General features: G+C 40.2%; 44 protein-coding genes and 1 rRNA gene (1 of these 45 running past the window's edge). 27 read left to right on the top strand and 18 right to left on the bottom strand.

The features are described 5' to 3' along the window. Positions 1-84, top strand: a 5S ribosomal RNA gene (gene rrf, locus ACIQXP_RS21105); the annotation flags it as partial. Positions 85-528: 444 nt separating this feature from the next. Beyond that, on the top strand, positions 529-2,289 hold the full coding sequence (locus ACIQXP_RS21110; protein WP_387507546.1) for a S8 family serine peptidase: 1,761 nt from the start codon (positions 529-531) through the stop codon (positions 2,287-2,289). Positions 2,290-2,447: 158 nt separating this feature from the next. Here the strand turns inward: ACIQXP_RS21110 and ACIQXP_RS21115 are convergent, their stop codons facing one another. Genes ACIQXP_RS21115 through ACIQXP_RS21125 form a run of 3 tightly spaced genes read right to left on the bottom strand, consistent with a single transcriptional unit; the run spans position 2,448 to position 5,341 of the window. After that, on the bottom strand, positions 2,448-3,227 hold the full coding sequence (locus ACIQXP_RS21115) for a polysaccharide deacetylase family protein (protein WP_387507548.1): 780 nt from the start codon (positions 3,225-3,227) through the stop codon (positions 2,448-2,450). Further along, complete coding sequence (locus ACIQXP_RS21120) at positions 3,228-4,160, bottom strand: glycosyltransferase family 2 protein (RefSeq protein WP_293743707.1); 933 nt, start codon at positions 4,158-4,160, stop codon at positions 3,228-3,230. Next, a complete protein-coding gene (locus ACIQXP_RS21125) occupies positions 4,157-5,341 on the bottom strand; it encodes a glycosyltransferase family 87 protein (RefSeq protein ID WP_387507551.1) in 1,185 nt (394 codons plus the stop codon). The genes ACIQXP_RS21120 and ACIQXP_RS21125 overlap by 4 nt, the downstream gene beginning before the upstream one ends. 172 nt (positions 5,342-5,513) lie before the next feature. Here ACIQXP_RS21125 and ACIQXP_RS21130 point away from each other — a divergent pair, with 172 nt between their 5' ends. Next, positions 5,514-6,479 carry a phosphatidylinositol-specific phospholipase C gene (locus ACIQXP_RS21130; RefSeq protein WP_387507553.1) on the top strand — a complete coding sequence of 322 codons (966 nt, stop codon included), beginning with the start codon at positions 5,514-5,516 and terminating at the stop codon, positions 6,477-6,479. A gap of 131 nt (positions 6,480-6,610) precedes the next feature. Here the strand turns inward: ACIQXP_RS21130 and ACIQXP_RS21135 are convergent, their stop codons facing one another. After that, positions 6,611-9,187 carry an alpha-L-arabinofuranosidase C-terminal domain-containing protein gene (locus ACIQXP_RS21135; protein ID WP_387507556.1) on the bottom strand — a complete coding sequence of 859 codons (2,577 nt, stop codon included), beginning with the start codon at positions 9,185-9,187 and terminating at the stop codon, positions 6,611-6,613. A gap of 441 nt (positions 9,188-9,628) precedes the next feature. On the opposite strand from ACIQXP_RS21135, the gene ACIQXP_RS21140 reads away from it, so the two are divergent. From ACIQXP_RS21140 to ACIQXP_RS21180, 9 genes are all read left to right on the top strand, one after another. After that, complete coding sequence (locus ACIQXP_RS21140) at positions 9,629-9,691, top strand: potassium-transporting ATPase subunit F (RefSeq protein WP_387507684.1); 63 nt, start codon at positions 9,629-9,631, stop codon at positions 9,689-9,691. Between the two features lie 39 nt (positions 9,692-9,730). After that, positions 9,731-11,449 (top strand): potassium-transporting ATPase subunit KdpA, encoded by a 1,719-nt coding sequence (gene kdpA, locus ACIQXP_RS21145; RefSeq protein WP_387507559.1) that lies wholly within the window; start codon positions 9,731-9,733, stop codon positions 11,447-11,449. A gap of 128 nt (positions 11,450-11,577) precedes the next feature. Then, complete coding sequence (gene kdpB, locus ACIQXP_RS21150; RefSeq protein WP_387507561.1) at positions 11,578-13,605, top strand: potassium-transporting ATPase subunit KdpB; 2,028 nt, start codon at positions 11,578-11,580, stop codon at positions 13,603-13,605. A gap of 106 nt (positions 13,606-13,711) precedes the next feature. Next, on the top strand, positions 13,712-14,272 hold the full coding sequence (locus ACIQXP_RS21155; RefSeq protein ID WP_293743701.1) for a K(+)-transporting ATPase subunit C: 561 nt from the start codon (positions 13,712-13,714) through the stop codon (positions 14,270-14,272). A 309-nt stretch (positions 14,273-14,581) separates the two neighbouring features. Further along, positions 14,582-15,652: a porin gene (locus ACIQXP_RS21160; RefSeq protein ID WP_387507563.1), complete on the top strand. Its 1,071-nt coding sequence runs from the start codon at positions 14,582-14,584 to the stop codon at positions 15,650-15,652. Positions 15,653-15,789: 137 nt separating this feature from the next. Next, positions 15,790-16,038: a hypothetical protein gene (locus ACIQXP_RS21165; protein WP_293743699.1), complete on the top strand. Its 249-nt coding sequence runs from the start codon at positions 15,790-15,792 to the stop codon at positions 16,036-16,038. A gap of 5 nt (positions 16,039-16,043) precedes the next feature. Next, positions 16,044-17,174 carry a sensor protein KdpD gene (locus ACIQXP_RS21170; RefSeq protein ID WP_293743698.1) on the top strand — a complete coding sequence of 377 codons (1,131 nt, stop codon included), beginning with the start codon at positions 16,044-16,046 and terminating at the stop codon, positions 17,172-17,174. A 53-nt stretch (positions 17,175-17,227) separates the two neighbouring features. Continuing rightward, the gene (locus ACIQXP_RS21175; protein ID WP_293743697.1) at positions 17,228-17,605 is read left to right on the top strand and encodes a hypothetical protein; all 378 of its coding nucleotides are present in this window, start codon (positions 17,228-17,230) and stop codon (positions 17,603-17,605) included. Positions 17,606-17,867: 262 nt separating this feature from the next. Further along, positions 17,868-18,836 carry a helix-turn-helix transcriptional regulator gene (locus ACIQXP_RS21180; protein WP_387507567.1) on the top strand — a complete coding sequence of 323 codons (969 nt, stop codon included), beginning with the start codon at positions 17,868-17,870 and terminating at the stop codon, positions 18,834-18,836. A 108-nt stretch (positions 18,837-18,944) separates the two neighbouring features. Here ACIQXP_RS21180 and ACIQXP_RS21185 read toward each other — a convergent pair whose 3' ends face one another. The 3 genes from ACIQXP_RS21185 to ACIQXP_RS21195 all read right to left on the bottom strand — a co-directional run bounded on the left by ACIQXP_RS21185 (position 18,945) and on the right by ACIQXP_RS21195 (position 20,083). After that, positions 18,945-19,415, bottom strand: coding sequence for a DinB family protein (locus ACIQXP_RS21185; protein WP_387507570.1), 471 nt, complete (start codon positions 19,413-19,415; stop codon positions 18,945-18,947). Between the two features lie 95 nt (positions 19,416-19,510). Continuing rightward, positions 19,511-19,675 carry a quinol oxidase subunit 4 gene (locus tag ACIQXP_RS21190; RefSeq protein WP_293743694.1) on the bottom strand — a complete coding sequence of 55 codons (165 nt, stop codon included), beginning with the start codon at positions 19,673-19,675 and terminating at the stop codon, positions 19,511-19,513. A gap of 156 nt (positions 19,676-19,831) precedes the next feature. Continuing rightward, positions 19,832-20,083, bottom strand: coding sequence for a hypothetical protein (locus ACIQXP_RS21195; RefSeq protein ID WP_293743693.1), 252 nt, complete (start codon positions 20,081-20,083; stop codon positions 19,832-19,834). Positions 20,084-20,561: 478 nt separating this feature from the next. Between ACIQXP_RS21195 and ACIQXP_RS21200 the strand changes: the two genes are divergently transcribed. The 6 genes from ACIQXP_RS21200 (at position 20,562) to ACIQXP_RS21225 (ending at position 29,131) form a co-directional block, all read left to right on the top strand. Beyond that, a complete protein-coding gene (locus tag ACIQXP_RS21200) occupies positions 20,562-20,879 on the top strand; it encodes a DUF6660 family protein (RefSeq protein WP_367117539.1) in 318 nt (105 codons plus the stop codon). A 108-nt stretch (positions 20,880-20,987) separates the two neighbouring features. Next, entirely contained in the window at positions 20,988-25,364 is a 4,377-nt protein-coding gene (locus ACIQXP_RS21205; RefSeq protein ID WP_387507573.1) for a CusA/CzcA family heavy metal efflux RND transporter, read from the top strand. 11 nt (positions 25,365-25,375) lie between these two features. Then, complete coding sequence (locus ACIQXP_RS21210; protein WP_387507576.1) at positions 25,376-26,545, top strand: efflux RND transporter periplasmic adaptor subunit; 1,170 nt, start codon at positions 25,376-25,378, stop codon at positions 26,543-26,545. 181 nt (positions 26,546-26,726) lie between these two features. Continuing rightward, positions 26,727-27,329 carry an MFS transporter gene (locus tag ACIQXP_RS21215; protein WP_293743690.1) on the top strand — a complete coding sequence of 201 codons (603 nt, stop codon included), beginning with the start codon at positions 26,727-26,729 and terminating at the stop codon, positions 27,327-27,329. Positions 27,330-27,501: 172 nt separating this feature from the next. Beyond that, positions 27,502-27,705 (top strand): hypothetical protein, encoded by a 204-nt coding sequence (locus tag ACIQXP_RS21220; RefSeq protein ID WP_293743689.1) that lies wholly within the window; start codon positions 27,502-27,504, stop codon positions 27,703-27,705. 307 nt (positions 27,706-28,012) lie between these two features. Further along, a complete protein-coding gene (locus ACIQXP_RS21225; RefSeq protein WP_387507579.1) occupies positions 28,013-29,131 on the top strand; it encodes a Gfo/Idh/MocA family protein in 1,119 nt (372 codons plus the stop codon). 132 nt (positions 29,132-29,263) lie between these two features. Here the strand turns inward: ACIQXP_RS21225 and ACIQXP_RS21230 are convergent, their stop codons facing one another. Beyond that, positions 29,264-29,941, bottom strand: a complete 678-nt coding sequence (locus tag ACIQXP_RS21230; RefSeq protein WP_387507581.1) for a DUF4397 domain-containing protein — start codon at positions 29,939-29,941, stop codon at positions 29,264-29,266. A gap of 578 nt (positions 29,942-30,519) precedes the next feature. Between ACIQXP_RS21230 and ACIQXP_RS21235 the strand changes: the two genes are divergently transcribed. After that, positions 30,520-32,475: a glycoside hydrolase family 97 protein gene (locus ACIQXP_RS21235; RefSeq protein WP_387507584.1), complete on the top strand. Its 1,956-nt coding sequence runs from the start codon at positions 30,520-30,522 to the stop codon at positions 32,473-32,475. Positions 32,476-32,692: 217 nt separating this feature from the next. Here ACIQXP_RS21235 and ACIQXP_RS21240 read toward each other — a convergent pair whose 3' ends face one another. From ACIQXP_RS21240 to ACIQXP_RS21250, 3 genes are all read right to left on the bottom strand, one after another. Further along, positions 32,693-34,546, bottom strand: coding sequence for a RagB/SusD family nutrient uptake outer membrane protein (locus tag ACIQXP_RS21240; RefSeq protein ID WP_387507588.1), 1,854 nt, complete (start codon positions 34,544-34,546; stop codon positions 32,693-32,695). 4 nt (positions 34,547-34,550) lie between these two features. Beyond that, positions 34,551-37,709: a SusC/RagA family TonB-linked outer membrane protein gene (locus ACIQXP_RS21245; RefSeq protein WP_387507590.1), complete on the bottom strand. Its 3,159-nt coding sequence runs from the start codon at positions 37,707-37,709 to the stop codon at positions 34,551-34,553. 179 nt (positions 37,710-37,888) lie between these two features. Next, positions 37,889-38,995, bottom strand: a complete 1,107-nt coding sequence (locus ACIQXP_RS21250) for a glycoside hydrolase family 43 protein (RefSeq protein WP_387507592.1) — start codon at positions 38,993-38,995, stop codon at positions 37,889-37,891. 291 nt (positions 38,996-39,286) lie between these two features. On the opposite strand from ACIQXP_RS21250, the gene ACIQXP_RS21255 reads away from it, so the two are divergent. Continuing rightward, positions 39,287-40,894, top strand: a complete 1,608-nt coding sequence (locus ACIQXP_RS21255) for a DUF6377 domain-containing protein (protein ID WP_387507595.1) — start codon at positions 39,287-39,289, stop codon at positions 40,892-40,894. 146 nt (positions 40,895-41,040) lie between these two features. On the opposite strand, the gene ACIQXP_RS21260 is transcribed toward ACIQXP_RS21255, so the two are convergent. Continuing rightward, positions 41,041-41,412, bottom strand: coding sequence for an Hpt domain-containing protein (locus ACIQXP_RS21260; RefSeq protein ID WP_293743681.1), 372 nt, complete (start codon positions 41,410-41,412; stop codon positions 41,041-41,043). Between the two features lie 158 nt (positions 41,413-41,570). Between ACIQXP_RS21260 and ACIQXP_RS21265 the strand changes: the two genes are divergently transcribed. Then, positions 41,571-43,166 carry a response regulator gene (locus ACIQXP_RS21265; RefSeq protein WP_387507598.1) on the top strand — a complete coding sequence of 532 codons (1,596 nt, stop codon included), beginning with the start codon at positions 41,571-41,573 and terminating at the stop codon, positions 43,164-43,166. 612 nt (positions 43,167-43,778) lie between these two features. Then, positions 43,779-44,789 carry a PDDEXK nuclease domain-containing protein gene (locus tag ACIQXP_RS21270; protein ID WP_115404622.1) on the top strand — a complete coding sequence of 337 codons (1,011 nt, stop codon included), beginning with the start codon at positions 43,779-43,781 and terminating at the stop codon, positions 44,787-44,789. Between the two features lie 624 nt (positions 44,790-45,413). Here ACIQXP_RS21270 and ACIQXP_RS21275 read toward each other — a convergent pair. After that, positions 45,414-47,123: a hypothetical protein gene (locus ACIQXP_RS21275; protein WP_115404621.1), complete on the bottom strand. Its 1,710-nt coding sequence runs from the start codon at positions 47,121-47,123 to the stop codon at positions 45,414-45,416. A gap of 180 nt (positions 47,124-47,303) precedes the next feature. Between ACIQXP_RS21275 and ACIQXP_RS21280 the strand changes: the two genes are divergently transcribed. The 4 genes from ACIQXP_RS21280 (at position 47,304) to ACIQXP_RS21295 (ending at position 52,803) form a co-directional block, all read left to right on the top strand. After that, the gene (locus tag ACIQXP_RS21280; RefSeq protein WP_115404620.1) at positions 47,304-48,758 is read left to right on the top strand and encodes a recombinase family protein; all 1,455 of its coding nucleotides are present in this window, start codon (positions 47,304-47,306) and stop codon (positions 48,756-48,758) included. Positions 48,759-49,522: 764 nt separating this feature from the next. Next, positions 49,523-50,719 (top strand): sulfite oxidase, encoded by a 1,197-nt coding sequence (locus ACIQXP_RS21285; RefSeq protein WP_008245487.1) that lies wholly within the window; start codon positions 49,523-49,525, stop codon positions 50,717-50,719. 158 nt (positions 50,720-50,877) lie between these two features. Then, entirely contained in the window at positions 50,878-51,408 is a 531-nt protein-coding gene (locus tag ACIQXP_RS21290; RefSeq protein ID WP_056095405.1) for a DUF305 domain-containing protein, read from the top strand. A 3-nt stretch (positions 51,409-51,411) separates the two neighbouring features. After that, positions 51,412-52,803 (top strand): beta-propeller fold lactonase family protein, encoded by a 1,392-nt coding sequence (locus ACIQXP_RS21295; RefSeq protein WP_056095402.1) that lies wholly within the window; start codon positions 51,412-51,414, stop codon positions 52,801-52,803. A 6-nt stretch (positions 52,804-52,809) separates the two neighbouring features. Here the strand turns inward: ACIQXP_RS21295 and ACIQXP_RS21300 are convergent, their stop codons facing one another. The 5 genes from ACIQXP_RS21300 to ACIQXP_RS21320 all read right to left on the bottom strand — a co-directional run bounded on the left by ACIQXP_RS21300 (position 52,810) and on the right by ACIQXP_RS21320 (position 57,175). Beyond that, positions 52,810-53,796: a YeiH family protein gene (locus ACIQXP_RS21300; protein ID WP_008245480.1), complete on the bottom strand. Its 987-nt coding sequence runs from the start codon at positions 53,794-53,796 to the stop codon at positions 52,810-52,812. Between the two features lie 117 nt (positions 53,797-53,913). Beyond that, complete coding sequence (locus tag ACIQXP_RS21305) at positions 53,914-54,663, bottom strand: substrate-binding domain-containing protein (RefSeq protein ID WP_008245473.1); 750 nt, start codon at positions 54,661-54,663, stop codon at positions 53,914-53,916. Between the two features lie 11 nt (positions 54,664-54,674). Continuing rightward, a complete protein-coding gene (locus tag ACIQXP_RS21310) occupies positions 54,675-55,595 on the bottom strand; it encodes a molybdate ABC transporter substrate-binding protein (RefSeq protein ID WP_056870676.1) in 921 nt (306 codons plus the stop codon). Positions 55,596-55,614: 19 nt separating this feature from the next. Beyond that, on the bottom strand, positions 55,615-56,070 hold the full coding sequence (locus tag ACIQXP_RS21315) for a DsrE family protein (RefSeq protein ID WP_008245470.1): 456 nt from the start codon (positions 56,068-56,070) through the stop codon (positions 55,615-55,617). Positions 56,071-56,089: 19 nt separating this feature from the next. Beyond that, on the bottom strand, positions 56,090-57,175 hold the full coding sequence (locus tag ACIQXP_RS21320) for a c-type cytochrome (protein ID WP_082491480.1): 1,086 nt from the start codon (positions 57,173-57,175) through the stop codon (positions 56,090-56,092). Between the two features lie 144 nt (positions 57,176-57,319). On the opposite strand from ACIQXP_RS21320, the gene ACIQXP_RS21325 reads away from it, so the two are divergent. After that, positions 57,320-57,671, top strand: partial view of a LysR family transcriptional regulator gene (locus ACIQXP_RS21325; RefSeq protein ID WP_056095397.1) — the beginning only. 548 nt of this gene lie beyond the right edge of the window; the window shows 352 of its 900 coding nt (coding positions 1-352); the start codon lies at positions 57,320-57,322; its stop codon lies beyond the right edge, outside the window.

A 57,671-nucleotide genomic window follows, 5' to 3' on the forward strand; every position in this document is an offset into this window, starting at 1 on the left:
TCTTCCCATTCCGAACAGAGAAGTTAAGCCCACCAGAGCCGATGGTACTGCGGTAACACGTGGGAGAGTAGGTCGGTGCCAGATCTTAAAGAGAAACCCTTCAGCAGAAATGTTGAAGGGTTTTCTTCGTTTACAGGGGTTTGGGCAGCGGGCGAAGCGCATGGGGCATAGGGCGGTTTCACACCATTGAGGGGTTAAGGAAGGTCAATTTAGCTGTATCTGCCGAACACACCGATATCCGCAGAGACCATCCATCATCGTTTATCCATCTTAAGTTGCTATTCTTCTTCGGTCCCGGGTTAAATAGCCCTGATGGGAGCGGCATCCCTTTTGGACGGGTTAATCTGCCTAACAGATCAGGTTTCCCAAAAGGATAAAGCGTACAGCAGGACAGTACCTAGCCCATACACACAGGAAACTGCGCTTCAAAAACAGAAGAATACTCTTGTTAAAAGATGTGAAAACTTTCATCCTGAAAGTAATAAAACCGTATTATTGTAATAATACGTACATATAATGATAATGAATGTGAACCTTAAGAAATTAACTTTTCTCTCTATTATTTTGAGCTTAAATTTTAATGTTTTTGCACAAAGTAAAAATGTACAACTCCCCGCAAATTGGTTTAACCTCGATTTACAGGAGAATGGATTTTTTGGTATTAGTACGGAGAAAGCTTATCGTGAACTCCTAAAGGATAAAAAACCAAAACAAAATGTTATTGTGGCGGTAATTGATGGTGGTGTAGATATCAATCATCCGGATTTGCAAAGTGTATTATGGACCAATAAAAAGGAGATTCCTGGAAATGGAATAGACGATGACGGCAATGGTTATATTGATGATATTCATGGCTGGAATTTTATCGGTTCTAAAAAAGGTAACCTGGAGTTCGATAATTTAGAACTCGTTCGCTTGTTAAGAATTTATACGCCAAAATATCAGTCGACAACCAATTTAACACCATTAGACAGCACACAAAAGGAAGAATTTAAACTGTATAAGAAAATGGTTGGCGATTTTGGTAAAAAATATGAAGATGCCAGTAATACCTTTTCAGTATTGATTGCCATTAACAAAGTTTTGGATACGGTAGCTAAAGTCAGTAAAAAGGAAATCCCAACGATGGATGATGTGGATCGTTACAAAGCTGATGATGAAACTGAAGAGCAGGTAAAAACAATTATCAGGAAAGGTGCAAGGGAAGATGGAAGTTTCGAGAAATTTTATAAGAGTATTAAAGAGGGGTATAAGCAATACGATGCGATGTTGAAGTATAACTTAAATCCTAAATATGACATGCGCGCAGAACTGGTTGGAGATGACTACGGCAATGCTTACCAAAAGGATTATGGAAATAATGATGTAAAAGGTCCGGATGCTTTTCACGGTACGCACGTTTCAGGGATTATTGGTGCCGATCGTACCAATTCCTTAGGTGTCATGGGGGTAGCCAATCATGTCAGTATCATGGCCATCAGGGTAGTACCTACGGGCGACGAACGTGATAAAGATGTAGCCAACGGCATCAGATATGCCGTAGATAATGGTGCGAAAGTAATTAACATGAGCTTTGGGAAAAGTTATAAGTGGGATAAGAAAGCGGTAGATTCTGCGGTAAAATATGCTGAACTTAAGGGGGTATTGCTAGTGCATGCCGCAGGGAACGATAATCAGAATAACGATCTGGAAGAAAATTTTCCCAATAAATTTTTTGACAGTAAAGAGGCAGATGCCTATAAAGAAGCCAATAAAAAGCCGGGCAAGCCAGATTTTACGCCACCGAAACCTATGGCACAAAATAATGGAATGGGTATGAGGCCACCTTATAACCGATCTACATTCGTAAAACCTATACCAATAGACTCTGCAAAGTTTAATCTTCCTCATGCCAATAATTGGATTGAAGTAGGTGCAAGTGCTTATAAAGATGATGATAATCTGAAAGCCAGTTTTTCGAATTATGGTAAATATACTGTAGATGTGTTTGCTCCCGGATTTTTAATTAATTCAACGATTCCTGATAATAAATATGAAGAGGCTGATGGGACGAGTATGGCTTCTCCTGTGGTGGCCGGCTTGGCGGCACTGATCTTAAGTTATTATCCGGATTTAAAGCCGGCACAGGTACGGGAAATTATTATGAAATCGGTTTCTAAAGTGACCCATAAGGTGAAGTATAAGAATGAAAGAGGCGAAAACACCCGTGTACCTTTTAGTGAAATTTGTGTCAGTGGTGGGATTGTTAATGCCTATAACGCACTGAAATTGGCAGAGACTTATAAATAAGATAGGTTTTTAGTTTGTGGAGCGCAGGGTTATTGCAGCTATGTAGGCTTGTTCCCGTGCTCCGCTGCATCCCTTCGCTGCGCGTTCGGGGATGTCGCTTCGCCCGGGGCTAAACACGCTGCTTGCTGCCCTGAATGAAATGAAAATACCCTTAAAATCTAAGAATTCAGAGTTTTAATAAATTCCTGGAAGGTGCCAAATGGGTAGTTTTTTGCTTTCATCCATGAAATAAGCGCTTCCATGCGCTTAATCATTTTCACGCCTGTATTCTTCCTGACATAACCGGGGAAACCAAAGCGTTCAAAATCATTTAAGTCGGTAAACTCCCAGGGATGGAAATAGATATTCAGGTATTTATCCTTTTTATAAGTCCAGCTGGCTAATGTTTTGTAAATGCTTAAAGGCAGATTGTGGAAAGAAAGCCAGAATAGCGGGAAGCGAACCATCGGGCTAACAGAAGCAGGAATCTGCAAAACGTTATCTTTGATAAAGTGTGTTCGCGAAATATTGAAATTATTGTAGCGTCCGGGCAGGTAAGTTGGATTGATGGATGTATTGTAGGTGTATCCTGCCTTCTCAATCTCCTTTTCATCAACTGGCATCATTCTCGCCATGCGGTAACCGATAATTTCTTTACCTGAAAGTTCTTCGAGCTTTAGCTTTGACTGAAGCAAATGTTCGGGTTTAAAATCGGAATGATAATACCCGTGCGAAGCGAGTTCGTGTCCGGTTTCGATAATCCGTTTAATCAGATCGGGAATATTTTCTGCAAAGGTAACGGTACAGAAAAAAGTAGCCTTTACCCTGTATTTATCCAAAATATCTAAAATGGCAATGGTACCTGCTCTCGAAATGGCAATCTGATCTTCAAAAGAAATATCTTTTCCATACTCGAAAGGCATATCAAATTCTTCGATATCAAAACTTAACAGTACCATTTATTTTTGTTGAATATTGGTTGAACGAATAATGTAATTAGGGCGGTTTTTAGTTTGCATAAACATTTTGCCTACGTAAATGCCTATAATACCTAAGATGATGAGCTGCAGACCTCCAAAAAAAACAATCGTCATAATTACGGATGCCCAGCCAGAAACTTCTACGTGGTTTACAAAGGCGTAGATAATATAAGGCACATAAAGCACAGAGGCAAAAGATAGGATAAAACCCAGGTAAACTGCGGTGTAGAGCGGCTTGATGCTAAAAGAAGTAACGCCGTGCAAGGCTAACCTAAGCATTTTTTTAAGGGTGTATTTACTTTTACCTGAAAAACGTGCCGCCGGATTGTATTTAATAGCATATTGCTTAAAACCCAGCCATTTTACCAGGCCTCGAAGAAATGGCTCATTTTCATGAAAATTACGGAAAACATTAACCACCCGCTGATCGAGCAGACGGAAATCTGCTGCCCCAGGCTCTAAATCGATATCAGAAAGCCAGTTTAATACTTTATAAAACAGGCTTGATGAACTTCTCTTACCTTTCGATAGATTTTTATCTTCTTCACGAATGGTGTAAACCACTTCATAACCCGCTTCCCATTTTGCAATCATATCAGGAATCAGTTCTGCGGGGTGTTGCATATCGCAATCCATCGAAATTACACAATCGCCAAAAGCATGATCCATGCCTGCCTTAACAGCCAGTTGATGACCAAAATTTTTAGAAAATTCAAGGAAAAATATATTACTTGCTGTTGAGGCATAATCTTTAATCTTTTCGAGCGTATGATCGGCACTACCATCATCTACCAATATTATTTCGTAATCATAATTGATGGTTGAAAAAACTTGTTTAATACTTTCTGCAATGACAAAAATATTATCGGCTTCGTTGTAAGCAGGAATTACTATAGAAACTAACTTGTTCATTTATCGGTAATCAGATAAGACTCAAAATCTTCTTTCATCATTTGGTAGATTATAGTTAGCCAAATGATGACGCAAGGTAGGGCTTTAAGCGAATATAGACGAATAAATTCTTTAACCGGCCGTGGGAAAATATCCGTTGGCGACAGGCTGGTTAATATAAACGCAAAGATAAATAATCCAATGGTCCATCCTTTTTTTGGGTTCTGCTGCAGCATGAACCAAATGGCAACCCCTGCAAAAGCAATAATATAAGTTGGCGATTCGGAACCGCTGCTAAATATCACCGTAAAAATCAATGTCGAAGCCAATAACATTAACCTAAAACCTAGATGTTTATACTGATTGATACGGACATAAGGCAAACCAAATAATATTAATCCACCTAGCAAAAAAGGGGTATTCGGAATGTTGATATTACCGGTTATACGCCTCACAATTCCCATTAAAGAAATATCCTGAAAAGATGTTAACGAGGCATTTAAATCATTTTTATGGGCTAAAGAAAGATACCAGTTGCTATAGGATTGCATGACAAAAGCCGGCGAGGAAATAACCATTGGCAAGGCAAACAACCCCGCAAATGCAATAAAGCAGCCTAAAATAAATTTTAACTTATTTTTGGTGAAAAAGAAAAATGCCAGTCCAACAATCCCGTAAAGTTTAATCAGTGTGCCTAAGGCAATAAAAAAAGCAGATTGTACTTCTTTCTTTTTAATCAGATAAGAGAAACTAAGCAATATTAATCCAGTCAGGGCGATGTTAAACTGGAAACTGAAGAGCGCGGTTAAGGTTTCATGCGCACAGATCCATGCTATTATTGTTCGCTTGCTAAGGGATATGGGGAGGCTGTAAATGCCCCAAAGTAATATAGTTACATTAGCGATGTTCCACAATATACAACCCAGGCCGTCAGTCAATAAGGCAAAAGGCGCTATGAAAACAGAAAATACAGGCCCATAATGGTTACTGTCCTGGTATTCGGGATAATTATTATATAGATTCTGCAAGTCTACAGTATGCCAGTAAACATACTTGAAGATCAGATAATTATTGTAAGAATGGTGGTGGTATTGTTTAAAACCGGCTACCAAAGCCAGTATAAGATAAACAGCAAATACACATTGCTTTTTTAAAAGTAACGAAGACAGTTTGCTGAGGTTATTTTTTGTGAAAATGTTCATTATGATTTGATGCCGCAATATAACTATTTCGTTACGTCAATACGAAATAGATCGTCGGAACCAGCAAGCCAATATTAATTAATTATGAAATTATTAATGGAATATCGATTTAGTAAATCATTTTACTAGTTTTATTAAGCTGAACCAAATAAATCATCAATCTTAAAAAACTATGAGAAAATTACAACTACCACTTTTTGTGGCCTTGGTGCTTACCTTTAGCGCCTGTAAAAAAGAACAACAAGAAACTGAAAAATTTTCCGGACCAAAACTCAAAGAAAATGTAAATCCAAATTCGGCTTTATCAAGTTTTTCGCTTAATAACTGGATGAGCGTACTTGCCGATCAAAACAGCATAGCACTCATTTCTATCCCGGGTACGCACGATTCAGGCGCTACGATCGAACCTGTTTCAGGTACGGCTAAATGCCAGAACCTGAGCATTACCGATCAGTTAAATGCTGGCGTTCGTTATCTGGATATCCGCTGCAGGCACATAGACAACGCTTTTGCCATTCATCATGGAGCCATTTATCAAAATCTTAATTTTAATGACGTGCTGAATGCCTGTATCAATTTCCTGAACAGTCACCCAACAGAAGCCATTATTATGAGCGTAAAAGAAGAACATACCCCATCAAACAATAGCCGTTCTTTTGAACAAACATTCGACAGTTATGTACAGCAAAATCCCGGCAAGTGGGATTTAGGAAACAACATTCCTACTTTGGGCAGTATCCGTGGGAAAATCAGACTTTTGCGAAGGTTTTCCGGATCATCGCCAAAAGGAATTGACGCTACGGTCTGGGCCGATAATACTACATTTGAGATCAATAACGCGGCAAATTTAAAAGTTCAGGATTTTTACAATGTGAACGATGTGAATACCAAATGGACAAAAGTAGAAACGGTATTAAATGAAGCAAAAAATGATGCCGCTAACAGGCTTTATCTCAACTATGCGAGTGGTTATAAGGCAGGTATATTCAGTATCCCAAGTATTACAACGGTATCGAATTTTATTAATCCAAAAATTACCACATTTTTTGCCAACAATACCCATGGGAAATTCGGAATTGTTGCACTTGACTTTATTGATTCTGGCAGAAGCCAGTCAATTGTTAATACCAATTTCTAATATTAACGCAGCGATTTAATGGTTCAGTTTTACTTAAAAAGGATGCACAGTCTAACTAGATAAAGTGCATCCTTAATGAAATAGTATTTTACATCACCAAAATCGTAAAGGAGGGGATATTTTCTATTATTCTACTTTGCTTTAAATCTTAAAACGGTAAAAGAATAAGCCGGCAGCTCCAGTTGTCTGATTGCTTCAGAATCAATTTTTGTCACAACCGGAACAGCTTTTTTATCATTCGGGTTGCCAGAAAGTACGGTTTTAAACGCATTTCTCCCAAGCTGTTGCTGATTGAAATCAAATGAGGTGTTTACAGTTACCGGAAGGAGGTTGACCATTTTAACAACTAAATCTCCGGTTTTAGCATCTTTAACCATTGAACAGGCTATCCGTTTCCTCACGTTTTCTTGATTCGAAGAGAGTACCACAGTTGATGGAATATATTCATCTCCGGCATTCTGTCCATATAGTTGTTGTACAAAATATCCTATAGTAGGTTTTACTTCTGTATTGTTAAAATAAATCAGATCAGGATCCCATTGCGTATGGCCCTCTTTTGCTAAAAGCGGGGCGTAAGAGGCCATGCTCACCACATCACCATTGCGTTCAAGTGAAAGGAGATACAAGGCCTCGGCAAGAGAGGTTTCCAGGTTTGTCCTGTTACCAACTGGTAAACTTGCCGCATATTCGCCCAGGTAAACTTTAGATTTAGAGCGATCATAACTGTCGTAAAAGTTTTGATTATTGATAAACCAGCCTGGCGACTGGTAATAATGTTCGTCAATTATCGGTACGTTAAGGTTTGATGCAATTTGCCAGCCGGCTTCATAGTCAGTTCCTTCAAAAAATGGACCTGCAGTGCCGATAACTGTAATTTCGGGGTGAGATTTTTTTAAGGCATTGTAAATCATCGTAAACCGTTCAGCAAATACCTCTGTAATCTGGTCTTCATTACCAATGCCAATATATTTCAGGTTAAATGGTTTAGGGTGCCCTGCGTCGGCACGTTTTTTCCCCCATTCAGTTTTTATATCGCCATTGGCGTATTCAATTAAATCTATAATATCCTTTATATATTGCCCCATTTCACTCATAGGTATACCACCCTGCTGGCCACCGCCACCTGTGGCCGAATTTTGGCAAGGTACACCAGCAGCTATAACGGGAACAGGTGCAGCACCAATATCTTCGCAAAACTGGAAATATTCATAATAACCAAGCCCCATGGTTTGATGATAGCCCCAAAGGTTTCGGTCTGGTTTGCGTGCCGCTAAAGATCCGATGGAGTTTTTCCATTTGTAAATATTGGCAATACCATCTCCGTGGGCAAGGCAACCTCCCGGAAAACGTACAAAACGCGGATGTATATCTCCAATGGCTTGTGCCAAATCCGACCTCAAGCCATTTTTGCGGCCTTTAAATGTATTTTTTGGAAATAATGAAACCATATCAATTGCAATACGCCCTTGATTAGCCATCACGATTTCGAGTTTTGCATCGCTCGCATCCGCAGCAGGCACTAAACTTAAAGCTGCTGTTTTCCAGTTGTTTGAAGTAATATTTAAATTTGATTTGGCCAAAATTCCTAGTTTGTCACTTACCAGCCTTACCTCAAGATTCATCCTTTTTGTATCTAGTAATTTCGCTGATAGTGAAAAATCGTAAGTTTCGCCTTTTTTCAGTGTTATTCCATCAAAACCGCTATTTAGGATAGATGCCCCTGCAACAGGAATATCCAAAACTGCATAGTGCGGATTATTGGGATGGATTGGCGAAACCGAATCTATTTTCATTGTTGCACGGTCGCCTTTCAATGTCCAGGCGTAACTGCTGTTCCAGTTTTGGTCATTATACTCTTTATCACGAAGGTGATATTCGAAATCCCGGTTTTGAATCAGTTCTGCATACAATCCTCCATCAGCCGCATAATTTAAATCTTCGAAAAAGACACCTGTTAGGATGTTGCTGATCGGCTTTGTCTGATCAGGTTGGAAAGTTATCCTGGCCTCCACATTTTTAAGACCTGCAAAACGCAGAGCATCATCTTTAGTTGTCTCTCCATTCTGTTTATTTTCGTAATCTTTTAACTCATATGTTTTTTTCAAACCCAAAATGACTTTCCACGGCAAATGGTACACCTGACCCTTACCGGCATGGGGTAGATTAACAGTAGTACGCAGATCATGATAAGCTGATGCGGGCACTTCTTTTATAGGGCTGTAATGGCTTAAATCTTTGGTTTTGGTTTGAAAATACTTTTCGTCTGCATCCGCATAGGTTACGGTATATTCATTAAGGTTACGGTTATAGGCAATAACTGGACGTAAAACATTCTTACCCTGATTTACATAGGGGTAGCTTTGCGGGTTCCAGCTGATCAGATCTTCAGAAGTTGAAGTTGCAAATTGTAATGTATGGTTATTCAGGCTCCAGATACATACCCACAGTCCATTTTTACCCTGAATAAGGAAAGGTGTTATCATTCTTTTCTCGCTTCCCCATCGGCCATAATCACTCTTTAAAAAGGTATAATCATTTCCTATCGGAGTCCAGTTCTGTTTATCCAAACTCCAGGCAAACCGGAGTCCGTTGGCATTGTAAGCAAATAAATAAGCCGAATCAGGCTCGTTGGCTGTTTTTTTGTTGATGGCCAATACATTTGCAGCCATGAAGATGAATGCGGCAAAAAGCCAAAACTTTCTTTTCATTTTCTGTTAAAATTTAGTCATTAAATTCAACAATGCATCAACAGCAAAACGATTCGGGCTTGCTCAGGAGTGATGATTTTGGTTAGAATTTTTTCTAAATTAAATAATAATCGTCATTATAACGATTATTATTTTGATTCTCTTACAGAGAAATACTTTAGTAAGCGCTTATAACCGATACCAATGTGAAAAAAACCTTTCCAAAATGGAAGGGTTTTTTAATGCCTGCTTAAGGTTGTAACAGATGATTTTTATTTAATGTTTTGACTGTCAATTATTTGAGTATGTTTTATCTTTTCTGGTATAAGAGTTGGCTACTGGCCTGTAAAATCATTACAATCATGACAATATTACTTTTCTTAATCCTGGTGCTGCTCTGCTGGGCTACTTACAAATCAATAAACTGGTTCGAAAAAATCTAACACTATGATCGCATTATTTATGATCGCCGTCGCCGTATTTATCTATATGATATACGTGCTGATCAAACCCGAAAAATTTTAATCCTTCCTCCGTCAATGGAGTATTTAACAAATTAAAAAAATGAATACTGAATTAACAGGCATTATTGCCACATTTCTGCTCACCCTGGTTATTGCCATACCTTTAGGTAAATACCTGGCCAAGGTTTTTGCAGGAGAAAAAGTCTGGACAGATTTTTTAAAACCACTGGAAACTGGTATTTACAAGCTTTCCGGAATCAATATTAAAGAACAGATGAACTGGAAACAGCAGTTAAAAGCACTGCTTACCATTAATGTCTTATGGTTGTTCTATGGATTTTTTGTACTTATTTTTCAGGATAAACTTCCGTTCAACCCGGATGGGAATCCTGCAATGACACCCGATCTGGCTTTTAATACCATTATCAGCTTTGTTGCCAACTGTAACCTGCAGCATTATTCGGGCGAGAGTGGCGTAAGTTACCTTACCCAGCAATATGTGCTGATGTTTCTTCAGTTTGTAAGCGCGGCAACAGGTATTGCTGCTGCTGTAGTGCTTTTTAAAGCATTTAGAGATAAAACGACAACCGAGCTTGGCAATTTCTGGGAATTTTTTGTAAAATCAATTACCCGGTTATTATTGCCTTTATCTTTTGTAATGGCCCTAATCTTAACTTTTAGCGGTACACCTGCAAGTTATGAGGGTAAAGATCAATTTATCTCCCTACAGGGAGACACCGTGCATGTTTCGAGGGGACCAGCTGCTCAAATGATTGCCATTAAACATTTAGGTACAAATGGTGGAGGTTATTTTGGTGCCAATTCAGCACATCCTTTTGAAAATCCAAGCTACTTTACCAACATGGTTGAGCTGATTGCGCAGGTCATCATTCCGATTGCCATGGTAATTGCCTTCGGTTATTTTATCCGCAGGAAAAAACTAGCCTGGACCATTTTTGGGGTGATGACCATCGGTTTACTTATGCTGCTGCTTCCTATGCTTAGTTCAGAACTAGGCGGGAATCCAGCCTTAGCCAAAATGGGTATTTCACAAACAACCGGGGCGATGGAAGGAAAAGAGGTCCGTTTCGGCCCCGCAGCCTCCGCTTACTGGGCAACTGTTACGACAATTATTTCTACCGGTTCCGTAAACAGCATGCACGATAGTACCATGCCAATGTCGGGCACCTGGCAGTTATTGGGAATGATGATCAACTCATTCTACGGAGGTTGTGGTGTTGGTTTATTAAATTACTTTATTTACCTGATTGTTGCCGTGTTTATTTCAGGCCTGATGGTGGGCAGAACGCCGGAATTTCTGGGCCATAAGGTAGAAGCCAGAGAAATTAAAATCGCGGCCATTATAACACTGTTGAGTCCGTTTTTAATCCTTGCCGGAACAGCAATCGCAAGTTATATCTTCACCAATTATGGCAATGCTCCATGGGCTGTTCAACCTAAAAACTGGCTCAATAATCCCGGTTTCCATGGCTTCTCTGAAATGCTGTATGAAATGACTTCATCTAATGCCAACAACGGTTCCGGATTTGAAGGGCTGGGAGATAACAATATATTCTGGAATCTATCTACCGGTATAGTGATCTTCCTGGGGCGTTTCCTGCCAATTATCGGTCCGGTTGCCATCGCTGGATTACTGGGGAGCAAAAAATTTATCCCTGAATCGGCCGGTACACTTAAAACAGATACCAAAACCTTTGCACTAATGACTTTTGCGGTTATCATTGTTTTAAACGCACTTTCTTATTTCCCTGCCCTTGCTTTGGGCCCGTTGGCAGAATATTTTACCATGCTTAAATAAATGAGAGTTGTCACATTGAGCCTGATGAAATTAAATTATCAAAGGTCTTTCGACAGGCTCAGGATGACAAACCACACGATAATCTGTGAAATCAATTAAATCTGTGAAATCACATAACAAATAAAAAAATGAAACCCAATAATAAATTGTTCGAACCTGCCTTGGTGCAGACCGCGCTAAAACAATCTTTCATCAAGCTTGATCCAAGGGTAATGGTACGGAACCCCGTCATGTTTACCGTTGAAATCGGAACCCTGATCATGGCTTATGTTACGGTATACTCTTTCAGCCATAACGGACAAGGAGCGCCCTTATATAACTTCTTCATCTTTTTAGTTTTATTGCTTACCGTTCTGTTTGCAAACTTCGCTGAAGCCATTGCAGAGGCAAGAGGTAAGGCACAGGCCGACAGCCTTCGTAAAACAAGAGAAGAAACACCTGCAAAAGTGCTTCTGGATAATGGAAAGATCGAAATCCGTTCATCTAACCAGTTAAAAAAAGGTGATGTATTTATATGTGAAGCAGGCGATACGATTCCAACGGATGGAGAGATTATTGAAGGTATTGCTACTATTGACGAATCGGCCATTACGGGTGAGTCTGCTCCGGTAATCCGCGAATCAGGAGGTGATAAGTCTTCGGTAACAGGCGGAACAAAAGTTTTATCTGATGAGATTAAAGTTCAGGTAAGTACAGCTCCGGGAGAAAGCTTTTTAGATAAGATGATTGCCTTGGTTGAAGGTGCATCACGTCAGAAAACACCAAATGAGATTGCCCTAACTATTCTGCTGGCCAGTTTTACCCTGGTATTCATCATTGTTTGCGTAACCCTGAAACCTTTTGCTGATTATGCCAATACACCAATAACCATTGCCGCATTGATCTCCCTGTTCGTATGTTTAATTCCAACCACCATCGGCGGACTTTTATCGGCCATTGGTATCGCAGGGATGGACAGGGCGCTTAGGGCCAACGTCATTACGAAATCGGGTAAAGCGGTTGAAACAGCAGGCGATATTGATGTATTGCTATTAGACAAAACCGGAACCATTACCATCGGTAACCGTAAAGCCACTAATTTTTATCCAACTGCAGGCGTAAACATTAAAGCTTTTACCGATGCCTGTGTTTTAAGCTCTCTGGCAGATGAAACTCCGGAGGGAAAATCGATCATTGAACTGGCTGCTGAGCAGGGTGTTAAATCTGCCGGAATACCAGAGGGATCAGTCTTCATCAAGTTTACTGCCGAAACCCGTTCGAGCGGACTAGATACTGCCGATGGTAAAAGGATCAGAAAAGGTGCTTTTGATTCGATCAGGAACATGGTGCAAAAAGCTGGAAATCATTTTCCTTCTGATATTGAAAACCATGTAAAAACTATAGCCACCAATGGCGGAACACCTTTAGTGGTAGCTGAGAATGAAAAGGCCCTTGGCGTAATTGAATTACAGGATATTATTAAACCCGGCATCAGCGAACGTTTTGAACGCTTAAGGAAAATGGGTGTAAAAACAGTGATGGTAACCGGAGATAACCCATTGACCGCTAAATATATTGCAGAGAAAGCGGGTGTTGATGACTTTATTGCTGAGGCCAAACCTGAGGATAAAATGAATTACATTAAAGATGAACAAACCCTTGGTAAGCTGGTAGCGATGATGGGTGATGGTACCAATGATGCACCTGCTTTGGCACAGGCCGATGTGGGTGTTGCCATGAACAGCGGAACACAAGCCGCTAAGGAAGCTGGTAACATGGTTGATTTGGATAACGATCCTACCAAACTGATTGAGATTGTAGAAATCGGTAAACAATTGTTGATTACCCGCGGTACATTAACCACTTTTTCCATTGCAAATGATGTGGCCAAGTATTTTGCCATTGTTCCGGCTTTATTTATCGCATCCATCCCTGCGCTGCAAAGCCTAAATATCATGGGCTTGCATTCGCCAGAATCGGCAATCATGTCGGCAGTAATTTTTAACGCCATCATTATCCCGATCCTGATCCCATTAGCTTTAAAAGGCGTGGCTTATAAACCGATCGGTGCAACTGCCTTATTGCGGAGAAACCTTTTTATATACGGTATTGGTGGGGTAGTAGCCCCGTTTATCGGGATTAAAATAATTGATCTATTGGTTGGCCTGTTTGTGTAGAAGTTTCCGTCATTCCCGCGTATGCGGGAATCGTAATGCAAGCGCTTTAAGATTCCCAATCGAGTTGGGAATGACGAATCGAATAAGAATTTAAAAAAATAAAAAGATGAAAAAGTACATCATTCAATCTATCCGCTTAACACTTGTATTATTAGTACTGTTATGCATAATATACCCTGTTACTGTTGCCTTTATTGGAAAAATGTCTAAAGGAAATGGTGGTGGAGAAAAAATCACCAAAAATGGTAAAACAGTAGGTTACGCATTGTTGGGCCAGTCGTTTACCAAACCGCAATATTTCTGGGGAAGACCATCAGCTGTGGCCTACAATGCAGCGGGTTCTGCAGGTTCCAACAAAGGACCATCAAATCCTGATTATTTAAAAGAAGTGCAATCCCGTATCGATACTTTATTGAAATATAACCCTGGTATCAAAAAATCTGATATACCCGCTGATATGGTTACTGCATCAGGAAGCGGACTTGATCCAAATATTTCGGAACAAGGCGCTGCGATTCAGGTTGACAGAGTTGCTGCAGCACGTAAAATCGATGTGAAAAAGGTAAAAGAACTGGTGGCCATGAATACACTGAAACCATTTATGGGGGTATTTGGCCCGTCGTCAGTAAATGTTCTGAAATTAAATCTTGCCCTTGATGCGCTTTAGTTAGCAGAAATCGTCATTGCGATAAGGCTTTTTCAGCCGGCGAAGCAATCTTTATTGCGACGGTCGCTAGCATGAAAGATTGCTTCGTCATTCCTCCTCGCAATGACTACATTTCTTGGGTGTCTGTTATCCTGAACTTATCGAATAACGAAAAGTTGTTATTTCAACAATTGACACGTTGTCGACAGGTTTAGACTCACAACAATTATTTAAACAATTTCCCAAAACAATAACAACGGTAATGCTTCAAGGTCTTGTGCTACTTAGTCTGGGCCTTAAGCTTTGCCCAATACAAAACAATCAGATAAAATGAAAAAATTACTATTACTTGCTGCTACACTCACTACAGGATTTATTGCAAAAGCACAGGAAGAACCTAAAATTAAAGTAAGCGGTTATCTTGAAGCTTATTACGGATATGATTTTAACAAACCTGCAGACCATAACCGTCTTGGTTTTATATATTCGCATAACCGCACAAATGAAGTAAACCTGAACCTTGGTTTCATCAAAGCTGCTTATGACAGCGGAATGATCAGGGCTAATTTAGCGGTAATGGCCGGAACTTATGCCAATGCCAACCTGGCTGCCGAGCCTGGCGTATTAAAAAATATCCTGGAGGCCAATGCAGGTGTGAAATTATCCAAAACAGAAAATCTTTGGGTCGATGCCGGAATCTTTTCTTCGCACATCGGTTTCGAAAGCGCAGTTTCAAAAGATTGCTGGGTACTCACCAGAAATATTTCTTCAGAAAATACACCTTATTATGAATCGGGTGCAAAAATTACCTATGGAACCAAAGATGGTAAATTTACGGCTAGCGCACTGTACCTTAACGGATGGCAGCGCATTACCCGCCAGAATGGAAACAATAAACCTGCCGGTGGACTGCAGTTTACCTGGAAACCAACAGATAAAATTACGGTAAATTACAGCAATTATCTTGGAACGGAGGGTGCTGATTCAGTTAGGGTGAATCGCTTTTACCACAACGTTTATGGCATCTTCCAGCTAACCGATAAATTTGGCATCACCCTTGGATTTGATTATGGTACGCAACAAAAGCAGAAAGGCAGCAGCGATAAAAACGAAGTCATTTCTCCTGTAGCTATTGCACAATACAAGTTTGCACCAAAATGGGCGGTTGCCGGAAGGTTTGAATATTATGAGGATAAAAACGGTATTTTTATTCCAACGGGCACATCACAGGGTTTTAAAACCAAAGGTTATTCTTTAAATCTTGATTATTCGCCAATTGCCAATGCTGTTGTAAGGCTGGAGGGAAAAGCCTATGATAGCAAAGACAAAATATTTGCAAGAGAAGGTGCTGCGGTTAACGGCAATGCAAGTTTAACGGCGAGTATTGCAGTATCGTTTTAATCTCCCCAGTTTTCGTCATTATGAGCGGAGCGAAGCGCAGTCGAGAAATCTTTTAACTCAGTCCGAAGATCTCTCCATTCCGTTGCACTCCAGTCGAGATGACGACCACTCTTTTAAAAGTACTCTAAAATAAAACAATGCATCCCTACATAGAAATCATATTCAGCCTGTTTTTAGCGTTCTTAGGAATATTAATGATGCGAAAATTGAATTCGTTAAAAAGGAATAAAACAGGTGCAAAAAAAAGAAGTTATGCCACAGAAAAATATTTTAAACTGCTTTATCATAAAATCTCTTTCAGGTTTATGATCTTATTATTTACGTTGGTTATGATTGTTGCGATTACGATATTGATCGAAAAAGGAGTAATGAATGTTACCTGGTAAAAACGATGGAAGAAGAACAAAAAGAAGAATCGGTCAGGCACTTTTTAGATCTGGTTAAAAAATCCAGGCGCGGAAAGCTCAAAATCTATATTGGCATGAGTGCTGGCGTGGGTAAAACTTACCGTATGCTTCAGGAATCGCATGCATTACTGCGAAATGGCGTAGATATTTGCATTGGGTATGTTGAGACCCACAAAAGGGCGGAAACAGAAGCACTTGTTGCAGGCTTGCCGATTATTCCAAGGCGGAAAATCTTTTACCGGGGCAAAGAAATCGAGGAAATGGATCTCAAGGGGATCTTGAACCGCCATCCTGAAATTGTAATTGTGGATGAACTTGCCCATAACAATGTTGAGGGCAGTAAAAACACTAAACGCTGGCAGGATGTTTTCGATCTGCTCGAGGCTGGAATCAGTGTAATCTCTGCGGTAAACATCCAGCACCTGGAAAGCATCAATGAAGAAATCGAGCAGATTACAGGTATAGCTGTTACCGAACGGATCCCGGATAAAATACTGGAAATAGCTGATGAAATTGTAAATATCGACCTTACGGCTGATGAACTGGTTACCCGTCTTAAAGAAGGCAAAATTTATGATCAATCAAAAATTGAAAGGGCATTAAGTAATTTTTTCCAATCCGATAAAATTCTTCAGCTGCGCGAGTTGGCGCTAAAAGAGGTGGTGCATCAGGTAGAACGGAAAATCCAGACTGAAATTCCCAAATCAATTAAGCTCAGGCCTGAACGTTTTTTGGCCTGTATTTCTTCCAATGCCGAAACCGCAGGAGTAGTGATCAGGAAAACAGCCAGACTGGCTTCCTATTACCGGTCGCCATGGATGGTGCTGTATGTGCAAAGCGATAGTGAAAGCATGGAACGCATTAAACTGGATAAGCAACGCCATCTGATTAACCATTTTAAACTGGCTACCGAACTGGGTGCAGAAGTAATTAAAATAAAAAGTAATGCCATTACCAAAACCATTATCGATATCGCCACTGAAAAAGAAGTTACCACGATATGCATCGGCAAACCCCATCTTAATATTTTTCAGGTTATTTTACGTACAGCGGTTTTTAATGGACTGTTGAAAAACCTGGCCATGAAGGATATTGATCTGGTGATTTTATCATAAAAATAACTTTATCAAAACTATATCTTTTGAGTGGGGTTAAAATAATAGAACCTATGAAAAGCGATATGGAAAATAATGATACGAAAACACGGTTGATTAATGAGATTACCACTACAGGTTTACAAAGTGCAGCAAAGAAATTAGGGGCTCCGGCAAGTAAAAGACAGATCAGGAAAGGTGTTTCCAAAAACATCAGTTTAATAGATGAGCTGTTGCGTCTTGCTTTAATTAAAAACAAAGATGCATCAAAGCAAGTGCAGCGCAATATTGAGTTTGTTGGTCTTGGGGTAATAGCTGCGCACACTTTTTACAAGGGTTTTAAAAAGAAAAAAACCTTATGGATTTATGAAGGTATTTTCTTAACGGCGGCACTTGGCGGCGTGTTATTGGCTACGCAACTTAAAGCAGCAAAAATGATGATTAATCAGTAACATCGTTTTATTCAATAGTTTTAAAATAGGCAAAAGAACATTCGCAAATGCGGTAAAACCGTATAAATTGCAATTGTTTTTGATCTACTTATATTCGATAAGGCTTGGATAACCTATCTTAATCTATAAAACATAAGTTGCTACTGCCATAAGGCTGTCATCATATTTCCTAAATTTGCAATGTGGCTAAATTAATCTGGATTCCTGCCAAAGTGGCAAACAGATTAAATTAGCTGTGAAATTTAAACTGCATTTTTAAGGAATGGATATTACCAAAAGATTTGATCGGATATTACAGCTATTTTTTCTTTTACAATCTAAATCTGTAGTTACTGCGGAAGAATTACAAAAACGGTTCGAAATCAGTTTGAGGACAATTTACAGGGATTTAAAGGCCTTGGAGATGGCCGGAATACCGATCGTAAATGAACCGGGAAGTGGTTATTCGATTATGGAAGGTTTTAGGTTACAGCCATCCAGGTTTAGCCAGGAAGAAATTCTCAGTTTAATGGTTGCTGAAAAAGTGATGCAGAAACATGAAACAGAATTTGTTAAAAAACATTTTGATGCTGCACTCATTAAAATAAAAAGCTCTTTTCAGGTGCATCAAAAAAAAGATTTTCTGCATTTAGAAGATACCGTACATCTTAAAAACGATTTTAAATCCAATGATTACCTGCCCAACATTATCGATGTATTGCTCAATAGCACTTTAAAGAAGCAGATAACCCACATCGATTACCTCAAAAGTAGTGATGTTTATCCGGTTGCCAGATCTGTAGAACCTATAGGTATATTTTATGAGCATGGTTTCTGGTATCTTTTGGCCTATTGCCATTTAAGGAAAGATTACCGAAATTTTAGGCTGGACAGGATTAAAAAAGTTTCGATACTTGAAAAAAAATTTACCATTTCACACCCGCCAATTCATGAATTCCGTGATAAAGGATTATCTGAAAACAAAACGAAAATCGAACTCAGGGTGGATCGGAAGTACGCCCACTACCTATACTGGGACCGCCAGATTTTCGGATTCAGGGAAGAGAAAATTTCGGATGATTTTGTGTTGATGTATTTCGATTGTTCCCTCTCTGTTGTTTCTTTTGTACGCTGGTTTATTAAATTCGTAGATGTAGCTGAAATTATAGAACCAGCCCATTTAAATCATGAGCTGGCTGAGATTATGGAAGCTGGTTTAAAAAGGATAAAAAACAAAGGGGCTATCTTATAAATTATAATTCGCTTGGAATTTGTCACGTTGAGCCTGTCGAAACACTTTATTAGAAATCTAAAAGAAGTCCTTCGAAAAGCTCAGGATGACACTGATACAGTTTTTAATTTAATACCTATCCCAGAAAAATGGAGGCTCAATACCTAATGCCCTCAAATAAACAAAGCCCTGCCCACGGTGGTGTATTTCGTTATCGATGAAATATAAGAGGTGACTAATGACGGTAAACTCATACATTCCAAACAATTTGATGGTGTCGTGAAGCTGTTCTTCATTTATTTGATTAAAGTATGCTACAATTTTGGTAGTATCCTCATCCCAGCTCGTTAGTAACTCTTCTTTGGTATGCAACGGAAGATCATGACTAAAAGGTGAAGTTTCTCCCGTTACTATTTCCTTTAAACCAGGAACATCAATCGATAGCAATTCTTTAATCAATGCTGAAAATGGTCTCATTCCACCGATTGAGAATTCGAATAATTCTTTTTCCGGAAATTTTTCAATGGTTTTTCGGGTTAGCTTTCGGTGACCTAACCAGTGTTGTAGTAATTCGCTTTTGGTAATCATAACTGCTGACATTTTGTTATATTATTTTATAGAACAAAACTAAAACCAGCCTATGACAACAGCCTGTCACTCAAAAAAGATTAAATATTTCATTTTTAATTTCTTTTTTATTGCCCCGGAGCAAATGGTCTGGCCGATTTGGAAGCCGTACCTTTTTTAGCCTGCCCAGGCGGCACTTTTCCGCTGTTGCCGGCTGTTCTTGTGCTATAACAGGCACTGGAAAGCAGCATTACCGATAAGGTTACAACAAGATATATTTTTTTTATAATCATACTAAAGCGATAGCTGTGCCAAATGGATGTTTTCCCTCCGTTTAGTAGTGTCAAGCTTGTTGTCACTATACAGAGCGGTATCTACCATTAAACCCTCATTATGAATTTAAAGCTTTCAGGATATGATCAAGATATGGGGTTTAATTCTCCATCCAGTTATTTCAGTCCTCTTTCTTTTAAAAGGTTTTCTAATTCGCTGTTATCATATTTAGAATTATTAACCAGTTTATAGATGAAAAACAAAGGGATGAGTGTTAAAAAGCCTAATGTATTTTTTGCCACGCTAAAAAATATAATGCCAGCCAGAAATCCTATTAACAATGCATTCATCACGGCTGCCGATTTTTTTTTCTTTGCTTCCTGCAGTAATTCGTGGTCCGTTAATTCTGATAGTTTTTTCGTTTCCATTTTGGTGAGTTAGTACGTTTTTTAGTTAATGATTCCGGTCAATATGCCAAATATAAATAATTGGTGCCACAAGCATCCTGATTTGCGTTTTAAAAAATTGGGAAATCACTTATCCAAAAACGTAATTTTAAAACTTTACCTAACGTTACGGCTTTTGGTAACAAGATTCAAAGAATGATACTCAGGTCAAATGGAAGGTGACAACGATTATAGCGGCAACACCGCTCAGACCATCCAGTATAGGGTAGTGCGGCTTGTTAATCAACTCATTACCCGGTTTAATATTCATGTAAAGGCTTTAAAAAAAGGGCAAGCCATAAATAACCAACATTCCTTGCCGCATCACTTTGCATCTATAATGATACGTAACGTATGTAGTCAATGAAAAGATTATCATTTTTAACGATCAAAACAGGATATAGATTTAATTAAAACCAGCTTTGTAAATTAAAAACTTAAATCATTACATTTGCCTTTGGTGAAAAACTTTGTATTCCTTTTTTCTCTTTATTTGATCCTTCTGGGCCTTATGCCCTGCCAGGACAAGGAAGACATGGTTTCAAAGTTTCAAACCGAAAGCATGGTACAAAGTGGTCATACTAAAGCTGAACATGCAGATGGAGAAGCCTGTCCGCCAATCTGTAGCTGTGCCTGCTGCTCGGTTGGTCAGCACTTCCTTTCAGATAAGCCTACCAATCTTATCATTCCTGCATTCCGGAAACCATACCCAGTTTTCAAATGCTCTGCATTGAAAAAGCAACCCATCGATATCTGGCAACCGCCTAAACTCGTTTAATCAATTTATCTTATTGCTGTCCGTGAAAAGACAGTTTCTTGCCTGCATATCTTGTGCTACACAGCGCAATAATGCCCTGCTATTTATTGATTTTTGATTTAAACAACCATGTTGAACAGAATAATACAATTCTCCATCAGGCAAAAACTGCTGGTGGGAATTTTGATGCTGGCGCTCATTGCCTGGGGAATCTACTCCCTGAAGCAACTTCCTATAGATGCGCTTCCGGATATTACCAATAACCAGGTCCAGATTATTACTTCGTCTCCAAGCAATGGCGCAGAAGATATCGAGCGTTTTGTAACTTATCCGGTAGAGCAGACCATGGCCACTATTCCCGGAATAGAAGAAGTCCGTTCCTTTAGCCGGTTCGGTCTTTCAGTTGTAACGGTTGTGTTCAAGGAAAATATAGAAATTTACTGGGCCCGTCAACAAGTGAGCGAAAGGCTTACTGAAGTAGAAAGAGCTATTCCAAAGGGGATCGGCACACCAGAAATTGCACCTTTAACTACCGGGCTTGGAGAGATCTACCAATATGTTATCCACCCTAAAAAAGGATATGAAAAGAAATACGATGCCACCGAGCTTCGCACCATTCAAGACTGGATTGTTCGCCGCCAGCTTTTAGGTGTGGAGGGTATAGCAGATGTGAGCAGCTTTGGCGGCTACCTCAAGCAGTACGAGATTGCCATTAATCCGGATAAACTGAGAAGCATGAATATCTCCATTAGCGACATTTTTAATGCGCTTGAGAAAAACAACCAGAATACCGGCGGATCATACATTGATAAAAAGCCTAATGCCTATTTTATCCGGAGCGAGGGACTGATTAACAGTATTGACGATATTGAGAATATTGTGGTTAGGACAAATGAAAACAGTACCCCTGTGCTGATCAGAAATGTAGCTGAAGTGAGGATCGGAGCGGCCACCAGATATGGTGCCATGACCAGGAACGATCAGGGCGAGGTAGTAGGCGCGGTAGTGATGATGTTAAAGGGTGCCAACTCATCAAAGGTTATCAAAAACGTAAAAACCCGGATGGATCAGATAGCCAAAAATCTTCCGGAGGGGGTTGTCATTGAGCCATTCCTTGATCGTACCAAATTGGTAGACAGCGCCATTGGCACAGTAACCAAAAACCTGGCAGAAGGTGCATTAATTGTGATTTTTGTATTGGTGCTGCTTTTAGGGAATTTCCGCGCCGGATTGATTGTGGCTTCGGTGATTCCGCTTGCCATGCTTTTTGCCATCTGTTTGATGAACCTTTTTGGCGTCAGTGGAAACCTGATGAGCCTGGGTGCGATAGACTTTGGACTCATTGTAGATGGCGCGGTTATTATTGTAGAAGCCTCACTTCATCATCTTGGGCTTCGCCAAAACAAAAACAAGTTAAGCCAGCAGGAAATGGACGCAGAAATTTTTGAATCTGCTTCCAAAATCCGTAACAGTGCCGCTTTTGGCGAAATCATTATCCTGATTGTTTATCTCCCGATTCTGGCTCTGGTAGGCATAGAAGGAAAAATGTTCAGGCCAATGGCGCAAACAGTAGCCTTTGCTATTTTAGGCGCTTTTATCTTATCATTAACTTATGTACCGATGATGAGTGCACTTTTTCTAAGTAAAACCATTAGCACAAAAAGAAATGTTTCAGACCGCATCATGTCTTTTTTTCAATGCGTATATACGCCGATGCTCAACTTTGCATTGCGGGCAAGAGTGGCAGTTGTGGGTATTGCAGTTGGATTATTTGTGCTTGGCCTGGTCATTTTCAATTACCTTGGGGCCGAATTTATTCCTACATTGGAAGAGGGCGATTTTGCCGTAGAAACCAGGGTGCTTACCGGAAGCAGCCTTTCGCAAACCATCGAAGCCTCAACACGTGCTGCGAAAGTGTTAAAGGCAAATTTTCCGGAGGTAAAGGAGGTTATCGGAAAGATTGGCTCCAGCGAAATTCCTACCGACCCTATGCCGGTAGAAGCCTGTGACCTGATCATTATCCTCAAAGATAAGCGCGATTGGACAACTGCTTCAACGAGAGATGAACTGGCAGAAAAAATGCAAAGCAAGCTCGAACAGTATATCCCGGGAGTTACTTTCGGTTTCCAACAGCCTATACAAATGCGTTTTAATGAACTTATGACTGGCGCAAGGCAAGATGTGGTAATCAAAATTTACGGAGAAGATTTTTCTAAGCTCAGTACCTACGCAGCGCAGGTTGGTGCTATAGCCGGGAAAATAAAAGGGGCACAGGATATTTATGTGGAACAGGCTTCGGGACTTCCACAGGTGATCATCAAATTTCATAGAGAAAAGATTGCACAGTTCGGATTGAATATTGAAGATGTGAATACGGCTATCCGTTCGGGATTTGCGGGAGAAGTGGCTGGTTTGGTATTCGAAGGCGAAAAACGGTTCGATATGGTTGTCCGCCTGGAAAAGGAAAACAGGCAGTCGCTTGATGACGTGAAAAATCTTTTTGTTACAGCACCTAATGGCAACCAGATTCCGCTGGAACAACTGGCCGATATCGAGTATAAGGAAGGACCTAACCAGATTCAGCGCGATGATGCAAAGCGACGGATTACTGTCGGTTTTAATGTGCGGGGAAGGGATGTCAAAAGTATCGTAAAGGAAATTCAGCAAAAGGTTGATGCTGAAGTTAAGTTTTCACCAGGATATTACCCCACCTTTGGCGGTACTTTTGAGAACCTGCAGGCAGCCAATAAAAGATTAAGTATTGCTGTGCCGCTGGCCTTATTGCTCATCTTACTATTACTTTATCTAACTTTTTCATCCATTAAACATGCACTGTTAATTTTTACTGCTATCCCTTTATCGGCTATTGGTGGGGTATTCGCCCTTTGGGCACGTGGTATGCCCTTTAGTATCTCTGCCGGCATAGGCTTTATTGCGCTATTTGGCGTTGCGGTACTTAATGGTATTGTACTTATCAGTGAATTTAACAGGTTAAAAAAAGAAGGAATGAAAGATATACAGGAAATTATCAGAAAAGGAACCTCGGTTAGGCTGCGCCCGGTTATTATGACGGCCCTTGTAGCCTCTCTCGGTTTTCTTCCAATGGCCATCTCTGGCGGAAGCGGTGCTGAAGTGCAGCGACCGCTGGCTACGGTTGTTATCGGCGGACTAATCTCTGCAACACTGCTAACCCTTTTGGTACTTCCGGTGCTTTATATCTGGATTGAAAAAATGGGCAGTAACAAAGTAAAAATATCACCGATAGCAGGCATTATTGTCGTATTTATTGTGTTTTTTGGATTGCCACCTGCTAAAGCGCAAACGGTGTTAACCCTTAAACAGGCCGTATCTGCAGCGCTGGAAAACAACCGGATAATAAACGGGGCTAACCTTGATGTAGCCTTGCAACAGACACTTAGAAAAGGCACTTTCGAACTGCCTAAAACGGAAATATCCATGCTTTACGGCCAATATAATAGTCTGGTTAAAAATGATAACAACATTACCGTTTCTCAGACCATTCCTTTTCCAACGCTTTTCGCGGCAAATGCAGCGTTGGGTAATGAACGGATCAAAGCGGGCCAGCTTCAGGTGGCTTCCAGTAAAAACGAACTTATATTTCAGGTGAAAACGGTTTATACTAATCTTCAGTATCTGTATTCAAAGGAGAAACTACTGAATGAGCAGGATAGCATTTATAAGGGTTTTTTAAAATCGGCGGCGCTCAAGTATAAAACAGGTGAGGGTAATCTGCTTGAAAAGGTTGCTGCGGAAACACAGCTTAAGGACGTACAGAGCCTGCTCGACCAAAATGGATCTGATATTGAAATTTATAAAGCGCAGCTGGCTACGCTTCTTGGTGGGGGTAACCTACCCTCAATTGCCGACAGGTTTTTAACAGAAACACCCGAAATTTCTATCGGAGACACTGCGCTCCTACATGAAAATCCTGCCATAGCCTATTTCAGACAGCAGGTTGTAATCGCCGAAAAGCAACGCAAAGTAGAATTGGCAAAAGCCCTACCTGACTTTACACTTGGCTATTTCAACCAATCGCTAACCGGTTTTCAAAACATTAATGGAAACGAGGTTTTTTTAGGTCGCGACAAACGTTTCCAGGGCTTTCAGATAGGCCTTTCCGTTCCTTTATTTTATAGAGCTTATGCCGTAAAGGCAAAGGCAGCATCGATTAATAAGGATATTGCCTCGAACGATCTGGAACTTCAGCAACGTAAATTGACCGGCCAATATCAGCAGGCTTTAAGCGAATACCTGAAAAACAGGAAACGTTACGACTATTTTGTCACTTCAGCCTTAGCCAATGCTGCCTTAATATTAAAAAACAGCCGCATTGCTTATCAAAACGGAGAAATAGGCTATTCGGAATACCTGATGAACCTTAAACAGGCAAATGGTATTTACGAAGGCCGGCTGATGGCCTTGCTCCAGTTAAGCCAGAGCATCAGTCAAATTGAATTTTTAACCGGTAACCACCAATCATTTTAAACATAAATATCATGAGATCCATATATAAATTTCTTATCCTGGCGTCCTTTCTGTTTTATTTGGCTGGCTGTAGTCGTCAAAGCGCAGAAAAAGAACCTGAAAAAGAAACCGTTCATGAAAAGAGCGATATTGTAACGCTTACCCCAGAACAGCAAAAGCTATCCGAAATTACCCTTGGCGAAATTGAGCGGAAAGAATTAAGTGGAACAACAAAAGTAAACGGCATGCTCGACCTCCCTCCACAAAGCCTGGTATCAATATCTACACCGCTGGAAGGAATTTTGAAAAGCACCAATATGTTGCAGGGAAAACGTGTAGCCAAAGGGGCGCTTGTAGCGGTTATGCAAAATCCGGAATTTATTCAGATGCAACAAGATTATCTGGATTATAGAAGTCAACTGCAGTTCCTGAAGGAGGAGTTAAACCGCCAGGAAGAATTGGCAAAAGAAAACGTGAATTCTAAAAAAGCATTGCAGAAAGCAAGAAGCGAATACCAAAGTGTGAGTGCAAGGTTGCTGGGGCAACGGTCAAAACTCTCCCTGTTGAATATTAGTTTTTCGGCATTGGAGAAAGGACAGATTCAAAAAACCTTTAATTTATATACCCCAATTTCAGGCTATGTTACGCAGGTTAATACCAATATAGGTGCTTTTGCCAGTACAACCGATGTACTGTTTAAAATCGCCGATACCGAACACTTACATGCAGAGCTTACTGTGTTTGAAAAAGATGTACCCAAGCTTAAATTGGGGCAGAAAGTTCGCTTTGTACTCGCTAACGAAGAAAAAGAGCGTATGGCCACGGTTTACCTCATTGGTAGGGAAATTAGCAAAGAGCGTACCGTACAAATCCACTGTCACCTGGATCAGGAAGATACGCAATTGCTTCCGGGCATGTATCTTAAAGCCTATGTAGAAAGCGGCGTGAGCAAGGTTGAAGCATTACCCGATGCAGCAATTGTTGAATTTGAAGGTAAAAAGTTCGTCTTTATCGAACAGCCAACTAGCAGGAATAATAAAACTTATTGCTACAGGATGATGGAAGTAAAAACAGGTGTTGCCGAAAATGGTTATACCCAAATTTCTTTTGCAGAACAGATTGATAATGCGAAAGTAGTGATCAAAGGCGCCTATGATTTGTTAAGTAAGGTGAAAAATACCGAAGAGGAAGAGGAACATTAAATTTAAACCAAAAAATTGCTTTTTTTATTAAGATGTTTTATGTTTAATAAATTTTGGCTTAGTTGAGTCTGGAGACTCAACACTATTCCTGCTCCGTCGAGATGCTTTGCTTAACTCTACGGAGAGATTGGGAAAAGAGGCGATTCTTTATTATCTTTCTAAATTAATTTAAATTATAAGCTTGAAGCGTATTTTAGAGATCATATTACCAATCGCCGCTATTTTTTCATTGGGTATTGGTATATGGCAAATGTTGCAAACGAAAACAATGATTCTTCCTTCCTGGTTTTTGGTTGCGATTTCCTTACCTGGCACGCTACTTTTATCTTTTGCTTTCGGTTTTATATTGAAAAAGCTGCTAAATTCAAAATGGCAGACCTCAATATTTACTTCCATATTTGTAATCATATTTTGTTCTATATTTTACATAAGTGAACATAAGCCAGTTTATATTATTATTGTTCCAAAAAACTATGTTGGAGAAGTTAGATTGTTTCTGTCCAATAAAAATGATTTTTCCATCAATGAATACGGTATCGGTTATATTGATATGAGAACTTTCAATGATGGTTTTTATCCAAAAATCATCCAGGCAGGGAATGATATAACCAAACAAATAAAAGAGTATGGCAAGGGTGCATCTGCAACTACATCAGAAGATGCTTACTCTTTTAATCATCTGTCTTTTCATATCCTGGATAGCGGAAAGAAAGTAGATGACAAAGATATTGAAGAACTAATCAGGATTAAAGCAATAGATACTGCACGTTTATATAAAAAATAAACACCTCAGTATGTTCGTAGCCTTGCTCCTGGAGTTTGAATCAGGAAGAGTGCCGATCTAATTTGGTTGGCTGCTCTTGAGTCTGGAGACTCAACACTATTTCTGCTCCGTAGAGACGCTTTGCTTAACTCTACGGAGAGATGGGATGTGTTGTCAACTTATAATAACAAGCATGGACACTAAAATTCTCTTGAAATCAAATATAGTCTGGAAAAAGCATCCAGTTAATGAACGATTTTTCTATGTAAAACAAGAAAATCAAATTGTTTTATTAAGAATAAACAACTTTCCAGACGAGCCACTTTTTTCTTTAATAAATGGATTAGATATTCTGGATATGGAAGATAGACCAGATGGTTGGGATATAGAATGGTAAAAGAAAGCCTAATAGGTTTAATCAAATCTTTGGCTAGTTGAGGAATCAGGAAGACTGCTGAACTAATTTGATTGGGTTGTTCTTGAGTCTGGAAGCTCAACACTAATCCTGCTCCGTAGAGACGCTTTGCTTAACTCTACGGAGAGATTCGTCCTTCAAATAAAGCTTCAAACCACATCCTTAAAACCAAAAGTAACCTTTTAGTGTTACCTATCATGAAGTAAATCAATTCCTTAAGGGTTGGATATTTCAGATGAATATATGGGTTGATGCTTTGCCAAATAAGTTACATAGCCACAGGATAAATATGAATACCAGAAGAGACTTTCTACAAAAAATGGGCGCATCAGCATTGATGTTGCAATTAAGTTCCATATCGGCATTTGCTGAAGCTCCCGAAGAAATCAATCAGCCATATGAGGGTAGGGTACTCCGAGTAGCCATTATGGGATTAGGCGGGTATGGCACCCGTGTTGCGGAGGCGATGAAAACTTGTGCCAAAGCTAAACTGGTAGGTGTAATTAGTGGTACGCCTTCAAAAATTAAAGATTGGCAAGCCAAGTACAACATTCCGGAAAAGAATTGTTATCACTACCAGAACTTTGATGAAGTAAAAAATAATCCGGATATAGATGCCATTTATGTAACTACACCAAATGCCCTGCACCATGGTCAGGTTATTCGTATAGCAAAAGCCGGAAAACACGCGATATGCGAAAAGCCGATGGCATTAAATGCCAAAGAAGGTGAAGAGATGGTTAATGCCTGTAAAAAGGCAAATGTGAAGTTACTGGTTGGTTACAGGATGCATTTTGAGCCCCGTACGCTTGAAGTGATCCGAATGAGAAACGCGGGCGACTTCGGCAAGATTATGTTTTTCCAGGGGCAATGTGGCTTTAAAATAGGCGACCCTACGCAGTGGCGATTAAATAAAGCGCTTGCAGGCGGCGGATCCATGATGGATATTGGGATTTATGCGATTAATGGGGCAAGGTATATGGTTGGCGAAGAGCCGATTTGGGTAACAGCCCAGGAAACCAAAACCGATCCGGTAAAGTTTAAAGAAGGTGTGGATGAAACCATTCAATTTCAGCTGGGTTTTCCCGGCGGAGCAGTGGCGTCCTGCTTATCCAGTTATAACATCAACCACCTGGACAGATTTTTTATGAGTGGCGACAAGGGATTTGCAGAAATGCAACCTTCTACCGGCTATGGTCCAATCAAAGGCAGAACCCATCGGGGCGAACTTACGCAGCCGATAACCACGCATCAAACGGTACAGATGGATGAAATGTCAAGCATTATTTTTGAAGATAAGAGGCCGGTAGTTTCTGCAGATGGAGAGGAAGGCTTAAAAGACCTTAAAATTATTGATGCCATTTATGAAGCCGTAAAAACAGGGAAAAAGGTTAGATTAACGGCTTAAGCAACGGCTTTAATGGGTAATAGAGTTCAATAATGATTTTGTCAGCAACAGACTTTGATAATCGCTAAGACTGGTTTTTAAATTAACTATACATCATAAAAGAAGCGGCCAGGCCTGGCCTGGCCGCTTCTTTTATTTCTGCACAATGATATGGTATTTAGCTTTGGTACTTGTTGAGCTATCAAACCAGATGGTATATATTTTTCCGGCTTGTAACTCTGAACCTGCGATGGTTGTGGTTTCCAGTGAACCAGACATGTTAACGTTTAAGTTGGTGTTGGCATCAATCGTTTGATAAGCTGAAGCTGCTTTAAAAGCTAAAGCAGAAATAATACCGGTACCGGTAGATGTTGTCACATTAATGGTGTTGCTTAATATCGGCGCCACATTGATAAAACGAACTTTCGCTTTGCCGCTCACGGTATTATCATCATTGGCATAGGTATTAATGGCCATTGTACCATCAGCTTGTTTTACCAACAAAGCAGTTTGCGAAGAATTTTCACTTGCATTTACATTTGCAGACGCGGTTACTGTTGCTGACCCTGAGTTTTTAAATGAAATGGTTTTACTGCCTGCCGCGGTAGAGATATCCGTTGCAGTATTGGAATAGGCTATAGCCGATGCACTTACCTTAACATCATTAATATAAGCATCCTGCGCAGCAGATCCTTCTACAGAATTCACGAAAGATATTCTGGCATTAGCACTCAGATCGTTGTTGTTATCTTTCTTGCAGGATGAAATCGAAAGCACCACCGTTGCGGCTACCGCAAACCGGATGAACAGAGAATTAGTTTTAAGTTTCATGATTTAGTAATTTAATTTTTTCAATACTTTCAAAACGAATGCCTTAGTGCTGGTTGTAATTGTTAATTTTATTTTAAGTGCTTGGTAATTAAATTTTTAAGTATTTCCAGTGTCTCATTCTTTAGTGTTCTTTCCCTGTCATCACCATGTATGTAAAACTATTCATATTGTAAAAATTTTGGTACATTAAATCGCTTTACCATCATGATCAAATTATCCTTAAACAAGAAATGTATTTTCTTATATATTGAGATTAAGCATAACAAAGGCCAATTCCCGGCTCATCCCAACATCAATCTGTAATCGTTTAAATCATGCCCTCAGGAGCGATATCAGAAAAGTCCAAGATCGAACCTATATGCTTAAGGGCTGCATTTGATTTCAACAGTCCAACGAAATATGACATGGAGCATGATCAGTTCCATTGTGTCGTTCAGACTCAAATGCATATATGCAAAGAGCATTCAATTGCTGAAAATCAATTTTGGTAAATCGTTTTATTTCGTTCAGATGTAAAATATGACTAATATTGAGATTATTGTTGATCAGAATTAATCAATCCTATGCTTTACCTTTCTATGAAAAAAATTATAATTGTTTTACTGGCTGTCTTACTCAATTACTCAATTGTGAACAGTGCCGAACTAGTCTCGCCCAATGGTGCGGTTAAAATTAAGATCCGCATCTCAGAAAAAATTTCATACGACATCATCAAAAACGGAAATATTCTACTCGAAAACTGCAGTCTTGGGATGACATTCGCAGATCAATCTTTAGTCGGAAAATTAAACGGAAAAAACACTAAATCCTGGAAAATTGACCGTCAGCTGATGCCGGTGATACCAATCAAATACTCAAAAATCCAAGATGCATGTAATGTACTTCTGATGCATGTTGGCAAGGGGTACGCTGTAGAATTTAGGGCTTATAATGAGGGGTTTGCGTATCGCATTATTACTGACTTCCCGGGCCCGAAAAACAGCGCTATCCTGGTGCAGGATGAAGATGTATCTCTTGCAATTCCGGATGATTACCAATTGCATTTGCAGCCTGCTAAAGATTTTACATCTAATTATGAAACCAATTATATTCACTTGTCAGCCAGGGCATGGAAGAATTCAGGTCAGATGGTAACCTTGCCAGCCTTAATCGAAACAAAAAAGGGTGTTAAAATTTTATTTGCTGAAACTGATCTTAGCGATTACCCTTGCCTTTTTCTGAAAAGTGAAAAAGATCATCGAAATATCTCGGCTTTTTCTCCTGTTGCATTGAAAGAACGTCAGGAAGGCGATCGTTTCATCCGGATTACCGAATCAGCAGATTACATTGCTAAAACAAACGTAAAACGAAGCTATCCCTGGCGGTATTTTATCTTAGCAGATGACGACCGCGAACTACTGCAAAGTACACTACCGGTTAAACTGGCTCCAAAATCTAACCTCGAAAATACCAGCTGGATAAAACCCGGGCAAGTAAGCTGGGAATGGTGGAATGGGGCATCTCCTTATGGCCCTGATGTGAAATTTGAGTCTGGTTTCAATCTCGAAACTTATCAGTATTTTATAGACTTTGCTTCGAAGAATCGTATACCTTATATTATCATGGACGAAGGCTGGGCCGAAAGTGTGGATGATCCGTATACGCCCAATAAAAAAGTAAACCTCCATGAGCTGATTGACTATGGGAAGAAAAGGAAAGTTGATATTATTCTTTGGCTCACATGGCTTAGTGTAGAAAGAAATATGGGTTTATTTAAAAAATTTTCAGAATGGGGAATAAAGGGCGTTAAGATAGATTTTATGGATCGAAATGACCAGTGGATGGTAAACTATTATGAGCGTGTTGCAAAGGAAGCGGCAAAGTATAATATAATGGTCGACTTCCATGGCTCATTTACACCTAAAGGATTGGAACACAAGTACCCGAATGTAATATCCTATGAAGGCGTTAGGGGCCTGGAACAGATGGAAGGCTGCAGGCCTGAAAATACGATTTATCTGCCGTTTATAAGAAATGTTGTTGGGCCAATGGATTTTACGCCGGGAGCAATGATTAACATGCAGCCGGAAGTTTATGGGGGCAAAAGGCCAAATTCTGCAAGCATTGGTACAAGATCGTATCAATTGGCATTATTTGTATTGTTTGAAAGTGGCTTACAAATGCTTTGTGATAACCCTACGATGTATAAGAAAAATCAGGATTGCACTGATTTTATCACACAAGTACCGGTTCAGTGGGATGAAACCATCGCGCTTGTTGCAAAATTGGGGGAGGTAGCAGTAGTGGCCAAAAGAAGTGGGCAGAAATGGTTTATTGGCGGGATTACGAATGATCAATCCAGGGAGATAAGCCTCAATCTCAATTTTCTGCCTAAAAATAAATCTTATAAAATGACATACTTTTCTGATGGAATCAATGCAAATCGCCAGGCCATGGATTATGTGACCCAGACCATCAGAATCGACTCCAAATCGGTTATGCCCGTGAAATTGAGTAGGAATGGTGGGTTTGCAGCAGTTTTGGAGTCGTTATAATTCCCGCTATTTAGTTGGCGTTAAATGAGCTAAGGAGAGCGATATGCAAAGATTTTCAGGGCAGTTGAAAGTGGTAAGCAGCTGAAATGAATAGCTTCAGCTTTAAGCACAACTTTCTGTTTAGGTGCTTTTGGTAATAGTAATATATGTGTCCAATAAAAATGCATCCAGATTTAGGAATATTCTGGATGCATTACATTTCGGTTTTTCTGTAGGCTTACCAGCCATAGTTTTGTACCAGGTTAGGATCTTTGTCAATTTCTGCCTGTGGTATGGGCATCAGGTAGTGCTTATCTGCAAAGACGCGGTTTTGTAAAACAACAGTCTTATAAAATACCGCCACTCCCGCCGCTTCGCTGGATACATCAAGCCCTGTACTGCTGAGTTCAGCTGCCGAAGGACGTGCATTTAGTCCCAGCGCTGGTACATTATCCACAGTTTTGGCGATCAGCCATCGTCTTACATCCCAGAACCGGTGGCTTTCAAATGCCAGTTCTACCCTTCGCTCATTTTGGATACGGTTTCGCATGCCCGCTTTAGTATTGTCGGCTGCCAGGATCGGTAAGTTTGGCATGGCCACCCGGTTCCGAACCAGATTGAGGTATTGATAAACGGATGGATCTGGCGCATCCAGGTATTCATTCATGGCTTCTGCATAATTCAGGTAAATTTCTGCCAGGCGGAAAAGTGGGAAATTTCGCGTTCCGGTACCTGAATTCGCATTTCTGTCGTAACTAGGCGATAAAAACTTCCGCACATTATAACCCCATGGGTTAGTACCCGGTTTACCAGTAGCCCAACCATCGGTTATTCCGTTGCCCGCACCATACCAGGCTAGTCGTACCGGGCGTTTGGTTGCATCGAACCTCCATACGTCGTACTGAAAAAACACACTCGCATAGAACCGCGGGTCGCGATCTTTGTACATGTTCGATATATTACTTACCGTCTGAAATTTCAGGCCATCCCATAGCTGTCCGCTCCAAACACCGGCTGTAGTATAGCCAGAACCGGTTTGGTTTATGGGATAACCGTTTTTCATCTCATAAGCATCAACAAATTGCTGTAAGGGCGTTAATTTCCCGTTTCCTTTAAAGGGAGCGCCGTTTGGCAGATAGTTGCCATCAATATCTGTTGAGTTGCCGAGAATCCGCTGCAGAATAGTCTCGGTGTAATCTCGGGTATAAAATTGTGCAGCATAATTCTGAACAGGGTTGTCAGGAAAAGGACTGTACAATTTGTAAATACCCAGGTCAATAACTGCTTTCGCGGCATCAGCAGCTCTTTTCCACTTCTCTTTATCATAGCTGCGGTTAAAAAGAACTTTACCATCTTTATTTTGCACATTGGAGTAAAGAGGGTTGCCATTAAATAGTGGACTTGCGGCATATAACAGGGTGCGGGCTTTTAATGCCAGTGCTGCGCCCCTGGTAATGCGGCCGGTTTGTGCGGCTTCCTGCACAAGGGGCAGCACATTCGCAATTTCGTCACATTCTGAGGTAATGAAATTAACTACCTCATCCACCGAATTGCGTGATACCTGCGTATCTTCCAGGTTTTGAGGATCCACATCATTAGCACTCGTAATCAGCGGAACTGCTCCGTAGCGTTTAAAAAGTTCAAAGTAAAACTGGGCGCGAAGAAAACGTGCCTCGGCTTTATAACGGGGTTTCCAGATCGCATAATAACTTTCCCGGTCGAGCGGTACCGGAACAGCATCTATGCGCTTGATGAATATGTTCGCCCTGCGGATATCCTGATATTTCCCCGACCAGTTTCCGTATGGATTATCATTGGTACTCCAGGCGCCAAGATTATATTTGTAAGCATCTACCGCTTCTCCATTGTCGAACCAATGATGGTAAGTTTCGTCAGTTGCAGCCGTTAGAGGCGAGGTTAACTCATTGGGAAGGGCATTGTACAGGCGCGCCAGGGCCTGCTCTGTCAGGTTGATGTTGTTATAAACATCATTCTCACTTGAATATTCTGCCGGAACAACATCCAGATATTTTTTACAGGATGTGCTACTGATCAATAGTGCTGCCAACAGCAGCTTGGTTATATTTTTCATGGGGTTACATTGAAGCATTTATTCCTAAGTTGATTACACGCATTTGAGGGTAGTCTCCAAAGCCATTGGTGCGTTCCGGATCGAAAATCTTCATCTCAGACCAGGTAAAAATATTTGATCCGGTGGCAAAAGCCCTGATATTGGTCAGACCGATTTTGTTAACCCAGTTTTTAGGAAGCGTGTAACCTACCTCCACATTTTTAAGCCGCACATAGTTGGATGATCTTAGCCAAAATGTTGAATTTTGATTGTTGTTTACATTATTAGATGATGATAATCTTGGCCATTTCGCATTTGGATCAGGATTTTGCGTTGTCCAGCGGTTATCCATATAGTCTGCCAATACTGAGCTGTTATTTGAGAAAGCCCATGCAGAAGTGCCAGTTAGCCAAACTTTTCCCCCGCCGGAACCCTGAAAAAGAACATTAAGGTCAAAGTTTTTGTAAGTATAGGATAGGGTTAAACCCAGAATCGATTTAGGGGTGGTTACCTGACCAAGGTAACCTTCGTCCTGACTGTTAATCACACCATCCCCGTTACGGTCAAGATATTTGATATCACCAGGACGCACAGCACCGAATTGCTGAGTCGGGCTTGCAGCAATATCTGCCGCATCCTTAAACAGGCCAATTGCAGTTAAGCCATAAGCTTCGTTAATCTGTGTGCCTTTCAATCCGCGGTAAGGCAATGCATATACTGGTTCAGCAGCATACTGTATGCGGTTTGTGGCATACGAATAAGAACCCCGGAGCATCAGGTTATGATTGCCGAAACGTTTGCGGAAGGTAAGTTCTCCTTCAAAACCCTTGTTATCTACAATACCTGCATTTATGGCCGGTAGATTTTGAACACCTGTTACATTTGGAATGATGGCTGCTGTGGTCAGGATCTGTGAGCGCCTTTCAGTAAAAACGTCACCTGTAAAAGCGATCTGCCCTTTAAATAGTTCGAAATCCAAGCCAATATTGGTTTTCTTTGACTGTTCCCATGTTAAGAATGAATTTCCAGTGGCACTTTCCTGGGCACCTGAATAACCATCTCCATCGGCTGCCAGGCCAAATCGGTAGCCGCTTCCGTTTCCGGTTTGCCAGGTACTTAAATAGGCAAAACGGCCAACACTGTTATCTACGCCAACAATACCATAAGAACCTCTTAATTTTAACAGGCTCACCAGTTTAGAATCTTTCAGGAAGTTTTCATTAGATAGTATCCAACCAGCAGATGCCGCAGGGAAAAAGCCCATACGCCGTCCCTTCATAAAGTTCTCAGAACCGTTATAACCGGCATCGAATTCCAGTACATAACGCCTGTCAAATGAATAATTGATCCTGCCTACCAGGCCCAGCTGTTTGTAAGGCAGCGCGGCAATAGCGCCATCAGCAGTGGCGGTCGCCAGAAAACTCTGTGACTGATTATAACGCAGCATACCCGAAACAACATGTTTTTGGGCAAACGTCCTGTCGTAGTTCAGATAACTTTCAAAGGTCGATTTGCGGCTGCCATTGGCCGCAATATTAAAGCCGAGCAGACCATCGCCAGTGGTCAGTTCTTCGTAACGTCCTTTGCTCAGGTCCGTTTCATTTTCGTTTGTGATAAAACGATAGGTAGAATAATTCCGTTGGCGGGTAATGTTCCTAAAGTTCTGAGCATCGTAAGCGAACCGTGTTCTGAAGCTCAATCCTTCAGTAACAAAAGGCAGTTTTAATGTAAAGCCGATAATGGAACTTAATGTATTTTCGAAAAAACGCCCGTACCCGAATTGCGTTAAACGGCCGTAAGGATTGGCCGGAGAGTCTTTTTGTCCGGATACTGAACCATTAGGATTTTTTAAAGGATAGATATATGCAGGTGTATTGCGTATCTCAGACCAGAATGCGCCTGCGGTTTCAGTTGGATAGTTTCTATCGCGAACAATGTCTGAAAGATTCAGCTCAAGCTTCAGTGTAGGCAAAAGATCAATATCAATATTACTCCTGAAGTTATACTTGTTCATCACCGCATTGATATTGTAGGCATTCAAATCATCATATTTGTATAACCCATCCTGTTTCAGGTAGGCCATCGATACAAAATACCTGGCTGTTGAGGATCCGCCGTTAACATTTAGATTGGCCTGGCTCATCATTGATGAAGGTTTAATCAATTCTTCTGTCCAGTTAACATTTGGATAGAGGTACTGATAAGTAGGATTACTGCGGTCGCGGAATTTATTGAGGTATGCATCCGTGTAAAGGTTGGCATTCAGCCCGTCATTATTAAGTGCTTCCCTGAATAAGCTGAGCGCATCGAATGAATCGAGGTATTCTGGCATATTAAAAGGGCGCTGTTGTGAAGTCTGTGCGGTGAGTGAAATTAGCGGTTTACCTGTCTTACCTCTTTTTGTAGTTACCAGCACAACGCCATTAGCGCCTTTCATACCATAAACAGCCGTAGCCGCTGCATCTTTCAAAACGCTCACGGTTTCTACATCATTGGCATCAATACCATCAATGCTGTTCTCTATACCATCAACCAGAACCAATGGGCTTTTGCCCTGGTAAGTGCCAAATCCACGGATGTAAAGTGCAGACCCATCGGCTCCGGGCTCGCCGCTGCTTTGTATGGTTAACAGTCCCGGTAAACGCCCTGCAAGACTGTTGGTTAAACTGGCGGTTGGAGTTCGTAATAGTTCCTTTGAGGTAACCGAAGTAAGGGCGCCGGTAACATTATTCTTCTGTTGTGTACCATAGCCCACTACTACCACGTCTTCTAACATGGCCTGGTTCTGGCGTAGCCTGACCGCAATAAATTCCCTCGAACCAACTGCCACCTCCTGCCTTATAAAACCCACCATACTGAATACCAGGATTGCATCTTCCGGAACTTTGATCATATAGCTGCCATTAACGTCGGTTACTACACCATAACCGTTGCGGCCTTTTACGCTGACCACTACGCCAGGCAAACCAACTCCGCTGGTGTCAGTTACACTTCCGCGGACCTCAATATCTTTCAACATGGTGTTTGCTGAAAACATCGCGGGATCGTTTTTTTTTCCGCTATCAGACCTGGCATTTGCGTAGGCCGGGGAATAAAGGAATAAAATGAAAATAATAAACAGCTTAGCAAGACTAATGGTCCTGGCAGCAGTTCCTGCTTTGTTGTAATGTAAAAGTTTTCTCATAACTGGTTTAAAAGGATTTGCTTAATTAAATGATCTGAATTAGCATAGTTAATGCGATCATACTCCTGTACAGTAGAAGCATTTTTAGGGTTTATAAATCGTTTATCTAATAAAAAAAAGTTATAGGCAGGCCATCTTGCCATGTTTAATGGCACAGTGCTAATTGCTCGTTGATTGGCTTATTGTTCGTTAATGGGGCAGGGAAGGTTAATCCCGGTACTAAGGGCGGTTCCAAAATCGGGTGATCCATCTGCTTTCCAGCTAAGCTGTTGCATTCTTGTAGTTCTGGCCTGACCCGGGTTATTTGGTGTGCTGCGGGCGTGATAGATAAACCAATTTGCAGATTTCACCACACCGTTCTGATCGGTGATGCTACTGGTAAAAAAACCGTTGTGTCCGGGACCATAAACTGAATTTTTATCGCTCTTCACAAATACCTGTTTTTTGTTGATCCAGTTTTCTGCTATTGCCGGGTCGCTGCCGGTCTTCAACTGAATCTGTGCTAAACAGTAATTATCACTACTGTAACGGCTGGCAGAGAAGATGATAAATACGGGGCTGTTGGCATCGCGTTGCAGCATAATCGGCCCTTCGTTTACACCTGCGCCAAGAAAAGTGGGCTCCCATTTTTCCCAGTCATTTGTTGGTGATGATATCTTAATTCGTGGCCCGCTGATCGTCCAGGGGTTTGACATGGGGGCTAGGTAAATATATTGTTTATATTTTTCGGTAGGATTTTCCCAGCCTGACCACACGAAATAGTTTTTATCGCCTATGGTAGCAACAGAACCATCTATCGCCCATTGATCATTTCCTGAATCGGCGATTTTGCCTTTGAAATTCCAGATTCCCTGGGTTGGGTCTGCGTTTTCATTTTCCAATACAAACATGCGGTTGCTGTCATCTACCCCCTTTTGTGCCGCGGCAACATAAATATACCATTTTCCCGCTAAGAAATGCAGTTCCGGGGCCCAAAGGTCAGTTGAATGATCGGTATTTTCAGGCGGTGTCCAAACCGTAGTTTCAATTGCATTGGCCAGTTGCGACATCGCTTTCGTTTTGGCTATGGCCACACGGTTACCTTTGGTAGATAGAAAATAATAGTTTCCATCTTTTTGGGCAACAAAAGGATCGGCATGATCGCCATTTATCAATGGGTTTTGAAAGTATTTTACAAGGGCACCTTGTTCGGTGTTGATCGTCGTATCTCCCTGAGAACTTTTCTGACAGGCTGTGGATAATAAGGGAAGTCCCGCAGTCATCAAAATAAGAAATTTGTTCCTCATAAAGCTTGGAATGGTTGATTATTTGGTTGACCAAAAGTAGCGATCGAAAAACGGTATCGTTCAGCTCCAAAGACTGGTCGACCGCAAATCAAGATTGTATAATTTTTAAACATCTGTAAAACAGTGTTTTGTGTTCGTTTCATCGCTTGAAAATCAAAACTGTTTTCAGACCGTTTTAGGTAATAGAGTGCTGTCATTTTAATTTTAAACCCTAATATTGTAATACCATATCAGCAGAGATCAGAATTGCTGTATGTTTATGTAACAGGCTGGCGGCTATCCGAAATATTAATGATAAAGAAAATTTTTGTAATAATTATATTGCTGGTCCATGTTCTGGCAGTTAGTGCGCAAACATCGAAAGTGGACAGTTTATGGAAATTACTGAGAAGAGAACTCTCAGCAGAAAATAATTATATCCGGCAGAAAGAACAAAAGATTGAAAGGTTGCGTACGCAGCTCGCAAATGTTCCTGCTGAGGATTATCTTGATCGTTACAAATTGTTGTCAGGATTGTTCAATGAGTACAGTTCTTTTCGTTTTGATTCTGCAATTACCAACGGTAAGAAATTGATTGCCCTTTCAAAAAGGTTAAGCGGTAAGCACTACCTCATTCAAAGCCAGATGGGCCTAGCTACGGTTTTGGTGAAGTCGGGCTTTTATAAGGAGGCTTTTGAAACAATTGCAGAGATCGACACGGCTGGCCTCCCGGGCAGGTTACGTTACGACTACCTTAATTTACGTGGTATGCTTTTCGATGAAATCGGCGCTTACGACAATGACGCATATTATGCTGTGGGCTACCGCAAAGCCGCCCAGGCAGCATTCGAAAAGGCGGGGACTTTGATCAATCCTGGTGAACTTGAAAAAACCATTAGCCTTGCTTTTCTACCCCCGGCTGAGCAGGATAAAAAACCAGACGCAGCGTTTTATTACCGATATCTACTGACTCATGGTTTATCTGAGCATCAGATTGCCATAGTCGCTACCAGAATTAGCCATGCCTACAAAGGTGATGATAAGCTGATGTTGCTCACCCTTGCGGCAATCAACGATATCCGGTCGGCTACTAAAGAAACTTTCGCGATATTTTTACTGGGACAGGAGCTTTTTAAAATGAACCGGAATGATGATGCTTATATCTGTATGCAGGAGGCGCTCGGCAATGCTGCTTTTTATGGAACCAGAAACAGGGCGGCACAAATAGAATCTGTATTGCCCTTAATCGCAAGCCGACTGATAGAAGAAAAGCAGCATGAGAAGGAAATGCTTTGGATTGGAATTGTGATTTTTGTGTTGGTGGCGGTGGTTTTGCTGTTCCAGTTGGTACTTTTCCGGAAACAGGTAATTCATATCAAAAAAAACGATCTGATCATTACAGAAAAGAATACAGAACTTGAAGACGTGAACAGCAAACTCTGGGAATCGTCCCGGATCAAGGAAGAACTCATCGGCCTGTTTTTTAAAACCTGCTCATCTTATATCGAAACGCTTGATAAGGTTAAACGCAAAGCTCAGCACAATATTAAATTAGGGAAATATCAGGATGCAACCCAGGTACTGGGGAATGTTCATATACAGAAAGAGAAATATCAATTGTTTAATACCCTGGATAGGGTTTTTTTAACCCTTTTCCCCAACTTTGTTTCCTCGTTCAATGCGCTTTTAAGGCCTGATGAACAGATTGAGCTAAAAGAGGGTGAAATGCTCACTGCCTCACTTCGTATTTTTGCATTGATCCGCTTAGGAGTTAGCGATACGGAAACCATTGCCCGTATATTGGATTATACCGTAAATACCGTTTATACCTATAAGGCCCGTATGAAGGCAAAAGCTTTGGTTGCTCCGGAACAGTTTGAGCAAAAGATAATGGAAATCAAATTTACAGATGACCGCTAATGATATAAGAAACTGCAAATACATTTTCTAACACAGATCACAATGGCGGGATATCAACTTATATTTCCTGTGTTTACAGTACAAATGATATACGCTATATAAGCTTCTTAGTTACTTGCCAACTTATCCATTTTCCTGCTTAAGCATTAATTTGCGAGTTGGTTCTTGTAATGAATCAATTGTGCTCTCAGTTTATTAATGGATGCTTTTACGTGTCCAAAGCAGAATACTATATTTGCCACACCTACCTTATTAAGCGCAAATTGTTCTATTTCTAAAAGGTCTTCAATAATATCTTCTCTACCCAGGTAGCCAAATGAAGTCTTCATTTTATGTATGAGAAACGCAATTCTATCCCAGTTTTGTAATGCAATTGCATCCTCTATTTCCTCCATTAGCTGTGGTATATGCGAATTGAAAAGATCAATTGTGGTAATGATAAACTTCGTATTGGTTCCTGAAATTTTTTCAAGATAGGAAAGGTTTAATGGTTTATCGACATTGTTTGAATCACACATATCCGAAGCTGATCTTAGGGTTAAAAATTCTCATTCTGTACTATTTATATTTTGAATTAAATATATACGATGTAGGATGAATCTGTTATAGTGAGATGTGTAACTTATCTGAAACAATGTAACAAAAAGATTGTTTAAAAAGCTTAATATGCTTTCGAATGATAAATATCCTGATAGTAGACGACCATTTTAATAATGTTAAGATCTTGGCAACTGCGCTAAAACGAGACGATATTGTATGCTACGTTACTACATCTCCAAAACAAGGTTTGCAAATGTGTATCGATCATTCTATTGATATTGCATTGATAGATGTGAATATGCCAGAACTATCGGGGTATGAACTACTCGAGTCTATAAAGAGTAATCCATTAACACGCGGGGTAATGGTGATTTTGATTACAGGCTACTCCATGGATACCGACGATGTGGTGAAGGGTTTAACGCTTGGGGCTGTTGATTATCTCTTTAAGCCTCTTGATTTACATGTCACCGTGGCAAAAGTAGATTCCATTACCAAGCTAATCCTTCAACAGCGGGAAATCAATAATAAAAACCATCAGCTGGAAAAGTATAAGAAAGAACTGTTAGAGATGGTTTCTATTGCAGAAAAGAGTAAACTGGCAAAAGAAAACTTCCTGGCCAATATGAGCCACGAAATACGGACACCATTAAACGCTATTTTGGGGCTGATACACATTTTGGAAACCACCAGGTTAGACGCCGACCAAGCTAAACTTCTGGGAATGTTGACTTATTCCTCTAAGCTTCTACTTCAGTTAGTGAACGACATTTTGGATATATCAAAAATTGATGCCGGGAAAGTGAAACTGAATAAGGTAGAAACCGATTTGAGCAGACTGGTTAATGATATATGTGAGCTGACCCGGCCCCTGGCAGAAAGCAAAAATCTTGTTTTATCATGTTCTGTTGATAAAAACATACCAGAAGTTGTGATGGCGGACACCTTAAGGCTCAATCAGATTTTAATTAACCTGGTCAATAACGCGATTAAATTTACCGAATACGGTGGTGTAAATGTGAAGGTTACCATCTCCGAAGTCAGAGAATCGCAGATATTATTGAACTTTTCTGTTTCTGACACCGGAATCGGTATTCCTAATGAATTAATTGGTCAGATCTTTAACCGGTATGAGCGGCTGGAATGCCCCATGGCTGATAAATTCGGCTCTACTGGTTTAGGCTTACCAATTGTTAAAAAACTGGTTGAACTTAAAGGAGGTACCCTGAATGTGGAAAGCAGCGTTGGCGTGGGTACAACTTTTACCTTTACGAACTGGTACAAAGTGAATAACAAAGTTGAAGTAGCTAAATTAGCTGAAAGTAAAGAGCGGTTTTTAAAATCTTTCAGCAATATTTCCTTGTTACTTGCTGATGATGACGAAATTAACCGGTTCGTGACTAAACAGATATTATCAGAATGGAATATTCAGGTTGATGAGGCTGAAAATGGACTGGATGCTTATATTAAAGCTAAATCAAAACAGTATGATGTGATACTAATGGATATCAATATGCCTGTGATGAACGGTGTAGAGACTACACGAAAAATCAGAAATGAATTATCTGAACACAATAGGTACATCCCTATTATGGCATTCTCTGCATTTATCAAGGATGAAGACAGGATAGCTGGGGACCATGTTGGGATAGATGCCTATATCCAGAAGCCGATTGAACCAGAAACCTTATATTCACAACTGTATAAGCTGTTAAATAAGGATCACTTATAGCATTTTAATAAATTTATAGCCAATATATTCCATCTCCTGCTAGATTGGGTTATCAAGCTTCTGTCCTTAATCTTTTTCGAATTGATTGAGCCTTAATGATTTAATTTCAGTTTAATACCCAACTTTAGTAACGTTGATCTTGAAAGCTTTTTACGAAATGTTATGTCAGAGAAAGTACTATCATAAATTTGACTTTGTGACCAATGCTTGGATGTTTAGATATTAACATTAATCAGTAATCCTTGAATCACTTTTTGCCATGTGAAGAATATTTTGCCCCATCTACTCTTAGCGTCTCGCGAAGGTTAAAGCCAATTAATTATAAATAGATCTAAATAAAAAAGCCCATCTTTCGATGAGCTTTTAATTAGTAGAGTCAATCCGCGGAAGTTCGAACTTTTATGAGCATTGTGAAGCAGTAGTAAATTTTGATAAAGTGGTCAATAACAAGATTGAGGGGCAGTATAGGAAAAAGAAAAAGTTGTAAGTGTTTCCCTCAATTAGCGTGATAATTCACATTTTATTCGGAATCAAAAGTCTGTCTGATACCAACTAAATTGCCTGTTTTTCGTAACTTTACTGATTAGAAGGTAAATTTATTTATAGCCTAAAATGCTTGTAAACCAATCTATAATATCAGACCTGAAAGCGATCATAGCTCAATCCAATGATAGGGCGGTGCGAGCTGTCGATCACCAAAGGACGCTAATGTACTGGCATATCGGCAAACGGATTTTTGAAGAAGAACAGCAGAGTAAAGACCGAGCAGATTATGGAAGTTTTTTGATCAAATACCTTTCAGAAAAGTTGCAACCTGAATTTGGAAGTGGCTTTTCTGTTCGTCAGATGAATCTCTATCGCCAATTTTATCGTACTTTTCCGATTGTGCATGCACTGCATGCACAATTGAGTTGGACACAGTATAAATTACTCCTTAGTGTTGACAATGAGGAAAAAAGAGAGTTTTATGTTGCTGAAACAAAAAAGAACAACTGGACGTCGCGGCAACTGGAAAGGCAGGTTTATAGTAATCTTTATGAGAGACTTTTATTAAGCAATGATAAAGAAAGTGTTTTAGCTGTTGCCAAAAACGAAAAACAGCCTGCTGATGCCAAAGAAATAATTAAGGATCCGATGCTTCTGGAATTTCTCGGATTAAAAAGGGAGTCCTCTTATTATGAAAAGGATTTAGAAAGTGCCATTATCACACATTTACAGGACTTTTTACTCGAACTGGGCAATGGATTCTCTTTCGTATCAAGGCAAAAGAGAATCCATATCGAGGGCGATGAATTTTTTGTAGATCTGGTATTTTATAACCGTTTGCTACAATGTTTTGTAATCATTGAAATCAAAACACATAAATTAACCCATCAAGATATCGGTCAGTTGCAAATGTATGTCAATTACTATGACCGCATTGAAAAACTATCTCATGAAAACCCAACTATTGGGATTTTGCTCTGTGCCGATAAAAATGATGCAGTTGTAAAATTTACCCTGCCTGACGAACAAAAACAAATTATTGCGAGCCAGTACAAACTTTATTTGCCAACAGAAAAGCAATTACTTGATGAGGTTAGCAAAGAGATGGAGAATTTTCAAAATGGTGAAAACCTTTAAGCCATATGCTGGTGATTTCGGCAATAGTAAACACGAGACAGTTCCAAACTGTGCACCTAAGGATTTGCCCATCTTGAGAATGGCGAACTAAGAAAAGGCTTCATCTAGTCTTAGCGTCTCGCTAAGTCTAAAAACAAAATTATGATCAAAATACCTTAAACAAAAAAAACCCATCTTTCGATGAGCTTTTAATCAGTAAAGTTAAGCTTCAGTAGGTCTAACTTTTATGATGACTGTGAAGCAGTGGTTAATTTTGAAAAAGTATTGAAGAATAAGGTTGAAGGATATTATCGGAAAAAAAAGGATTATAAAAGGAAATAGGGGTGAGTTCCTATTCATTTTTATTTAAGAGTAGAGACGTCGTAAAGAAAAATCAGAAAACGTAGGATGCAATCAGCAACCGCGCATACAGTTTTAAGTATTTTTTCCAATGGCTATCTCGCATTGTGAATTCGAGTTTTTACTTTTCCAAGTGTATATATGATGAGGTTTAACCCCAGTTCACCCGAAATAAACTTGTCCTAAATCATTGGTTCTTTTTGTAATAGCATTTGGTGGAAGGGGTTAGATAAATTGGTTTGTCCAGTTATGGATAAATTATACCAAGCCAAGTGTTTACGCACTTCAAACTCGAATGCCCAGTGCATTCCAAACCCCATTTGTCTCCAAATCAAAGCACTTTTCTATCTCGTCCACAGTTGCTTGGTATGGGTTCGGGAAGTCCTTTTTCATTTCCATATAGCCAAAAAGCGACCTTTTGGATAGAAGGTAGGTTATCGGCCCTCCCTTCTCATCATACAGTTTTTCAAGCCCCTTTTTGCTGCGATGATAACCGCTCAACCATTCAGCAAAAAGTGCAGGGTTACGCTTGAGCGGTCCAAAATATTTGATCAGAAAATCGATATGGATAATAGTAAGCGGCTTAATAGATTGGAAGCTGCCCTTCAGATTCTTGCTCCTTTGTTCAAAACCATCATTTAGATAGTGGTTCACCCCCGCGATATTCATATGGTGCTCCGAACAGATGATCACGGGATAGATGTTCATTTTTTCTGAGTGCTTGATACCGAGCTTTTCCCTAAGTTCAATATTGGGTTCTGAAAGATGGCCGAGCTGTCTGACGATCTGACCTACCCCTTTATCCTTTGCCCCATTTCCCTTATCCGAAAGGAACCGCTTGTCCAAAAATTCTTCGGTAAATGCCTTGTAATCCAAATTTTCGAAGGTATTTGGATGTAGATCGTTCATCTTCACCTCAAATACGAAAACATCACAGCTAGAAGCGCGGATGATAAAATCCTGATACTTTTCTGTGGAGATTAGCCGCTGACTCTTTTTGTGGAAAATTTCACCGAGAAGGCTTCCAACAAGGTATTTTTCAAAGAATTCCAGTGCAATATAGGCCTTAAAATTTTCGTAGGTTTTAAACTTGGACTGCAATTTTATAGAGCTGTGGCGATAGAAAGAGTACAGGAAACCGTTTTCAAGCGCATACTGGAAAAAGTTGTAGTCCAGAACGAGGATCTTTTCGGGTGTCAGGAACAGAAAAGGCTTGGTGACCACATCCATATTTAGCGAAACCTTTTCCTTACCAGCCAATTCCGTAGGGTCTGTCCCAAATTCCCTCATCAGCTTTTCCGGCCAAAGATGTGAAAGATCCAACATATGGTTGCCCCAGTTTTGGGGATGTATGGCCGATGCCAGTATAGCGAGGAAGAACTTGGCAAATGTCCAAGGGTTTTGAATCTTCATCTTCTCGCAGTACATATCCGCTTCTTCCCGTAGCAGTTCGTCACTATCAAGAAATTTGCTCAGGAAGAGGAATCTTCCAAAGGTATCAACTTTCATTACCCCCTTTGCCCTCAGATATCCCTGCTGCATCGTTTCCATCATGAAGATGCCTTCCAGTGATTCCAGTGCGATTCCCCTTGGCCTTCCGTAATAAAGATCGTTATAGACTAATATGGTCTTGAACAGGTTATGGGCAAACTCCAAGGGGTCGCTAGAAGCCGGCGTTTCAATCATCTTAAAGTTCTGGAGCAGATCCATAATCAGCAAACCAATCGGACCTTCGGCAAACCATCTTCTCTCATCCGTAAATAGTGGGCGAAATTCCGTGACCTGCTCGAAACCTAGGACGTCGCAAAAAACTGCCTCCCTGAGTATCTCTGGATCGATCATCCGGTTATCCATTTGCTGGAATAGCATGGCATTGATTTTAGAAAGCCTCATTAGTAATGTATCCGTTGAATAGCCCGATACAAAAGAAAGGGTGTCTTTGGGGATAGGCTCACAATATGCCTCTGCATAACCTGTTACATGGAGAAATTGCATAAAGTTTGCTTTTTTGCTGGTGTCCCAAATTTATTTTTTCGATGTGAACATTCCAAATGTCCGAAATTTGATATTGCTAAGAGCACGTAAACGAACCTTGTAAATTCCAATAATCTAGTTTTTTTTTATTTCATAGCGATCTTTTAGCCGTTATATAGTTGAAACAAATGTTCCAACATTATGAAATCAGCTTATCTATACGTCCGTGTAAGCACTGATGAACAAAAAAGAAGGGGCTATTCTCTGCCCGAACAGGAAGATCGATTGATCAAATACTGTGAATCGAACAATATCTGCGTAAAGGGTGTCTACCGGGAGGACTTCTCCGCCAAAGACTTCAACCGACCAGAATGGAAGAAGCTAGTTTCCGAATTGAGAAAGGGCAGGGGAAAGGAAGAAAACAATATCCTTTTCATCAAGTGGGACAGGTTCAGCCGTAATATCCAATATGCGTATGAAATGTTGGGCATCCTCAGAAAGCTCAATGTGTCTGCAATGGCCATCGATCAGCAGATAGACCTTTCCGTTCCCGAGAGCTCGGTGATGTTGGCCATCTATCTCTCAGTCCCAGAGGCGGAAAACACGAGACGTGCGATGAATACCTTAAATGGAATTAGAAAGGCCAAGGAGATGGGTCGGTATCCCAATAAAGCTCCTGTGGGATATGTGAACACGGCATCATTGGATGGCCGCAAGATCATATTGCCAAAACAGCCAGAAAGCGGGATTATAAGATGGGTGTTCCGTCAGCTTGCGAAGAATATCTATAAGATTGGGCACTTAAGTGAGATGGCGGTGAACAAAGGCCTGAGAAGTACACGTTCAAATTTTTCCAAACTTATCCGTAATCCAGTTTACTGTGGCTTGATACCGCTGAAGCTCGGGAATGGGGATATTGTTATGATAAAAGGAATACACGAACCACTGATACCAGAAGCACTTTTTTATGAAGTGCAGGATGTCATCAATACCAAAAGAAAGGTCAGTACGATAAGAACCAATTTCAGATCCACTTTTTTTCTTACAGGTTTTCTGGCCTGTCCGCTATGCGGCAAGAGACTTACCGGAAGTTTTTCTCAGGGCAATACGAGAAAGTATGCCTATTATCATTGTCGTAAGGGGTGTAAGGCACGGGTCAGGGCGGATAAGCTAAATGACAGTTATAGGGATCAGCTCCAGAAATTGCAGTTATCGGAAATGGTAGGTGAATTGTTCGTTGCCATTCTTGCAGATTGGAACGTGGATACGCAGAAGACGGGATTACTTTACGAAAGACAAGCACTTCGGCGTCAGTTAGTCGAGCAGGAGACAATGCTATCCAGAGCGAGGAAACTGTTTGTGGAGAACATATTTAAATACGACGACTATAGCGAAATGAAAAATGAATTTCGTAGGATTACTGGGGTTATAAAGAAGGAGCTTTGTGATGTTGCGACAAAACTGAAGATAATCGAAGAACAGAGAAAGCTTGACTTCCGGGCTTCAATAGATGTATTTAAGGGTTTTGATAGTCTAGATACTGCCGATAAAAAGCATTTGGTCAGCTTTTTTCCTCCAGTAGACATAGACTTAAATAACAGCGAGGTGTCTATTGGCTATAATGTTACGCTTTCAAAGGTAATAGTTCGTAAATAACATAATGGGAAAATTAGATGGATTTTATAGACAGAAAGGTTTCTGGTAGTAAGGCTATTGCATTGCTTGCCAAAAATGGATTAGAGGTTGATGATGAAGAGGCTATGGTAATAATGAGTTTTTTATACCTCGTTGCCAAGATCCATAACAGAAAAATAGTACGGGAGGATGTCGAGATCCGTAAGGAAAAGTCGAACAAGTCAAATAGTTACCTAGCATAGCCTTGATAGGTTTTTTTAGGCCCAAATTTGTTTTGGTATAGGTTAACTAGTTGGAAAATGTCGAACCGGTATTGGGGGAGGTGCAACTAATTGTAAGCTAGATTTTTAGGGGTATAAAAAAAGGAAACAACAAATATATGCTGTTTCCTTATGGTAGTCAATCCGCGGAAGTTCGAACTTTTATGAGCATTGCGAAGCGATAGTTGATTTTGAGAATTTGTTAAACAATAAGGTGGAAGGGCAGTATCGTAAAAAGAAATTACTATAAGTTTTACCAAGGAATTTATCATTTTGAAATCTATTCCAATAGCTTCTTCAATGAATTGTTTCGCCCATTTTTGTATTATCAAGAAACGACCGTTTTTTGATAGAAATTGAGATGAGTATTTGATAAACAGTTATAGAACTATTGTGTCTTTTCTAGCAGGCCAGCGATGAAGTAAAGTCTACAGTTGTTTCCTTTCAACCATCAAGAAAAAGGAAGAATACAAGTTATCCTATGAGAGATTTTTGGCTATATTGTAATCACCTACATTTATTGAAATGAAAAACGACAAAACATCACAAAACTACACGTTAAACAGACGTAATTTTGTTACTGGAATTATCCCGGTGATAGCTGGCGCAACAATACCATCCTGGGCTTCGGCGAAGGAGATTCAACAAACCAGAGAAGACAATGACTTTCCAGGACTTATTACGCGAGAGAAAAAGCCATTAAATATGGAGTTTCCATTTCCTACGTTAAAAAACAGGATTACTCCAAATAACCAGTTCTTCATCAGGAGTCATTTTAATATTCCCAATATTGATGCTACAAATTGGGAATTAGAGATTGGCGGCAACACCAATCATGTCATAAAGATCAATCTGAGCGAACTTAAAAAGCTTCCTGCAAAAAAGGTAATGGCTACTATAGAATGTGCCGGAAACGGACGTGCTAACCTCGCCCCAAAAGTGAAGGGTTTAGGATGGGAACAAGGTGGGATCAGCAATGCTGAATGGACAGGAGTACCTTTATCCGTATTGTTAAAGAAGGCTGGCATAAAGGTGGGTACGGTAGACATTATTTTGGAAGGGAATGATGAGGGGATGATTACAGAAGAGCCGAAATCACCAGGAAAAATCAAATTCGCCCGAAGCATTCCGTTAAATATAGCAATGCAGGATCACATCATCATCGCCTATGAAATGAATGGAAAACCATTGAGTGCTGAACATGGTTTCCCGGCAAGGGCAATTATTCCAGGATGGTATGGTATGGCATCTGTGAAATGGCTGATGAAAATTACTGCATCTGAAAAGCCGTTTGATGGCTATTGGCAGACGATTGAATATGCTTACTGGAAGCGTGTTGAAGGACTACCTACCTTGACGCCCGTAACCACTACATTGGTTAAGTCTGAAATATCAAGGCCGGTATTGTTTGAAGCGGTGCCGGCTGGAAAACCTTATCAAGTAAGGGGTGCAGGATGGTCAGGTGATAGTAACCTATCGAAAGTAGAAATAAGCACGGATAAAGGAAATTCATGGCAACCAGCAAAATTAATTGGTCCTGCTATCCCTTTCGCCTGGCAGCTATTTGAATTTGAATGGGTGGTTCCTGCTAAGACTGGAAGATATAGTTTAATGGCTAGAGCGACAGATCAAAATGGCAAAACGCAACCCATGGAGCATGATTTAGACAGAAGAACTTACATGGTTAATTTTATCTCGCCAATTGATGTAGATGTAATATAGCTCAATAAGAACAAATTTCAGGATCTTGCGGTTATCGCATAAGGCTTGTTTGGCATAAACAGTTTATCACAATTAATATTCTACATCAAACCATGATCAGATTCACGTCTATACTTCTACTATTTGCTAGTTTCTCTGCACGAGCACAACATGAACACATGCAAATGGCAACTAAAAAAAATGTCTTCCTTGGGCAAATGGCTCATATGATGATGAAGATGGATGAAATATCAGCTACCACATCTGCAGACAGAGATTTCATACAAATGATGATCCCACATCACCAGGGTGCTATTGATATGGCAGAAGAAGAGATTAAGACCGGAAAAAATAAAGAAATGATTCAGCTAGCTAAAAGTATCAAAGCTGAGCAACAAACCCAGATTCAGCAAATGCGACTCCTGCTCAGCCATCCTGAAGGATTTATCGCTACAGGCAACCAACATCAAAACGCTAACCAGAAGATGATGAAAGTGATGATGGAACAAATGCCTGAAGAAAAACAATTGTCTGATACTGATCTGTCCTTTGCAAGGATAATGCTTCCTCACCATCAGGCTGCCATCGACATGGCTAAAGTTGAGTTGCGGTATGGAAAAAATAAAAATGTAAAAAGACTGGCCGAGAATATTATCTCAGATGAACAGATAGAAATCCAACAAATGAAGACATTTACAAACTCCCATTAACATATGAAAAAGATATCCTTGTTTACGCTATTAATATTCAGTTTTGCCCTACAATCAAAAGCACAATCAATCTATGCCCAAGACAGGGTTTATACAGGCAATCAGATATCTAATACGGTTTCTGTCTTAGATCCCTCAACACAAACGCTATTAGGAAATATTGTTCTTGGTAAACCCCAACCTGATATCTTAAGTCCTCTATATAAGGGACAGGCCCTGGTTCATGGCCTGGGTTATTCCCCTAAAAGGCAATTACTAGCAGCGGTTTCCATTGGATCAAATTCAGTAACCTTTATTTCAACAGCAAAAAATAAAGTTTTAAAAACTGTTTATATCGGACGTTCACCGCATGAGGCAACCTTTAACCCTTCAGGATCACAGGCATGGATATCGGTAAGAGGAGAATCGTATATCAGCGTAATTGATGCAAATAAACTGATTGAAATCAAGCAAATTCCAGTAGCCGACGGCCCGGGAATGGTTGCTTTTACTCCAGATGGAAAATGGGCTTATATTTGTTCCAGCTTTACTGCAGAAGTGGATGTAGTGAATGCAACTTCTTATGCTATTGTAAAGCGTATTCCAGTAGTTAGTCCATTTTCTCCAAATATATTCTGTAGTCCTGATGGGAAATGGATTGCATTGACACATAAGGATGTAGGGAAGATCACTGTCATCAGCACGGAGACAAATACGATACATACAGTACTAAATACAGGTCCAATTACCAACCATGTCACTTTTACTTTAGTTAATGATTCACCTGTGATGCTGGCAACCATTGGCGGAGAAAACAGCTTAAAAGTATTTAGTGTTTCACAAGATTTCAAGCTTACTGATAGCGTTGCGACAGGATCATTGCCACATGGCGTCTGGACTTCGGCAGATGGTAAATTTGCATATGTCGGATTAGAAAATGATGACCAGGTACAAGTGGTTGATCTGGTAAAAATGGCCGTTGTAAAAACCATTGCTATTGGACAATGTCCGCAAGCATTGTTGTACGCCGCTAATGCCAGCCCTGCAAATGCCTCAAAAGAAAATTTAACCCCGCTTAATCTTGCAGACAAAAGTCAGGTGATTAAATTGATGAATAAGGATAATTCAATGTCATCAGGCATGCTAAACGTAAGAAGCGTAGGCTTGACTGATCTTGTCCAACAGGACTTTAAAAAACTCGAGCCAAATACTTCGTATACTTTAGCGTTAACCAACTCCTCAAATGATACGTTTAACGCAGATTATGTCATCAATTCTTTTAAGACCGATGAAAAAGGAGCTTTTAGCGGTCAATCCTCGGGGATAATTAAGAGTGTAGGAACAGGTGGCGCCGATTATAAACATGTGGTTCTTATTGATGATCTTTCAAAAAAGCTGGTGATGATCAGTAACTAATGTATTTTAAACCAAAGATATAACTGCCCATAATGCAGCACTTGAAATTACTATCCATAAAATTACGCCTTGTAACAGTGGCATTATCCCCACTGCTTTCAAGATAGTAAATGAGAGTCCGCTTCCTATCAGGAACAAGGTTAAAGTTAAGCCTGCTTTTGCTAATGCTACAAAGTAGGGCGCAAAAGGCTTAATAAAAGGTAAGTAGGTGTTGGCGATCATTGCCAGGATAAATAGCCCTATAAAATAGGGTATACTAACTTTGCTATTGTTGCTTTTGAACAGGAAAGATGTACCAAACGCTACGGGAACAATCCATAGTGCTCTGGCTAACTTAACAGTTGTGGCTATCTGTAGTGCTTGTTCACCATATTTACTGGCTGCCCCAACAACAGAACTGGTATCGTGAATAGCAATGGCACACCACATACCAAATTGTGACTGTGACAAGTTAAGCGCATGTCCGATAGCGGGGAAAAGAAATAAGGCCACCGAGTTGAGTATAAAAACAGTACCCATTGCAACGGAGATCTGTTTTTCTTCTGCGTTCATTACAGGCGACAATGCAGCAATAGCACTTCCACCACAGATCGCCGTTCCAGCTGATATCAAAAAAGATGTTTTACGTTCTATTTTAAATACTTTTCCCAGGATAAAACCAATGATAAGCACTCCGAAAATAGAAACTACGGTAAACAGTACGCCTTCTTTTCCTGCTTTCATTGCACTGAATACATTCATTCCAAATCCTAGCCCGACAACAGAAATTTTTAGCAGCAGGTTTGTGGCCTTGTGATTTAAATGCAGATAGGGATGTTCCATTAGTTGCGCCAATACTAATCCTAGCAATAAGGCTAAAGGAGGCGACATAAATGGAAAGAGGCACAGCAAAACTGCCAGGATGAAGATAATTTTACGGGTGTTTAAATTTAAGTTTAGCAGGTTACCCGCCTTTATTTTAGAAGAATTTGAATTGTCTTTGATTTGTGTCATAATTTTGATTGTCTTTATTTTCTAATTCAAAGATCCATAACTAATAAACCCCGATCAAATCATTAAAACTTATCTTCCATAACTTCATGTTATAGAAGATAAGTTTTTAGACATTATTTATTCCCAACCCCATTTTTTGAAAATGAGATGTCCTTTATCGGATTGCATAAACTTGATAAAATCCTCAGTTTCCGACTTATGCGTACCAGTGCTACCCCTCACTACAGGTGTACCTCTATAGACTGTTTGTGTAACAGGAATCCTAACCATTGAGGTGAGGTCTGGTAAACGGTTATGCCAGGAGCCAAATGTTATCCAGGCATCATATTGAGGATCATTTTTCCATGCAGCAATACCCAATGCCGAATTTGCAAATGTACCTGCTATACGCTGCTGTATGTTTGCAATCAGATCTTGTCGACCTGCCAAATCTTCCCAAAGCCCCATTTGCCCAGCCCCATTCACATCAAGAATTTTCACACCTGGTTTACAGAGATCGCCCAGATTTTTGATGTTTTTAGGATTGCCGGGCCGTACCAGGATCGCTGCCGCACGTTTATATAACTCTGTCCGAGAGTTCGCCACTATCATGTTTGGGTGGTCAGACATGAATTTTGAAAGCATGTATTCTGCTCCTCCAAAGAACAGATCTGCATGTTTCATTGCATCCGGCATCCATTCATTATCTGGCCCGGCAGTGACTTTAATTACGATATCATGCTGCTTTCCAAAAACCTTCGCACATTCATTGATCGGTCCGAGCGGCCCACCGGGACCATAGACATATAAAGTATCGTTTGGGATTTGTGCATTCCCAATGGTCACTACAGCAACGACTGACAATATGGTTAAAAATATATTTTTCATTGTGTTTATGTTTAAGGTAAATCAAAACCAAACTTTTTGTAGATGGCAGCAGCCTGCGGACTGATCAAAAAATCCATAAAATCTTTTGCAGCGGCCGGATGTGGCGCATCTTTTAACTGTCCCGCTATATATTGCGCATGGATATTCTCTTTTTCAGGAATTTCAATGAGCTCAACAGGATGGCCAATCATTTTCTGATAGTAGGCCTCAGTATACCATACTGGAGCGGCGTCACTTTCGTTGTATAGGATCCTCATTGGTGATTGGCGATGATGGATCATGGTAAGATAAGTAGTCTTATCTTTAACTTTATCTTCCATGATGGTAGATTTTAATGTTTCCCCTCCAGCTTTCACATAGGCTTCTTCAATACGTTTACCGATCCCTTCATTCTCTGGATTGGGCATACTGATCCTCAGCTCTTTATTTGCTAAATCTTTGAGTGACTTCAATGCCTTCGGATTTCCCTTTTGGACCATGATTGCCAACCTGTTTCTAGCATATAAAGTCGTTTTGCTAAACCATTCAGGGGTCATGTCTATCCGGTTCTTACCAGCTGTATAAACATCCGGCTTTAAGGTAATTCTCATGTTGCCCACCACAATGCTACCGGTTTTTATTTGTTGGGCTAAAATGCCTGGGGGAAGCGTTTCGGCAAATACCCGCTGATAATGTGGATATGACTTTTTAAAGGCTGCAATTAATTCGTCAATGCACATAAACTGGTTACCGGCAAAGAAAACCACCAGTTGGGGATCATTAATGTCTCCAAAAAGATCAGGCACATTGTCTACTCCAGGTACTGTGAACTGAACTTTACTTTCAGGTGGAGTATTCCAGGGCGGATCAAAGCGATGATCCTGGGCCTTAACATTTCCACAAAGCAATAAAAATGCAACTGTGGCTAAAAAGGTGTGATTTATATATTTCATGATTTTCTAATTATTTGGTTTAAGGATGTACAACTGCCCATCCCTGATATTGACGGATGATGATTTCACCATTGCCGCTGGGTACATAACTGATAAAATCAAATAAGGTATTTTTTTCGATTTTCCTTTCTCTGACGGTATTTTCACATTGTGCAAGAATTACTCCTCTGGATTGCAGTTCTAACAATGTTTTTTCAAAAGATCCGTTCTTCTGGTAAACAGCTACGCCATCTCCAAAGGCAATAAGTTCTGCATTGATTTTCCCTTTTAACCTGGGATCGTCGAGTGCATTTTTTAGGTTTCGAAGTGTTCCTGCAATCTTTTTCTCATCACCGTTATTGATTACATACAGTGCCTTATAATTTTTCAGGGTGGCTTTTGCCCCTGTAAAATTAGCAGGTGTAGCTTGGGCAAAAGTGGCCGAGGTTGCTGCGATCAGCAAAAATAATGTACAGATTAAGGTTATTTTTTTCATGATTTTAGATTTTGATGATTTATTTAGTTGTTAGTTTTACTTGTTTTTCGGAGGTTACAATTGGTGCAAATGGACCATACTTATGTTGATTTTCAGAAAATTTGTCGGCATATGGTCCGTATGGCGCATCAAAAGGTTTTTTTAACAAATCAGGGTAATCTTTTCCCTGATCTTTATGTGGTCTTGGCTGTGAGTTCACAAAAGCAGCGAGATCCCAGGCCTCCTCATCACTTAACTGCGCATCTCCATATCTGGCACCATATGGCATATTGTTCTTTACGAACCCCGCAAAGTTACTGAGTCTATACATCCCTGCGCCATCATTGTAGCTGTGTTTGCCCCATAATGGCGGATAAACATAAGTTAGTTTGTCTTCATCGAGTATTCCCTCACCATTTGCACCATGACAACTTTGACATTTACTGGTATATAAAATCGCTCCATGTTTGACATTCGCTGCCCTATCCAGGAATTTTAATTTTTCGGTTCCCGTTCCAAACACTTTCTCCCCTTTTTTTACACCTGTTCCAAGCCATTTCATATAAGCCAGCATTGCCTGTATCTCTTTACTAGATTCGTCTGGTACTTTGCCTGCAAGACTTCGATTGAAGCACTCTGCAATACGTGCCGATGCAGGTTCAACCTTTCCTGATCTGCCACTCATTTTAGGAAAACTGGAAATAAAACCAGCATAATTATTTCCGAACAGTTTGGTTCCACCCTCGAGGTGACAATTCTGACAATTCATACCATTTGTAATACGGGCTATGGATCCATTTGGCCCAAAATATTTGCTCGTATGTGCTATTAATTCTTTGCCATACCTGATCATCTGGCCGTACTTGGTGTCCGCAGGAATCGTATTTTCATCAGGCGCTTTCCAGGCATCAGCAGGTACAACCTGGCTTTTGACGTTAACAGCAGCTATACCGGTTTCCACATCCTGTTTGGTTTTTGCTGTCACTACATCTGGCTGCCCATTAAAAAATAAAGTGCAGATGAAAATGGTTCCACAAGCAACAAATAGAAACGCAATGATAGCCGTTGTCCTGGCTGTATATATAAGTGCTTGTCTGATTTCTTTTTCTGTTGATTCCTTATTCATAACCAATATTTTTCTGTTACAAATGTGCATTTATTCTACTCATCAGAAAAAGCATAAAAAGTTATTGATGATAACGTAAGGTTATGATGTCAGTACCCGTTGAAACAAATTGTTTGTATCTTAGGTTATCTACTAAAACCGTGTATGATAGATTTCCGTTTGCAAGTATTTTATGCTGTCGCTAAAAGGCTGAATTTTACAAAGGCCTCGGCAGAGTTATTTATCAGTCAGCCTGCTGTAACCAAACACATTAAAGAATTAGAGCAGGAGTTCAAAATGTCATTATTTGAACGCAGTGGAAACAAAAAAATCAGCCTCACCCCAGCCGGCGAATTATTGTTGCATTACGCAGAACAGATTTTTGGAACTTACCGGGAACTGGAATATGATATGAATCTACTTACTAAACAGCATAAAGGAATATTGAGGATTGGTGCCAGCAGTACTGTGGCACAATATATCATTCCACCTGTATTGGCACAGTTTCACAATAAGT

It is taken from the genome of Pedobacter suwonensis (assembly GCF_044762335.1).
GTDB lineage: Bacteria > Bacteroidota > Bacteroidia > Sphingobacteriales > Sphingobacteriaceae > Pedobacter.

Coding starts and splice junctions, on each gene's coding strand:
- ACIQXP_RS21245 (WP_387507590.1), bottom strand. CDS start 37,709: ATGAGAAAACTTTTACATTACAACAAAGCAGGAACTGCTGCCAGGACC.
- ACIQXP_RS21300 (WP_008245480.1), bottom strand. CDS start 53,796: ATGACACAAATCAAAGACAATTCAAATTCTTCTAAAATAAAGGCGGGT.
- ACIQXP_RS21125 (WP_387507551.1), bottom strand. CDS start 5,341: ATGAACATTTTCACAAAAAATAACCTCAGCAAACTGTCTTCGTTACTT.
- ACIQXP_RS21320 (WP_082491480.1), bottom strand. CDS start 57,175: ATGAATAAGGAATCAACAGAAAAAGAAATCAGACAAGCACTTATATAT.
- ACIQXP_RS21275 (WP_115404621.1), bottom strand. CDS start 47,123: ATGCAATTTCTCCATGTAACAGGTTATGCAGAGGCATATTGTGAGCCT.
- ACIQXP_RS21220 (WP_293743689.1), top strand. CDS start 27,502: ATGGACACTAAAATTCTCTTGAAATCAAATATAGTCTGGAAAAAGCAT.
- ACIQXP_RS21210 (WP_387507576.1), top strand. CDS start 25,376: ATGAGATCCATATATAAATTTCTTATCCTGGCGTCCTTTCTGTTTTAT.
- ACIQXP_RS21170 (WP_293743698.1), top strand. CDS start 16,044: ATGGAAGAAGAACAAAAAGAAGAATCGGTCAGGCACTTTTTAGATCTG.
- ACIQXP_RS21240 (WP_387507588.1), bottom strand. CDS start 34,546: ATGAAAAATATAACCAAGCTGCTGTTGGCAGCACTATTGATCAGTAGC.
- ACIQXP_RS21130 (WP_387507553.1), top strand. CDS start 5,514: ATGAGAAAATTACAACTACCACTTTTTGTGGCCTTGGTGCTTACCTTT.
- kdpB (WP_387507561.1), top strand. CDS start 11,578: ATGAAACCCAATAATAAATTGTTCGAACCTGCCTTGGTGCAGACCGCG.
- ACIQXP_RS21280 (WP_115404620.1), top strand. CDS start 47,304: ATGAAATCAGCTTATCTATACGTCCGTGTAAGCACTGATGAACAAAAA.
- ACIQXP_RS21185 (WP_387507570.1), bottom strand. CDS start 19,415: ATGTCAGCAGTTATGATTACCAAAAGCGAATTACTACAACACTGGTTA.
- ACIQXP_RS21290 (WP_056095405.1), top strand. CDS start 50,878: ATGCAAATGGCAACTAAAAAAAATGTCTTCCTTGGGCAAATGGCTCAT.
- ACIQXP_RS21195 (WP_293743693.1), bottom strand. CDS start 20,083: ATGGAAACGAAAAAACTATCAGAATTAACGGACCACGAATTACTGCAG.
- ACIQXP_RS21305 (WP_008245473.1), bottom strand. CDS start 54,663: ATGAAAAATATATTTTTAACCATATTGTCAGTCGTTGCTGTAGTGACC.
- kdpA (WP_387507559.1), top strand. CDS start 9,731: ATGAATACTGAATTAACAGGCATTATTGCCACATTTCTGCTCACCCTG.
- ACIQXP_RS21310 (WP_056870676.1), bottom strand. CDS start 55,595: ATGAAATATATAAATCACACCTTTTTAGCCACAGTTGCATTTTTATTG.
- ACIQXP_RS21230 (WP_387507581.1), bottom strand. CDS start 29,941: ATGAAACTTAAAACTAATTCTCTGTTCATCCGGTTTGCGGTAGCCGCA.
- ACIQXP_RS21250 (WP_387507592.1), bottom strand. CDS start 38,995: ATGAGGAACAAATTTCTTATTTTGATGACTGCGGGACTTCCCTTATTA.
- ACIQXP_RS21190 (WP_293743694.1), bottom strand. CDS start 19,675: ATGATTATAAAAAAAATATATCTTGTTGTAACCTTATCGGTAATGCTG.
- ACIQXP_RS21175 (WP_293743697.1), top strand. CDS start 17,228: ATGAAAAGCGATATGGAAAATAATGATACGAAAACACGGTTGATTAAT.
- ACIQXP_RS21270 (WP_115404622.1), top strand. CDS start 43,779: ATGCTTGTAAACCAATCTATAATATCAGACCTGAAAGCGATCATAGCT.
- ACIQXP_RS21285 (WP_008245487.1), top strand. CDS start 49,523: ATGAAAAACGACAAAACATCACAAAACTACACGTTAAACAGACGTAAT.
- ACIQXP_RS21115 (WP_387507548.1), bottom strand. CDS start 3,227: ATGGTACTGTTAAGTTTTGATATCGAAGAATTTGATATGCCTTTCGAG.
- ACIQXP_RS21315 (WP_008245470.1), bottom strand. CDS start 56,070: ATGAAAAAAATAACCTTAATCTGTACATTATTTTTGCTGATCGCAGCA.
- ACIQXP_RS21255 (WP_387507595.1), top strand. CDS start 39,287: ATGATAAAGAAAATTTTTGTAATAATTATATTGCTGGTCCATGTTCTG.
- ACIQXP_RS21265 (WP_387507598.1), top strand. CDS start 41,571: ATGATAAATATCCTGATAGTAGACGACCATTTTAATAATGTTAAGATC.
- ACIQXP_RS21155 (WP_293743701.1), top strand. CDS start 13,712: ATGAAAAAGTACATCATTCAATCTATCCGCTTAACACTTGTATTATTA.
- ACIQXP_RS21135 (WP_387507556.1), bottom strand. CDS start 9,187: ATGAAAAGAAAGTTTTGGCTTTTTGCCGCATTCATCTTCATGGCTGCA.
- ACIQXP_RS21120 (WP_293743707.1), bottom strand. CDS start 4,160: ATGAACAAGTTAGTTTCTATAGTAATTCCTGCTTACAACGAAGCCGAT.
- ACIQXP_RS21295 (WP_056095402.1), top strand. CDS start 51,412: ATGAAAAAGATATCCTTGTTTACGCTATTAATATTCAGTTTTGCCCTA.
- ACIQXP_RS21180 (WP_387507567.1), top strand. CDS start 17,868: ATGGATATTACCAAAAGATTTGATCGGATATTACAGCTATTTTTTCTT.
- ACIQXP_RS21205 (WP_387507573.1), top strand. CDS start 20,988: ATGTTGAACAGAATAATACAATTCTCCATCAGGCAAAAACTGCTGGTG.
- ACIQXP_RS21235 (WP_387507584.1), top strand. CDS start 30,520: ATGAAAAAAATTATAATTGTTTTACTGGCTGTCTTACTCAATTACTCA.
- ACIQXP_RS21225 (WP_387507579.1), top strand. CDS start 28,013: ATGAATACCAGAAGAGACTTTCTACAAAAAATGGGCGCATCAGCATTG.
- ACIQXP_RS21165 (WP_293743699.1), top strand. CDS start 15,790: ATGCATCCCTACATAGAAATCATATTCAGCCTGTTTTTAGCGTTCTTA.
- ACIQXP_RS21160 (WP_387507563.1), top strand. CDS start 14,582: ATGAAAAAATTACTATTACTTGCTGCTACACTCACTACAGGATTTATT.
- ACIQXP_RS21260 (WP_293743681.1), bottom strand. CDS start 41,412: ATGTGTGATTCAAACAATGTCGATAAACCATTAAACCTTTCCTATCTT.